Consider the following 57,671-nt stretch of genomic DNA (forward strand, 5'->3'; position numbering starts at 1 on the left):
TGTCAGAGTAAATTCTATGTAAGTCTTTGCCATTTGAAATTCCAGTGATACGCAGAATTTATTTTGGCAAATAATAATTTTTGAGAAAATATGTGACCAAACCTCCAAATTCACGTAATAGTAGTAAACGAGAATTTTGAGGTTTATTTTTTGAAAAAGATAATAGTGGAAGTATTGGTTTTCGCTATGTTCCTCTTATCATGAATGGAAGTTCGATGGATAGAATTTAGCAAGGAGGAAAAAAATGTTTAAGAGCTTTCGGTTTCTGTTGAAACTAATTTGGAAATATAATAAAAAATATGTCTTTTATGCTGCATCGTTTCAGTTGGTTACTGCATTGGTGCCGCTGCTTAGTGTGATTATGCCAAAGTATATCATTGATGAATTGACAGGGCAGCAGCGAATAGAGCAGTTGTTTGTATATGTGGGCATTCTCGTATTGACTAATTTTGTAGGAATGGCGCTACTTTCATTTTTACGTGGCGCTATGTTTACCTCCAAGATCAAAGTCCTTAATTCTTTTCAATGTATGATGGCAGAAAAACTAGTCACTTGCGATTTTGAATCTCTAGAAAATCCGGAATTCTTAGATATAAAGGAAAAAGCCCATAAGATTTTATATGCAGATGGGGATGGGTTTGGTATGGTCTTAGATTACGCATTTAACATCGTGGGTAAAGTTTTTGTCTTTGCCGGACTGATTGCTGTACTTAGCACGTTGAATGCCGGAATTGTATTTATTTTTGTCCTGCTAGTTCTGTTAAATAGTTTGGTGGAATCTCGCGTACAAAAGAAATATGTTTCATGGGATATGGAGAAAGCGCCGATAGAGCGCAGAACGATGTATCTTTTAAATGCCATTGAAAATTTTGAGTATGGGAAAGAAGAAAGAATTTATAATCTAAAGGATTTTCTGATCAGCAAAATCTCGAAATGCCTGGGAGAATCCGAAAAGTTTTATAAAAGACAGGTGCGGGTGATGAATAAATCTCAATATTTTACTGCCTTTACCTCTTTGATTCGAGATGGGATTACTTACGGATATCTGATTGCTAAGGTGCTAAATCAACACATTCAAATAGGTTCATTTACGATGTATTTAGGTGCGGTATCACAGTTTTCAGCAGCGATGAATGATGTTATGTCTAGTATTATTGGCATTAGACGGTTTGGAATATACTATGAAGAATTGGATAGATATGTAAATATGCCTCAGAAAATGAGAACTGGTAAGGAATCTATTGATGATAGTGCATCAGAATACACGATTCAGTTTGAAAACGTATCTTTTAAATATCCCGGAGCAAGCACATATGCACTTAAAAATGTAAACATCACCATTTCTCCAGCTGAAAAGCTTTCCGTTGTCGGTGAAAATGGAGCGGGAAAAACAACTTTCGTAAAACTATTAACCAGGCTATATGAGCCGACAGAAGGAAGGATTCTTCTGAATGGAATTGATGTAAAAGAGATTGACTATGATGCATATCAAGGTCTAATGGCAGCGGTTTTTCAGGATTTCAGATTGTTTTCATTCACCTTGAAGGAAAATATCTGCTTCAATCAGGAGTGTGATGATGCAGAAATTGTTGATTGTCTGCGGCGCAGCGGTTTCGGCGATAAGCTGGAGAAACTTCCTAAAGGGATTTACACCAATGTTTACAAGAACTTTGAAGAAGATGGATTCGAGCCTTCGGGCGGTGAAGGACAGAAAATCGCTTTAGCGAGAGCTTTATTTAAGAATACGCCTGTCGTGATTCTGGATGAACCAACGGCTGCACTAGACCCGAGAGCAGAATACGAAATATATCAGAGTTTCAACGAGATGAGTAAGGATAAGACGACAATTTTTATCTCTCATCGCTTATCCAGCAGCAAATTCTGTGATAAAATCGCTGTTTTTGTGGGCGGGGAAATTGTAGAATACGGTTCCCATGACGAATTGTATCAGGCGAATCAACTGTATCGCGAATTATTTGATATGCAGGCGCAGTTTTATCAATCATAACCCCATATTGAGAAAGGAAACCGGATGAAGAAATCTCCTAACCAAAATCTATACCGCTGGATCGTCCGTCTGGTATTTTCCATCGACAAAAGAACCGTCGCTTTTTGGTTGACCCTAAACGGACTGTTGTGTATCCTGCCTGCCATAGCCCTTCTGTTGAATAAGCAGATACTGGCGGTGATCGCAGGTTTTTTGGATACGGGAACGGGCACATTTTCGGATGTGCTGCCGTATATTATTTTTTATGGAACGGTGCTGACTATAAGTGGATTGTCAGCTAGAATCAACAGCGGCTTTCTGTATTTTCGCATGTATGATTCCTATTATCTGGGTCTGCAGGAACTTTTGATGGATTTTTTTCAGAAAATGCCCATGGACATGCTGCTTCAGAAGGAAATCAATGATGAGTATAATGCGGTGATTCGGCGTGCGGGCGCACTTACGGATGTCACCAGTGCGGCCTGCGAACTTTTAGGAAAGGGCTGCGGTATACTGGCGCTGCTGGTGACTGCTGCCAGCGTATCTCCGTTTATTGCGCTGTTCATATTGTGCTATTTGGCGGTTTTATTATATTTGAATCATTGCATGACAAAGAAGCTGGAGGAGTTTGAGAGAAGTTACGCACCTGCAGAGCGGCGTCTTCGGGAGATTAAGCTGATTCCTATGCAGCCTAATGTGGCGAAGGAAATCAGAGTATACAAAAGCCAGAAGCGAATGCTGGATCAGTTCGATAAATACTACGATGAGGTGGAGCAGGCGGAACTTATTTATAATAGAAGCATTGGAAAAGCGGAAATCCTGAGCAATGTGTTTCTGTATCTGTTCATGGGAGGTATTTTACTATTTTGTCTGTGGGGTATTTTCAAGGGAAACATTACTGTGGAAGAGTTTATCATGCTGTTTACGCTTTGCGGAAGCCTTGGGGGATATGTAGCAGTAATTTCAAAGGGGTCCATCAATATGCACAGAGGGATTTTCGCTTTGAAACGACAGAAAGCCTTTATGGATATGGTGGAAGAAGAGGTTGCGCACAGGGAGAGGGATGCCATCCCTGCAGAAGAGTCTACAGAACCGGAGATTGCAATTGCTGCAGAAAATCTGTGCTTTGCATATAAAAATGACAGACAGGTGCTTTATGATATCAACCTGAAAATTCCTAAAGGGGAAATTGTAGCCCTTGTTGGAGAAAACGGCAGCGGAAAGTCCACACTGGTACAGGTGCTGATGGGAATTTATCCTCCGACCAGTGGACGGGTTTTTCATACGGGTACCATTGGCACCTTTTTTCAGGATTTCTATATTTTACATAAAACGGTGAGAGAAAATGTCGGCATGGGGAATATCGCGCATATAGAAAATCGGGGAATGGTGCGAGAAGCCATTGTAAAAGGCGGTGCGGAAAAGATGGTGGAAAGGCTGCCGCAGCAGATGGATACCCTTCTTCGTAAAGAAGTCTATCCTGAAGGCGTAGAATTATCCGGTGGAGAGCGACAGAAAATCGGGATTGCAAGAGCCTGTATGGGAACACATGATATTTTGATTTTAGATGAGCCGGCCTCAGCCCTTGACCCTATTGCAGAGCTGAAACAGTTTCAGCAGATTAAAGAAAATCTGGAGGGCAATACGGCAATTCTAATCAGTCATCGAATTGGATTTGCCCAGCTGGCGGACCGGATTCTTGTGTTAGACAAAGGCAGAATTGTAGAAGATGGAACTCACGAGATGCTGATGAAACAAAAGGGATTATACGCTGCGATGTATCAGCAGCAGGCGGCATGGTATCATAAGGAGAGCAACCGAGATGGAGAATAAGAAAGACAGACTTTCATTAAGCGATAATATCCGTGTCGTAAAAAAGGCATTGCAGCTCAGTATCCGAGTGAAGGGCTGGGATTCAATTTTAGTCAATGTGCTCGGGTGGTTTGCAGCCTTTCTTCCGGTTATAAGCGCAAGATATTTAGAACAGCTGACAAACCAGCTGTATCAGGCGGTTAGCGGAAATTCACCCGGATATCTTGAAAGCGAAATTATGTTTCTTTTTACAATGCTGATTGTGCTTTTCGTTGTGCAGGCTTTGTTTGATTGTTTGAGCGAGCACATGTTGCGCATAGATACGACCAGAACGGAGCGATTTGTGGCGCGCACGATTATGGAGTGCAAATGTAATGTGAAATTTCGCTATATCGAAAATAATGACGGCTTCCGACAAAAGCTGTCCTTTGTTGAGGAATACGCAGGCGAGTACACGGCAAGGAGCATGCAGGATTTAATTCTTAACGTGCAGAGAGTGATTGCAATTGCAAGCGTATCTTTGGAGCTTTTTCGCGTCAGCGGCGTGATTGTAGCGGCGGTATTTCTGACCTGTATTCCTGCGGCGGTGCTGTCCTATCTGCAAAGCGATGCGACCTATCACTTTAGAACAAAATGGATGCTGGAAGGTGATAGCGCTATTATGCAGTACTTGACCTGTGTGCGTTCCGAAGCGATGAAGGATATCAGGCATTTTAAGGCTTACCCTTACCTGAAAGCGGAATGGAAAAAGACTGCAAAGGAATACATAGAAAAAAAGGAAAGTCTGACGAGGAAGCATGTGAAGTATAACATGGCGGCAGATATTCTCCGCAATGCAGTTTATATTGTGATTTTAATTCTGGTGGGAAAGCAGATATATTTGCATCCGGAAGACGGCATAGGCATTTTTATGCTGGTGTTGACATTATCGGGGCGTTTGCAAAGTCTTCTTGGCAGCTTGCTTGTTTCTTTGATGGAGTTTGGACAGAATACCTCCTATATGAAAGATTTTTTTGATTTGCAGGATCTTGGTGCAGAGGAAAAGAACAGCGTCGATCGTGGTTTTGAAGAGGTTTCCATTACATTTGATAAAGTGACTTTTTCTTATCCGGGCTCAAACAGAAAGGTGATTGACGACCTGTCTGTAAGGATTAAGGCAGGGGAGACTGTGGCAATTGTCGGCGAAAATGGAAGCGGCAAGAGCACTTTTATCAATTTGGTGATGGGTTTTTATACTCCGCAGCAGGGAGAAATTGCGGTAAATGGTGCGCCGTTAGATGAATTACAGATTAGCAAAATACGAAGATCTACTGCCGCTGTGTTTCAGGATTTTTGTCACTACGAAGGAACCCTTCGAGAAAATATTGAAGCTTCAGAAATGAATACCAAGATAGATGAGGAATCATTAGAGCGACTTCTTCAGGAAGCGAATATTAAAGAACTGGTTGACAGACAGCCTGATGGGCTTGATGAAGAGATCGGTCAGTTCAGCAAGACCGGAAATAACCTGTCTGGTGGGCAGTGGCAGAGAGTCGCTCTGGCAAGGGCTCTGTATAGAAGAGATACAAAGCTTATGATTCTCGATGAGCCGACTGCAGCACTGGATCCGCTGGCAGAGGCGGAGCTATATAGGAATTTTGCAAAGATGACTGCAGGAAAGACGACCTTGCTAATTTCCCATCGCCTTGGAATTACTCATATGGTGGATCGGATTCTGGTTTTTTGTGAAGGAAAGCTGGTGGAAGATGGAACTCACGACAGCCTGATGGAAAAAGACGGATATTATGCAGAAATGTACCATGCGCAGGCACAGTGGTATCAAAAGAATGAAGCAGATGAGTAAGGTTAGAGCGAAGATGCAGACATATTCCTTGTTACTTAAGGCGTCACCTCATAGTAAATGCGCGGAAAATTTGGAAAAGAAGAAAACCTTAACCTATATTGCGATTTTTGAAAAAAGGTGTATAAAAAGCTGATCTTAAGATTTTACATATCTTGCGTCTTATGCAAGAATGTAAATAAACCTGCAAAAATCTTACGTAAAATGCAATATATCAGCAAAGCAGCAACGATAAATGGCTGTAAGGGTGACCGTTTAGTATATTTTTTCGATTGCGTTTATACATTTTTTTAGTATTTTTCAATCCTCGGTTAAGAATCGCTCATCTTCTTATACACTTTTTTCAAAGATGTCCGTTTTAGGTTAAAAATATTATGTTGATAGACCAGTTTTCAGATGAAAACCATTAAAATAAAGAAAAAGCAAGCGCTTTGCCTGGCGCTTTGGGGGAAACGCCGGCATGGGGCTTGCTTTTTAGCGATGGTTATCCTCTCTTTAAGAATGCGGTGATGCAGTGGAGAGCGCCGCGTCCTTTAATGATTTCGGAAACGTTGACTGTGATAACTTTGATGCCGTTGGCTTCAAGCAGCTCTTGTGCACGAGGGCTGCCCTCCGGCATAACGATAAGACCCGGCTCCAGGGCTACGAAATTGCAGCAGAAGTTTTCGCGGACTTCCGTTCTTGATGGAACTTCCAGAATCTTGTAACCTTTCTTTTTCAGCATGTCTACGATATCGTAAGGCACTTGTGCTGCGTGGAGCATGATCACATCGTTGCTGGCAGGATTCATCAGACCATCAATGTGAATATTGCTGTAAGGCTGCTGCATATGCCAAACAGTAACGCCCATGCGTTCCAGCTCATGCTTCACCTGCTCATAGCCGCTTTGGTTACAGCGGCTTCCAGTAGAAACGACACAATTGTGGCGGTCAACCCACATGGCATTCGCGCCTTCAAACATACCGTCGCCGCTGACAGTCTTGATAATAGGTACGCCGATGTCGGATAATGCTTTTGCGATGTAACGCTCTTCACCGCGGCGGGCTGCCATACCCGGTCTTGTTAAAATTGCACCCTCCGGCGTCATAAAAACCAGGTCGCGGCAGAAAATTGCATTAGGACGATCTTCGCGTTGTTCTTCTACATAGTAGACTTTTACGCCGTGGTCGCGGTAGATATCTGCGAGTGCGTCATGCTGTGCACGCATTAATTCTACATCGATGGGTTCATCAGAAAAGCGAACCTCAGCAGCATTAAAGTTTTCTATTTCTTTACCCGGACGACGCATCAAAACTGCGCGCAGGGTATCTACTTCAGATGCTACACCAAAGTCTCCCCAGTACAGCGGCAGGTCTTCTTCAAATCCTGTTTCTTTTGGAAACCAGCGTTCGCCGGGAATCGCATCAATATCTATAAATTTGCTCATAGTTTTCCTCCTTTTATTTGTCTTCACTGCTTTATAATAAAAGCAATATTCATGCCAATATAGGCACAATGCAGTTTGTTTGCTGAAGGTATCTGAGGTTTGGTGATAAATGCAAAAAAAAGAAAAAATTTTTTTTGGCAGTGAATATATCGTCAAAAAATTCTATAATTATAGGAATTTTCATTGCAAAAACGTCAAAAAATCCTGACGATCGAGTCAAAATTTTTTGACGTTTGTTTTGTTACTCTTTAAATTGAATATCGTATTTTAGCATCTTGTAGCTGAGTCCCTGTTTGGTGATACGGAGGGTTCTGGCAGCTTCGGAAAGGGATTTTGACTCTGCCAGAGTGTGAGTAATGATTTCTTTTTCAAAGGCGGCGGTCATCTCAGCAAGGGATTTCCCCTCAGGAAGTTTTGCGCCGTAAAAGGCTTGCAAAGGCGTCTTGGTATCGCTGCGCGTCAGATATCCCGGTAAATCCTGCATCTGAATAATGCGGGAAGAAATCAGATTATAAGCGCCCTCGATGATATTTTTCATTTCCCGCACATTGCCTGGCCACGTATAGTTTTGGAAAAGCTGTTCGACTTCTTCGGAAACGTCCATAACGTCTCTGTCCATTCTGGCATTGAAATAATCAAGGAAATAGCGTGTCAGCAGCTTTACATCGCCGGGACGGGCAGAAAGCGGCGGAATATCAAGACGCACCACGCTGAGTCTGTAGAAAAGGTCTTCTCGCAGTTTTTTGGCGCTGACACAGTTCTCTGGCTGCTCATTGACGGCGGAGATGACTTTGACGTCAATAGGAATCGGCTGTGTGCTGCCGATTCTGGTCACTTTCTTTTCTTCAATGACTTTCAAAAGCTTTGCCTGCATTCCCAGTTCCATAGAATTGATTTCGTCCAGAAATAGCGTGCCGCTGTTGGCGACCTCAAAGAGCCCGGGACGGTTTTCTGCACCGGTATAGCTGCCTTTCGTAGTGCCGAACAGAATACTTTCCAAAAGGGTTTCCGGAATAGCGGCGCAGTTTTGCGAAACAAAGCGTTTGGAACTTCGTTTTCCGGCAGTATGAATGGACTGGGCGATCAGTTCTTTTCCCGTACCAGTCTGCCCGTAGATTAAGACGGTAGAATCGGTTTCTGCAATGCGTTTAATTCGCTCTTTGATTTCTTTCATCTGCGGCGCACAGGTGATGATATCATCGACAGTATACAGCCGTATGGATTTCTCTTCTTTTTCCTGGGTGTGCTTCAGGGAAAGCGGGATGTCTTTGCGCTGCAGGTCGTCGTCAGCCCAGCGGGTCACCTCGGCAACGCCGATGACCTCATCGTTGTGTTTGATGGGAATGGTGGTATTAATACCGTTAAAAACCTGACCGGTCTTGATGGCTCGCATGGATTGATATTCGTTGTAAATCGGCTGTCCACTGCGCAGAACCCGGCAGATGCTGCTGGTTTCCTCTGTCAAATCGGGATAAAGCTCTAGAATGTGCATACCTCTGATATCTTCCTCACGCAGCCGGTTCAGATGAGGTCTGCGATTGACATAGTATTCGATGATTCCACTGCTGTTTGTGACGATAATGGCGTCTATATAGTTGAATACATTGAGAATTTGCTCTGCATAGCGTCTTAACATGATGAATCTCCCTTTCAATGTTTCTTACTTAAAATAGTAACCGATTGAATCTGCAATTGTCAACAAAAAGCCGCAGTATACAAATCACTGCGGCTTTTCGAAATCATATATTGAATTATGCGTTTTTTTCCGGTGTGCCAAATCGTTTCGTATCGACTCTGTGAAGTACGAAAATCAGCACAAACAGAATAACTGCAGAGATCAGAAGTACGCTCCAGCTGTTCATAAAACCGCTGATCAAGAAGCCGATCGCAGAAACAATTGCACATACGAACCCATACGGTGTCTGTGTTTCGAAGTGATCGATATGGTCGCAGGCTGCTCCCATGGACGCCATAATGGTGGTATCGGAAATTGGTGAAATGTGGTCACCAAAGAGACCGCCGCTGACAACGGCGCCGATTGTAAGCGGGAGCGGAACGCCCATTGCCAGTGCCATTGGGAAGGCAATCGGCATGAGAATTGCCATAGTTCCCCAGGAAGTACCGGTAGCCAGAGACATGACTGCACCGATGATAAATAGAAGAACTGGAAGCAGAGCCGGATTTAAGAATCCGCTGGTAACCTGCACCAGATAAGCAGCTGTACCGATGGCTTTGCAGCCGCTTCCAAGAGCCCATGCAAGCGTCAGAACCACCAGCATGTACATCATGCCTTCCCAGCCTTTTTGCATGGTTCCCATGCATTCTTTAAAGTTCATTACCTTTGTTCTGATGCAAAGGATAACGAGCAGTACTGTAGCCAGCAGGAAGCCCCACATGATTGCTGTACGTGTAACAGTTCCGTCAATTGGCTCAAATGGGAATCCGTGGCGGAACATTTCAACGAAGATGACGATCAGAAGCACTGCAATTGGCGCCAGCATTGTGCTCATCTTAGGGGTTACACCTTCCGGCAGCACAATTTGCTGTGTTTTTCTCATCGGCGTGGAGCCTTCTTTGAGAATTTTGCCTTCAAACTTTGCTCTGTTCTGTGCTTTCAGCATAGGACCAAAGTCCAGCTGTGTGATTGCCATAAATCCGCACATGATCAGTGTCAATACTGTGTAGAAGTTAAACGGAGCGGATGAGAGGAACAGATCCCAGCCACTGCCTGAAATACCTGCAGCTTCTATTTCTACGTCAATCAGTCCCATGATGTAGATACCGAAACCTACGATTGGCACCAGTGCGCAGATTGGAGAAGTGGTGCAGTCCAAAATGTATGCGAATTTTTCTCTGGAAACCTTGACTTTATCTCCGACCTTTTCGAAAATCGGTCCGATAATGAGGGAGTTTCCAAGGTCTGTAAACCAGATAAATAAGCCGCTGAGCCACATAGCAGTTTCGCATTTTGAACGGCTATTTAAACCTCTGGTTACGACATTGGTAAATGCAAGTCCGCTGCCGGACTGTGTAATCAGTTCGGTAAATCCGCCTACTACGACTAACATGACCATGGACTGTGCATTGGTGGAATCTGCAACATTTGGGAATACCCAGTCCTGTAAGAGGGTGATACCAGCCTCATAAGGATTCCCGCCGCACGCCATAATGGCAGCTACGATAACAGCGATAACTAAAGAAATGATAACGTCTTTTGTATAGATTGCAAGCCCGATGGCCAGCAATGGTGGAATCAAAGATAAAATACCTAGTGAATCCATGGTAGCTCTCCTTTCTACTTTCAATACAGAAATAACGAGTTGATCAACTGCCATACTTATTATGCAACGAATGTGCCAAGTTTAAAGGCAGGACGGAGGGGGAGGTTGCCGACAAAAGGTTGGCACAAAATTTGCTTTTAATTTACAAAGAAGAATTGTAAAATAGATTCCGGAAGGGAGACAATAATGATATGGAACTGACGCTATTTTTACTGGTTATTTTTTCGACGAATTTGATTCAAGGCATTACTGGTTTTGCTGGAACGGTGCTGGCGATGCCTTTTGTAATTTTGCTGTATGGAATAGATGTGGCAAAACCGTCTCTGACGATTCTTGCTCTTTTGGCAGGACTGCTGATCGCAGTGCGGGGTTATAAAGACATCGTCTGGAAAGAGTTTTTTAAGATTCTGATTCTGATGTTTATAGGACTTTTCGCAGGGGAAGTGATTTATCAGTATTTGCAGACAGAAGTGCTGCTGCAAATCTTTGCTGCTTTTGTCATTCTCATTGCGCTGTCCAGTCTTTTTCAGAAGAAAGAGTACAATTTGCCGGAGCCTGCGCTGAATGTGATTCTGCTTTTGGCGGGAGTTATTCACGGCATGTTTGTATCCGGAGGACCGCTTTTGATTATTTATGCAGTGAAAAAGCTGCCTGACAAGCAGAATTTCCGAACGACCTTATCGATGATTTGGGTAGCGCTGGATATCTATTTGATTATCAAGCAGACCGGCGCTGGTTTGATGACAGCTTTCACACTGACGACTACTGCCTGGAGCATTCCGGCGCTTTTAATCGGCGTTTATATTGGCAATCGCTTAGCTAAGAAGATGAGTCAGCAGGTTTTCTTGCGGCTGACCTATGTGCTGCTGCTAATCTCCGGTGTTAGCCTTCTGGTATAGAAAAAAATTCTCCGCAATTTTGCTAATACTCTAACAAAAAGCTTTCTTTTCACTGCATTTTGTGCTATGATGATGGTGTAATCAATAGAGAATTTGCACTGGCCCCATTTTGTGAGTTAATTTTTGATGATTCACAAGATGTGGGCCTTTCCTTTAAGAAGGAAGAATTCGATGGAGTACAAAAGACAGAAAGGGAGGTACTGAATATGTATGACGGTACAGTAAAATGGTTTAATGCAGACAAGGGTTTTGGCTTTATCCAGGACGACAATGGCGGGGCAGATGTGTTTGTGCATTTCTCATCAATTGAAGGAGAGGGTTACAGAAATCTGGTAGAAGGACAGAAGGTTAGCTACGATGTAGAGCCTGATCCGAGAGACAGCCAGAGAGTGAGGGCAGTGAACGTAAGAGTAAAAGAAGCATAATAAATTAGAATATAATAAACCGGAGCGGAAATATCTGCCCCGGTTTTTTTGTGCAGGGAATGGCGCTAGCGCCATATTAAAAAGGATTTTTTGAAATTATGGCGTGGGCTTGTTGGAAAACGCCATGTTTTGAACTGTTTTAAGAAGAACTGGCGCACAGTGTTGATATTTGTGCGGGGTATGAGCATAAAAGAGGGATTTTTATTGCAGGAGGGGTGGTTTTGTTTGAAGAAGTCGATGCTGTGTGCCATGTTGCAGTATTAAAGCTGTCAAATCTGGCACGCAGCGGAGTGCGCTCGCCATTTAAAGTAAAAAAGCTTACGAATGTGGCGGATTTTGAGTTGTGCCCGCCATTTAAAGTAAAAAAGCTTACGAATGTGGCGGATTCTGAGTTGTGCCCGCCATAAATTACAAAGAAAGTATTTTAATGTGGCGAGCAAATGAAGTATGGCGCACAGTGCGGTGCTCAGTGCCGAATCGTATTGATCATATGTACTTGTTAGTTGACTCTAACTTTTCCAGATGGTAGAATGATTCTATGACGATAGAAAAGAGTAGAAAGGAAGTCATATATATGACCTTAGACCAACTGAAAAAAGGTGAAAAAGCCAGGATTCTATCCGTGGGAGGAAGCGGTTCCCTGCGGCAGCATTTCCTCGACATGGGGCTGATTCCGGGCAAGGCCATTACATACATAAAAGCAGCGCCTATGGGCGATCCAATCGAGTATCGGATTTGGGGCTATGAGCTCACTTTAAGACTTTCCGATGCAAAGGAAATTCAGGTTGAACCGGCGGTCGATGGAGAAGAGGACGGAGGCAATGCGCTGGTCCTTGACAAAGTTGAGCACCCGGGACTGGGGGAAATGGGAAAATACCATACTTCGCCTAAGGGTGTAGCGCTTTCAGAAAGCGAAATCCTGACCTTCGGACTTGCAGGAAATCAGAACTGCGGCAAGACGACTCTGTTCAATAGACTGACCGGCTCCAACCAGCACGTGGGAAATTTTCCTGGTGTGACGGTTGATCGAAAGGACGGGCAAATTGGTAAGATGAGCAACACGCTGGTAACAGATCTCCCGGGCATTTACTCCATGTCTCCCTACACCAGCGAAGAAATTGTGACCAGAGAATTTTTCTTAAACGATAAGCCAAAGGGAATTATCAACATTGTAGACGCGACTAATATTGAGCGAAATATGTATTTAACCCTGCAGCTGATTGAGCTGGATATTCCGATGGTTTTGGCGCTGAACATGATGGATGAAGTGCATGCTAACGGCGGTACCATCAAGATTAACGAGTTGGAAGCAGCGCTGGGTATTCCGGTGATTCCGATTTCTGCTTCAAGAAACGAAGGCATCGAAGAACTCATCGACCATGCGCTCCACGTGGCAAAATTTCAGGAATGCCCGGGCAGAATGGATTTCTGCGATGCTGAGGGTGAAGACGGAGGTGCGCTCCACAGGTGCTTGCACTCTATCATGCACCTCATTGAAGACCATGCAAAGGCAAAGGGGATTCCTATTCGCTTTGCAGCCGGCAAACTGGTTGAAGGTGACGGACTGATTCTGGAAAAGCTGGAACTGGATCAGAATGAACAGGAACTTTTAGAGCATATTATTTTGCAGCTGGAGAAAGAAAGCGGCATAGACAGAAACGCAGCCCTTGCTAATATGCGATTTACATTTATTGATAAAGTCTGTAAGGCAACCGTAGTGAAGCCAAGAGAGAGCCGTGAACATATGCGCAGTCAGTCTATAGACAGACTGCTTACCGGAAAGTTCACAGCGATTCCCAGCTTTATCGGTATTATGGCTCTGATTTTTTGGCTGACCTTCGGCGTAATCGGCGCATGGCTTTCTGATTTGATGGAATCAGGAATCGGCTGGCTGACTGACTTGGCGGATCAGGCTTTAACGGCTGCTGATATTAACCCGGTCATTCATTCTCTGGTGATTGACGGCGCTTTTGCAGGCGTGGGAAGTGTGCTCAGTTTCTTGCCGACTATCGTAACGTTGTTTTTCTTCCTGTCCTTTTTGGAGGATAGCGGATATATGGCACGTGTCGCCTTTGTTATGGACAAAATTCTGCGAAAGCTGGGGTTATCCGGGCGAAGCTTTGTACCGATGATTATCGGATTTGGCTGTACGGTACCTGCCATCATGGCGACCCGAACTTTGCCTTCTGAGCGAGACCGCAAAATGACCATCATGCTGACGCCATTTATGAGCTGCTCTGCAAAGCTGCCTATTTATGGACTTTTGACGGCAGCCTTTTTTCCGAAACACGGGGCGGTGGTTATGACCTTGATGTACTTTACCGGCATTATCGTGGCAGTGCTCTATGCGCTGATTTTGGGAAATACCAAGTTTAAGGGCGAGCCAGTGCCTTTTGTGATGGAACTGCCCAACTATCGTTTTCCGGGGCTGAAAAGCGTAGGAAGACTGATTTGGGACAAGGCGAAGGACTTCATAACAAGGGCTTTTACGGTGATTTTTGTGGCTACGCTGATTATTTGGTTCCTGCAGACTTTTGACAGTCATCTCAACGTGGTCAGCAGTTCTCATGACAGCTTGCTTGCCATGGTCGGCGGCTTTATTGCGCCGATTTTTGCGCCGCTGGGCTTTGGAGACTGGAGAGTTTCTACAGCGCTGATTACAGGATTTACGGCGAAGGAAAGTGTAGTCAGCACCATGACGGTGCTTCTTGGCAGCGGCGTGGATGCGCTTACGACTATGTTTACTCCGCTGACTGCGGTGGTATTTCTGGTATTTACATTGCTTTATACGCCGTGTGTTGCGGCAATCGGTGCTGTGCGCAAGGAACTGGGCGGCAAATGGGCATTTGCTATCGTAGTACTGCAGTGTATGGTGGCATGGATTGTCGCCTTTGCTGTCAATGTGGTTGGCGGTTTGTTAATAGGATAGGACGTGAAAGGAGAATCTTTGATGATGAAAAAGAAGATTGGCGCAGATTTTTTTGCGGAGTTTACGAATCTATGTGGGTTTGAGAGAAAAGAAACGGAAATTTTGTATACTAAATCAAAGACGGTCAGAAACGGATACGAGACGGATTTGTGGCTTTTGGACACGGAGACGGAGGAGTCCCGCAAGGTGCTTGATGATGTGGAGTTTGACCTGTACCGCTGGGATGGTGAGGAAATTATCTTTACGGCGCTCCTTGCTGAAGAGGATATCGCTCTTGCGGACAAAGGCGTGCCGCTGACTTGCTTTTACCGTCTGAATCCTGCAACCGGCAGGCGTACCTTGCTTATGAAAGTTTACAAAAATATACTGGATTTTTATAAAATCGACGAGAACAGATATGTGTTGCTTTGCGATGATTCTCTTCACGAAGATGACTATATGAAAAAAGCTGCCGGTGATTTGCAGCGTTTTGCGGAGATAAAAGCAGAGGAATCGGACTACTTTATCGCAGAGGAAGTGCCGTTTTGGTACAACGGCGTGGGTTATTGCGATGGTGCAAGGGGCAGGATGTTTTTGTGGGAGAATGGCGAGCTGACGCAGATTTCACCGGACAGTCTTTCTGTAACGGGTATGAAAGGATGGCGCAGTCAATATGTGGTTTACTTCGGCATGGCTTCCGGCGGCGTGCAGAATACCACGGGCAGGCTGTATCGCTATGATATACAGAGCAAAGCAGTGACGGCGCTGGATGAGTCGGACACTTATGTGTACACGTATGTGGATACTCTATCCGATGATGAAATTTTCGTCTGCCGAAACGATCGAAAGCTTCACGGGGAGTATCAGGACGAATATATTGATTTGCTGAATTTGAAGGATGGAAGCTATCTGCGAAAAAATTCGCTGGGCGATTATCACATTTATGACAGCGTGGTCTGTGACGTTATTTACAAAAGCGGTTATCTGAACAAGCTGACCAGGGTCAGCGGCGGAACTTACTTTATCGCTTTGGATAAGGAGTCCTCCAGACTCTTCTACTGGGCGGACGAGGAGGAACTTCCTGTTGCGGTGATAAAGGAAAAGGGCAAGCTTTTGGACTACGAAATCGTAGGCGAGAAAATCTACACGATTGCCGTACGAGGTCTTGGAGGCACGGAACTTTATGTACAGGAGCTTTCGGACAAAGCCTGCGGCAAAGCCCGTCTCTTATCCTCTGAAAATACCCATTTGGAGGAAGAATACGCCTATGCGTCTGTGGAATATTTGCCTTACGTCAACAGCGAAGGTGTGCAGCTGCAGGGCTGGTATCTGAAACCGGCAGGATTTGAGGAAGGAAAGAAGTATCCAACGGTGCTGTTTATTCACGGCGGTCCGCAGGTGGCTTACGGAGAAGTATTTAACCTGGACATGCAGTATTTTGCAGCGCTGGGATACGGTGTAATTTATTGCAATCCTACTGGTTCTGAGGGACGTGGCGGTGACTTTGGCGATATTCGTATGCGCTACGGCACCATCGACTATGAGGATTTGGTGGGCTTTGCCCGCTATGCGGCAAAGAGCTTACCTTGGGTGGATGAAACTCGTCTCGGTGTAACCGGCGGCTCCTACGGAGGGATTATGACCAACTGGATTATCGGTCATACTGATCTGTTTAAGGCGGCGATTTCCGACAGGAGTTCAGCCAACAATATCAGTGATTTTGGTATGTCGGATATCGGTGTATCCTTTGCGCTGGATACTTATGAGACGACGCCATGGGGGAATTTGGATTTTTTGTGGGATTCATCTCCTCTGAAATATGCGCCGAATATTAAGACGCCAACCCTTTGGATTCACGGCATGGACGACTACAGGTGCACTGTCGATAATGCGCTGCAAATGCACGCAGCTTTGACTTATTTCGGAGTGCCATCCAGGGTGGTCGGCTTTAAGGGCGAGCACCATGGTATGAGCAGAACAGGAAAGCCGAAGCACAGGGTGCGCAGGCTGGAAGAGATGAGAGACTGGTTTGATAAATATTTAAAATAAAATGCTGGTGGCAGTAGCGCACCCGGGCAGATGAGCGGACATCTGACCGGGTGCGTTTTTTGTGTGGGAATATTGAATTGGATATTTCCAATTATTGACTTTTTAGGGAAAACGTGTTGCGCGATTGTGAGAGTTGGGATATAATGGAATCATAGTAAAAAAATTACAAATCAAAAGAAAGGAGGAAGGATATGACAGAAAATAAGTGGAAGTCAGCAGCAGAACCCAAGAGAACCTATCAGGACAGCATTTTTCGCATGCTGTTTTCAGATAAAGAAAACGCCATTGAACTTTTTAATGCACTGGAAGGAACCGACTACGGTCCCGATACTGAGATTCGTTTTTTGACCCTGGATGATGTTATCTACCATGGAATTAAAAACGACCTGAGCTATGAAATTGCAGTTGCATATCTAGTGTTTGGAGAACAGCAGAGCACTATATCTGCGAATATTCCCCTGCGCATGCTTCGATATCTGGCTAATAATATCGCAATATTGCTGGACAGCAGAGAACTTTTTAAGCAAGGGCAGGTGAAAATTCCGACGCCGCAGTTTTTTGTTATCTACACGGGAAACGAGCCATGGGACGTGGACGAACTGAGATTATCATCCAGCTTCATGGGAGAACCTAAAGAAAATTCCATAGAATTAGTAGTAAAAGTCATCAAAGTGGTGTACAATGAGGGAGAAGAAGAGGAAGCGAGACAAAACCCTGTCCTGCAGCGAAGTGCAAAGCTGAGAGAATATGGAATTCTTGTCCGATATGTGAAAGAAGGTCTTGCAGAAGGAAAGGACAGAAAAGAAGCAGTAGATGCTGCCATAGAGCGCTGCCTCAAAGAAAACATCTTGGCGGATTTTTTGAGAACCCATAGTGCGGAGGTGGAGAAGATGGCATGGCGGAGCATAACCATGGAAGAATTCATAGAAATCAGAGCAGAGGAAGCGGCGGAGATAGCAGCAGCTAAAGCCGCAGCTGAGGCCGCGGAGAAAGCGACTAAAGAGACTACAGAGCGAGTGACAAAAGAAGTCACCAAAAGTGTTACCGAAGAGGTCACGAAAGAAGTCACGAAAGAAGTCACCAGAAGTGTCACCGAAGAGGTCACTGAAGAAGTCACAAAGGAAGTCACAAAGGAAGCAATTCGAATCTTAATCGCAGATAATTTGGAAGAGGGCAAGAGCAAAGAGCAAATTATAGAGAAGCTGAAGCGGTATTATGCCTTAACTGAAGAAGAATCTGCTGCACACATCGACGAGATAGGAACTGCCTAGTAGAGCAAGGAGAAAAGAATCAGAGCGGGAAGACCTGTTTTCTGGTTCTTTTTTGTTTGCTCGCCATGGTCGGGCTCTAATGGGTGAAATGCCGGGATTTTTCGCTCTTTGGGTCAGCGCCCTCTTTAAGCAGTTAATCTAATAGAAAAAGAATCGAGATATGCCCATAATTTGCCCTCGTGCCACTTTTGGACTTGATTTCTGTATACATGGCGCGGACCTATGAGAAAGTGCCATGTAGAAAAGCTTTTTTAGAAAAAATGGCGGCGGCAGAACAGAATACAGACAGATAGTCGGAAAAACTTTAGCGTCCTACAGTAAAATATCAAAAAAGTGGGTATCAGGCAGCAGGTGCGCGCCGGTTTTTTAGAAAATGAGTCCCAATATGGCGTTTGACGGATGGCTGGCGCCATGTATACAAAAAAACGCTTAGAAGATGGCGGTTTTCATGGGGTGAACGCCGGATATCCAAAAAAATCTTGAGATTATGGCGCGCCGGTTTCTCTGCAGCACAGGCTATTACATATCAATCATATTAAATCAGATTGAACTGCATCCCGGCATTTGATCTGGATTTTTTTACTCCAATGTGAGATGACCTCTTTGATTTTGTCTTGCACTATTGCCTTATATTTACATTAAAATGGTGCGGATTTTTTTATTCTATCGATAAAACTCCTTTTTTCGCAAAAAAAATTGTCGAAATTTCAAAAAGTACCCTGAGAGTTCCTTTTCAAAGTGGCAAAAAAGAGATACACTAGAGGAACCGCTATTTAGCGAGAAACAAAAGAAAGCGAGAAGGAGAGTTGACAGAAAAAGAACTTTCAGAAAGAAGAGCAGTACTTTGTGAGAAATATGACAAGATACTGGGATTAACTTATCACTTTGGTGTGGCAGACAGCGACAGAGATGATGTTGTGCAGGAAGTGTTTGTTGCAGCTTATTTACATTTGCATCAGCTGCGGGACATAGAGAGCATGGATTCTTGGTTGTATAAAATTGCCATGAGAAAAGCGGGACGAATCGGAAGGAAAAGTAAAAGGCGAGAAGACAAAGAGCTTTTGTACGAGTCCTGTGAGCAGGAGCTTGACAGGATTAGCGCAGAAGAATATGCGTCAAAGATAGACTTCAGCGATGAAGACATCTTTGAAATGGTAAATAGTCTGAAGCCGCTAGCGCCGGAAATAATCAGACTCCGCTATGTATCGGAATTGAGCATGGTGGAGATAGCAAAGCTTTTAAAGATGAATTACAATTCGGTGAAAACGATAGAACGCAGAGCGAAAAAAGAACTGGAGAAAATGATAAGTGAGGGAAAGCATGAAACGAGAAGAGAGAGAAAACCTGAAGAAGAACGAGCAGAAGTTTATGGAGGAGATAGGAGCGGCACTGAAGAGACACGAGAAGAAGACAAAACTAGACGCAGAGGTGTTGGAAGGCTGGGTCACAGCTGCCAAGGAAAGGAGTAGGGCTAGAAAGAGAAAGTATATGGCTGCGATATCCTGTGTTGTGATTGTTTGCGCAGGTACTTTTAGTGCAATGAACTTGCTGGTGCCGGATGCTGCAATTGCTGGGAAAAACGGTCCGATTACTACAGAAGAGGGCAATAATACCATTGTGAAAGAAGGTCGAGGCGAACCAGGAGAAAATGCAGGTGAGGAAAGCATCATCGTTGATGACTGGAAGAAGGTTGATGGTGTGAAAAAGAAATACCCGCAGCTTTTGATACCGCAGTATGTTCCGGAAGGGTATGAATTTGAGGCATTAAATGTTCAGGTAACAGAGATATTAGAAGTATATGCTTATACATTTAACAATAAGGGAGAATTACTTCAACTATCACAATTTGTCGGAGGAAATACTAAAATGATTAAGAATTATGATAGGACACTTGAACTGGAAAATGGTTCTGAATTACGAATAAAAGAAGATGAAATGAAAAGCGGCTATTTGATGGATGATGGGGTTTTATATACTATTTTAGGAAATCTGTCAGATGAAGAATTCAAATTAATTGCGAGTGGGCTAGAGAGATGATTAAATAGGTAATTAAAAAGGATCGGAATAGCTAGTACTTGAATATTGAATTTCGTTATATTTATCAATGCTAACACATTTAATTCTATAGACAATACCCTTTTTTACGGTCCATTCATCATATGTTAATACGTTGGATTTTTTGGAGCCGGTATACTTGATGGTATTACCAGTAACATCGGTAGCAGTTACCCAACTGCTACCGGATTTTTTTTGTAGAGTGATGGTAACAGTATATGAGGTAGGGATAGCAGAGAAAGCAACGGCAACGCTAGCTTGTGCTTTGGTATCACTAACTCTTTTTGTACTAAAGACCACAGCGCCAGTACTATATGTCGAACCTGTATCCGCAAAGGCAAAAACAGAAGTCATTCCCAGGGTTAAAGCGAGCATGAGAAACATGCAGATGAATTTTTTTTTCATGGTTATCCTTTCGTTTGATGAGAGTAAGTTTTCGCAAGGCAAGTATATCTTGCATTGTTTTCCTTGTCAACTTCGAAGTTTGTCTGTAATTAGAAAATTCTGTCGAATACGTTTTTTTTTTTTTTTAATAATATATGTGGGCGGTAAGTGCATGAAAAAACTGATTCTCTGAAAGATGGTTTATCAGTACAAAGGCTTAACCTAAAACAGACTTTTTTAGAAAAAGTGTATAAGGGGAACCGGTAATTCTTAACCGAGAAATAAAAAATGCTAAAAAAATGTATAACCACATTTGAAAAAATTTGCTTAATGATTGTTCTTACAGATATTTAGCCCTATTGTTTTGTTTAAGTTTTGCATTTTGCGTGGGTTTTTTATGAATTCATCTGAAATCTTGCATGAAATGCAAGATTCACGAAGTCTCAGGAGAAGTCTCTTATACACTTTTTTTCAATAATCGCAATTTAGGTTAAGTGTCCTTCTCAATCGGATTTTCATGCCTTTAACACGGGAGCTTCACACAAAAAAGGTTTACAATTGTTTCAAATATAGTATAATGAAGTGTACCCATGTAAACACTCAGACTTTCGGGTAGAAGAGGGGAATCTATGAGAAGAACAAGACTTGCGGCTTTGACGGCGGGATTGGTTTGTGCCGTTTTTTTTATGACAAGCTGCAGCACATATCAAAATTTTAAAGAAGCTTTTTTTGAAAAAGAAGGACAGGCTGCCGACACGATAAGAATCGGTGTTTTGGAGCCGCAGACGGGAAATGACAGTCCAATGGGCGACTTGGAAATACAGGGAATCGAATTGGCGCACAATCTGGTGCCTGAGATAGCAGGAAAGAAAGTCGAACTGATTTATGCTGATACACAGAGCAACATTTATGCGGCAGAAACCGCAGTAGATGCTTTGATAGAGAAGCAGCCGGCTATAGTGCTCGGAAGCTATGGGGATGCAGTATCGCTGATTGCAAGCCAGAAACTTGGCGAGAAGCAAATTCCGGCAATTGCAGTTACGGCGACTAATCCGCTGATTACTGCCAATAATTCGTACTATTTCAGAGTATCATTTACAGATGCCAGTCAAGGCAGAGCCTTGGCGGAGTATGTGTTTAGCGCACTTCAGTTAAAACAGGCAGCAGTCGTGAAGGTGCGCGATGAGGATACCTCCACAGAGATGGTCAGCCAGTTTTCTGCCAGACTTGAAAAGCTGACAGACGATGAAGACTGTATTATAGAAAGCATAGAACTTCCGCAGGACGTAAAAACTTGCGAAAAGTTCGCAGAGCGACTGAAAGCTTCAGGCGCACAGGCGATTTTTATGCCGGTTTCTCTGTCTTATGCAGAAAAAATGTTTGACGCAGCAGATAAAGCGGGTATTAATGCAGTAACCTTTATCGGACCAAAGGATTGGCACAGTGACGACTTGATTAAACTGCAGCAGAAATATCCGCAGATTACCATAGCTGTTGCTGCAGATTTTACAGCAGAGACGGCAGACGGTGCAGAGGTCGAAACTGTGACGGGTTCACTTTATGAGGAGTTTCTTGCCGCATACAAAAAAGCCTATGGCAAGGATGAGGCGCCTGAGGCCGTAGCGCTGGGATTTGATGCATATATGCTTGCAGTACAGGCTATTGAGCAGGCCGGCGATGTAAGCGGCACCAAAGTGAAAGATGCACTTTTGATGACGGAAAATTTTGGAGGGGCTTCGGGAGACATTTCTTTTAATGAAAGTGGAGAACCTAAGAAGGCAATCAATATTGATGTGATACAGGAAGACAGATTTGTCTCAATTTATACCGTAAAATAGTCTAGTTAAACAATTAAATTTAATATAAAGGAGATTTTTTAAATGGAACAGAAGATTAAAGATGCGCTGAATACAATCAGACCAATTCTGCAGAGAGACGGCGGAGATATTGAATTCGTAGAACTGACTGCAGACAACATTGTAAAAGTAAGACTGCAGGGACACTGCGCTGGCTGCCCTGGTGCAAGAATGACTTTAAAAGGAATCGTAGAAAAGGTTCTGAAGGAAAGCTATCCAGAAATTGCCGGAGTGGAAGCAGTAGACTAATGGATTATATCAAAAATATAGACCTAAACAAGGACTTGCAGATTGAAACGCTGCAAGACCTTGTGTCTATCAAAAGTGTCGTTTCAGATCCTGTGACTACCAGAGAGGGAGAACTTTTTCCCTTTGGGGAAGGTGTACAGGATGCTTTTGCGTGTTTTTTAAAAAAAGCGAAAGAACTGGGCTTTGAAACCCAAAATATAGATAACTATGGCGGGCACGTGGACTTCGGTCAGGGGACGGAAACCGTTGGAATTCTAGGGCATCTGGATGTGGTGCCCGAAGGCGAGGGCTGGAGTTTTGCACCTTATAGTGCAGCGGTATCGGACGGATACATTTATGGACGGGGAACCCTAGATGACAAGGGACCTATGGTGGCAGCCCTTTATGCCATGAAGGCGCTGAAAGATGCGGGCTATGAGCCGGCAAAGAAAGTGCGGCTGATTGTAGGGCTGGATGAAGAAACCGAATGGAAAGGCATGGAATACTATTTCGCCCGTCAACCGATGCCGGATTACGGATTTACACCGGATGCGGATTTTCCTGCGCTCAACGGCGAAAAGGGCATGATGGTCTTTGAGATTGCCAGAAAGCTTCCGAAACAGTCCGGCGGTTTGACTTTGCGCAGCTTAAACGGAGGCAGTGCAACCAACATGGTGGCAGAAAAAGCCAGAGCGGTGGTAAACAGTGACAGTTCTGAAACCTACAGTCAGATTAAAGAACTGGCTGCAGCTTTCCGCACAGAAAGAGGATTTAAGGTCAATACCAAGGGTGTTGGAAAGTCCTTAGAAATAACCGTAGAAGGAAAGTCTGCGCACGGGGCATATCCGCAGGCAGGCGTGAATGCTATTTCCGTCATGATGGAGTTTTTAGGAAATCTGAACTTTTCCAGCGATGAACTCAATGTATTTTTTGATTTTTATCGGAGATACATCGGTTTTGATGTCAACGGTAAGAACCTTGGCTGCGGATTTGAAGATGCGCAGTCGGGCAAGCTGACATTGAATGTGGGTCTTGTGCACTATGACAAAGGCTCTATCACTTTAAATATCAATGTAAGATATCCGGTCACAGTAACAGAAGAGCAGGTCTACGAAGGAATTTTGCCAACACTGAATGAATACGACATGGGGCTGATTAAAGTTTCTGGAAAACCGTCTGTCTATATGGCGCCGGACAGTCCGATGATAAAGACTTTAGTGGGCATTTATCAGAAGCATACTGGCGATACAGAAAGCAAGCCTATCGTCATCGGCGGCGGTACTTATGCCAAAGCGGCAAAGAACATCATTGCTTTCGGCGGAATTTTTCCGGGGGATGAAGACCGCATGCACCAGAAAGACGAACGTATTTCCATAGATCGCTTTATGACTATGACAAAGATTTATGCGGAGGCGATTTATCAGCTGACGCAGGAAGATTTTACATTTACGGAGGAAGAATGAAGAATAAATTAACGACGGCACAGCTTGCGAAGCTTGCCATGATGGTGGTATTATCTTGTGTTCTGGTACTTTTAATCAGAATCCCATTTCCGCCAGCACCGTTTTTGGAGTATGACCCAGCCGATATTCCAATTTATATCACAACCTTTGCCTTTGGACCAATTGCAGGTCTTTTGGTAACTTTAATTGTCAGTCTGATTCAGGCTTTTATGCTGGGCGGCTCCGGCGTGTATGGATTTCTCATGCACATGCTGGCTACGGGACTTTTTGTCATCGTTGCAGGCTGTCTGTACAGGCACAAAAAAACCAAGAAAGAGGCTGTAATTGCACTGGTAGCAGGTGTTTTAGTAACGGTAGCTGCTATGGTAGTGTTTAATTATTTTGTGACGCCGGCGTTTATGGGCGTGCCGACAAAGGTGGTTGTGGGTATGTTAATTCCTGTCATTATTCCTTTTAATATTTTAAAGGCGGGGCTTAATGCAATCGTCACTTTTCTTGTATATAAGCGGATTTCGGGATTTTTGCACAAAGCGTAAAGCCTTTGAGGAAATTATGAGAGAAATTATTATCAGAAACGAAGCGGATACGAAGGCTTTTGGCTATGAACTTGCGAAGAGCCTAAAACCGGGCACTGTCATTGCACTGATTGGCAATCTGGGCACGGGAAAGACGACGTTAACAAAATACATAGCAGAAGGGCTTGGGGTGAGAGAAATGCTCACAAGCCCTACTTTTACAATTGTCAAAGAGTATTACTCCGGCAGAATGCCCTTGTATCATTTTGACGTGTACCGCCTTGAAAGCGCCGCGCAGCTGTTTGATATCGGCGCAGAGGAATACTTTTATGGACAGGGTGTATCCATTTTGGAATGGGCGGATCAGGTAGCAGAGATTTTACCTGATGAGACCTTGTGTATTTTCATCGAGTATGGCGAAAACGAAGGAGAGCGGATTTATCAATGTACATTTTAGCAATCGAGACCACAGGTCCAAAGGGCTCAGCGGCTCTTATAGATGAAAAGGGAGAAGTTTTCTGCAAAATTTCTGCGGAAGAAATGAACCATCTGAAGGATTTAATGCCGATGGCGCAGGCGCTCCTTGATGAAAAGGGTGCTGCAAAATCAGATCTTGCGGCAGTTGCCGCTTCGGTTGGACCGGGTTCTTTTACGGGCATTCGAATCGGTGTGGCCTCGGCGCGGGCTATTTGCCAGGCTCTTTCCATTCCGGCTGTCTCGGTGCCGACTTTGGATTCTTTCAAGACAAAGTGTGACGGAAGTGCTGCTGTCATGGTTCTTTTCAATGCACGAAGAGGACAGGTATATGGCGGCATTTATGATGAAAATGGCGCAGATATTTTAAAGAGCGGACCCTATATGCTGACGGATTGTTTTGAGGCGCTGGACCGATATTTAGAGGCGCAGCGCAGTGAACTTCCCTGCGGTATGCCGCAGGCGATGAGCGTAAAAGTTTACGGCGACGGCATTGACGCTTATGAGAAGGAGCTTGCTGCTTTTGCGGCGGATATGGCGAAAAAGTATGGCGCAGTGCAAGTTGCATTTGCCGACAAAGAAGAAAGATATCAGCTGGCGTCCATGACGGCACTTTGCGCACTGGAAAAGTTTAAGGCGGGGGAGATACTGCCTTTTGCCCAGCTTCTGCCTGAATATATGCGGGCGACAGAAGCAGAACAGAAGCTGAAGGACGGAACTCTGGAGAAAGAGCGTGCGGCGAAGATGGCGCGCTTTAAGGCGAGGTAAGAGATGGCAGAGCTGATTTTGAGAAAAGGCGTGCCCTCAGATGTGGATCAGATGGAGCTTTTGGAGCAGCAGTGTTTTGCGGTTCCCTGGTCCAGAGAGTCTCTTGCTTACGAGCTTTCGGAAAATCCTCTGTCGCTTTATATCGTAGCGGAGGTGGACAGCAGAGTTGTCGGTTATGTAGGCGTATGGTCTATCGTGGATGAGGGACACATAACCAATGTCGCCGTGTCACCGGACTTTCGCAGAAAACATATCGGCATGGCGCTGATAGGAACTATGATTGATGTGACAGGCAAACAGGGTGTTAAGGCGCACACCTTGGAAGTGAGGGCAAGCAATGCGCCTGCCATCGGGCTATATAAGAAATTTGGATTTGCGGAGGAGGGACTTCGCAAAGGTTATTATGAGGATAACGGAGAAGATGCCATCATTATGTGGCGCAGATAAACCCTTGTATATTTCCTCCCGGAGACGGTAAAAATACCGGTAACCAGGTAATAAGGAGGAAAACAGCATGGAACAGAATTTACCTTATGACGACATTGACAGATATGGGGATTTGATGGAAATCTGCACCCATTGCAACAGATTTGAACGCAGATACGACTTTGACACGTTTACCATGGCGGACTACCAGTCCTGTGAGAACTGCAGGCACCTTGGACATGACGACCGCTGCATGGTAAAGTGATGTTGGAATAGAAATTAGAGGAAGAGTAATGAAAGACGGAACATTTTTGACCATGGGCATTGAGTCCAGCTGTGATGAAACATCGGTGGCAATCTTGGCGGACGGCAGGAAGGTGCTCAGCAATATTATTTCATCACAAATTGATATTCATACGGCTTTCGGTGGTGTGGTGCCTGAGATTGCATCTCGCCATCATCTTGAGAATATCAACGGCGTCATCGATCAGGCGCTGGCTGAGGCGGGCGTCAGCCTTTCCGACATTGACCTGATCGGTGTGACCAACGGTCCTGGGCTGATCGGCGCGCTTCTCATGGGAGTGGCAACAGCTAAGGCAATTGCCTTAGCCAGAGATATTCCGCTGGTGGGGGTCAATCACATGCATGGGCATATCAGTGCTAATTTCATTGCTTATCCACAGCTTGCACCGCCTTTTATGTGTCTCATCGTATCGGGCGGACATACCAATATTGTGGAGATGACGGACTATAACTGCTGTACAGTGCTGGGCGGCACCAGAGATGATGCAGTGGGTGAGGCTTATGATAAAGTGGCTAGAGTCATCGGTCTCGGCTATCCAGGTGGTCCGAAAATCGATAAAGTGGCGAAGGAGGGAAATCCGGATGCGATTGCTTTTAAAAGGGTTTTTCTGGAAAAAGGCAGTCTGGATTTCAGTTTCAGCGGTCTGAAGACAGCAGTGCTGAACTATTTGAATACAGAGCGGCAGGCGGGACGGGAGATTTCTGTGCCGGATGTGGCGGCGAGCTTTCAGGCAGCAGTCGTTGATGTAATCGTGGCAAAGACGATGGAAGCAGTAAAGGAAAGAAAACAGGATAAACTAGTGCTGGCAGGGGGTGTTGCGGCAAATTCTAAGCTGCGGCAGGATTTACAGAAGGCTTGTGACGACGCAGGGGTGAGTCTGTACATTCCCCAGCCGATTTTGTGCACTGACAATGCAGCAATGATTGCCTGCGCTGCATACTATAAATACAAGGCGTTCGGAGCTTGCGACCTGTATATGGACGCGGATCCGAGCATGGCAATTTAACTGGCGATAGGAGAGTAATGACATGATTGTTTTATCAGCAAAAGATATTACGAAGACCTATGGCGTGGATACTATTTTGGAAGGGGTTTCCTTCCACATCAATGAAGGAGACAGAGTGGGTATTGTGGGCGCTAACGGCGCTGGCAAGACTACCCTTTTGAATATTTTATCGGGGGAGCTTTCTGCTGACGGCGGACAGTTTTTTCTCTCCCAAAGCGCAACTATAGGCTATTTGAAACAAAAAAATAACTTCGACACGGAGTCTACAGTGCTGGAGGAAGTGCGGAAGATTTTTAAGCCCATCGAGGAGATGGAACAGGAGCTGACGGAGCTTTCCGTGAAAATCAGCGAGATGGGGGCGTCCGCCGGCTGCGTGATGAACCAGTATGCAAAGCTGCAGGATGCTTTTGCAAATGAAGGCGGCTATGCCTACAAGAGTGAGATGTACGGCATTCTCAACAGCATGGCGTTTGGATCGGAGTACTACGACAAAAAGATCAGCACTCTTTCTGGTGGTGAGAGAACCCGCCTTGCTTTGGCGTGTCTGCTTCTTGAAAAACCGGACATTTTGTTTTTGGATGAGCCGACCAACCATTTGGATATCGGTACTTTAAAGTGGCTGGAACAGTATCTGAAGGGATATAAGGGGACTATTGTCATGGTTTCCCACGACCGGTATTTTCTGGACCAGATGACCAACCGGATCTTTGAGGTGTCTCACCATAAGCTTAGGTGCTACGACGGCAACTACTCTGCTTTTGCGGAGAAAAAAAGAGCCCTGCGGGAAGCGGAGATGCGTGCATATAATAAGCAGCAGACCGAAATTCGCAGGCAGGAGGATATGATTCGCAGGTTTAAAGAGCGGGGAACGGAAAAGCTTGCTAAGCGTGCGGCTTCCAGAGAAAAGCGTTTGGAACATTTGGAACGGCTGGAGCGTCCGGAAGCGGAGCAGGGTAAGATGAAGATTCGTTTCCGCCAGGAGTACCAGAGCGGAAACGATGTGCTCTATGGTGAAAATCTGGCAAAGTCCTTTGGATTTGGCGCCAGCCGAAAAGACCTGTTTGCCAACGTGAATTTTGATATCAAGCGGGGCGAGCGAATTTGTATCGTGGGACCTAACGGTGTGGGAAAGACTACACTTCTTAGGATTCTGATGGAAGAGCTTTCTCCCAGTGACGGATACCTGAAAATCGGCCATAACGTAGCATTTGGCTACTACGATCAGGGGCAGCTTCTGCTCGATGACAGCGCCACAGTCATGGACGAAGTGCATGATTCCTATCGCCTGTATAAAGATGCGGAAATACGCTCTATTTTGGGAAGGTTTTTATTTAAAAACGACCAGGTATTTTTACAGGTGGGCTCTCTTTCCGGCGGAGAAAAAGCGCGTCTGGCGCTTTTGAAACTGATGATGAGCGGCGCTAACGTACTGATTCTGGATGAACCGACGAATCATCTTGATATCGATTCTAAGGAGGTCTTTGAAGAGGCACTTTTGGATTACCCTGGCACGATTATCGTTGTATCTCATGACCGATACTTCCTTAACAAAATTCCGACTAGAATTTTAGAACTGGAAAAGACCGGACTAACAGAGTACCTTGGTACATATGATTATTACGTGGAAAAAAAGGCGTCCCTGGAAAGCGGAAAAAAGTATCTCAAAGAAATGAGTCACAAGGAGGCACAGCCGGTTTTAAACAAGGAAGAGGATCAAAAGCTGAGTGCTGCCGAAGAACGGGCATTAAAGAAGAAGCAGGAGGCGGAGGAACGCCGCATTGCCAGAGAAAAGGAACGGCTTGAGGTATTGATTGCAAAGCTGGAGAATGCGATTTCAGAAAATGAGCTGAAAATGTGTGATGAAGCGAATCTGACAAATCATCAGTATTTGGCAGAATTAACGGAGGAGAACGAGAAATATCAGGCTGAGCTTGCGGATGCATACGAAAAATGGATGGAATTGGAGTAAAAAACTAAGAAATTCCAAAATTTTTCTTGCATTACATAGGGCAGTCTACTATAATAAATTCTGTAATTATGTAACGACAAATGGAGGTTGGTTATGACTTTTGATAAAATTAGATCTATTATTATGGATCAGCTGGATGTAGAAGAATCTATGGTAACGATGGATACCAATATGATGAAGGATCTCGAGGCTGATTCTCTGGACGCTGTAGAAATTATTATGGCAATCGAAGATGAGTTTGATATCGAGATTGCTGACGAAGATGCAGAGAAGTTCCAGTTAGTAGGCGATTTAGTAAGATATGTTGAAGAAAATTGTGAACAGGAATAACAATGGAAAACCCGTCAGCCTATGGCGGGCTTTTTTGTAATAACATAAGAAAACTGCTATGATTTGAGAGAGGGTGATTAGTCAAATGAAAAATGCAAAGATTTCCAACGCAGTCATCAAGAGACTGCCAAGATACAGACGTTATCTCATTGAACTTAAGAAAAAGGGTGTAGAAAAGATTTCCTCCAAAGAATTCAGCAATCTGATTGGTTATACAGCATCTCAGATTCGTCAGGACTTAAATAACTTTGGCGGTTTTGGACAGCAGGGCTACGGCTATAGCGTAGAAGGGCTTTATGACGAAATCAGCGCAATTTTAGGCCTGGATAAAGAGTACCGCATGGTTATCATGGGGGCGGGCAATCTGGGACAGGCAATTGCAAAATATACCCATTTTCATAAGCAGGGATTTAAAGTATACGGTGTTTTTGAGATCAATCCAACACTGATAGGAAAAGACCTTGACGGAATGGAAATTATGGACTACGAAAATATTGTAGAATTTGTTGAAGAGGAAGAAATTGATATTGGAATCATCTGTGTCAGCAGAGAAAATGCGCAGGAGGTGGCGGACAAGCTTTCTTTCGCCGGTGTAAAGGGGATTTGGAATTTTGCGCCGACAGATATTGAAGTACCAAAGCATGTGGCGCTGGAAAATGTACATCTTTCTGACAGCCTTCACTCTTTAGCATATCACATGAACGACATTCAGAAAAAGAAAACAGCGCTAAAGGAGAAAGAAAGAGAAGAGTAAGGCGGCTGTTTCATGGAAAAGAAAATAAGGCTGTCCCTTTTGGGTACAGCCTTATCAGTTTGGTTAGTTTTCGATTAACCTTCTACCGGAGCATCTACCGGGCAAGCACCAGCGCAAGCGCCGCAATCGATGCATTTGTCTGCGTCGATTACATATGTACCTTCGCCTTCGGAGATAGCTTCTACAGGACATTCTGCAGCACATGCGCCACAGCTGATGCAAGCATCTGTAATTTTATAAGCCATGATATTATCCTCCTTATAAGACATTTTTTAAATCAGTACCATTATAACAGAAGGGCAAGTAATAGTAAAGATGAAAGTTTATACTTTGACGGGGAAAAGTGGAACAGGAAAATCCTATCAGGCGATTCATCTGTGTAAGGCGAGAAATATTGAAAGTATCATTGATGATGGGCTTTTTATTTATAAAAATCGCGTGGAGGCGGGGATTTCTGCAAAGCGCCAAAAAACTATGGTAGGCGCCATTAAGACGGCGTTGTTTACTCTGGACAAACATGCGCAGACGGTGGCAGACCGGATTCGGGAGATGGAGCCGAAATCCATCTTAATTATTGGAACCAGCGACAAAATGACGGACAAGATTGTAGCAAGGCTGGGTCTGCCTGCTGTCAGTCAACGAATTTATATTGAAGATATTACTACAGAAGAGGAAAGGGAGACGGCAAACAGGCAGAGGAATATGCTTGGAAAACACGTCATTCCGGCACCGACTCTGCAGCTGAAACGTGATTTTGCCGGATATTTTCTGGATCCTCTTCGGATTTTGCGCGGAATCGGCGGGAAAATTCAGGAACCGGAAAAGACAGTGGTGAGACCGACGTTCAGCTATATGGGAGAATTTTTTATTTCCGACTCGGTAATGAAGGATATTGCAGACTGTGTAGCAGGTGAGTCAGAAGGGATTTCAAGAGTTTTAAAGATTTATGAAAATACGGCGCCGGATAATTTGATTATTGATATTGCTGTAGCGGCATCGGCGCAGGCGCTGATATGGGAAAGCGCCATAGAGTTTCAGCAGAAACTGGCTGAGACGGTGGAGTACATGACGGCATTTAACGTGGTTAAGGTCAATGTAGAAGTCAGATGGATCGAGTAGAATATGGAACAGAGAATATATACAATAGAAGACGTTGAAGATTTTTTCCCTGTGCATGTCTTTGAATGCGGGCAGTGCTTTCGGTGGCAGCGGCAGGAGGACGGCTCTTATACTGGTGTTGCCGGAGGGAGAATTGCAAATATTGCCTTTGAGCCATATGAAGGGGAAGCGGAAGGCGGCAGCGGCAGACTGCAGATAAGCAACTGTACGGAAGCAGATTTTGAAAATTTCTGGAGTCAATATCTGGATTTAGACAGAGACTATGGGAAACTCAAACGAAAGCTTTGTCGTGGTGATAAAGTCATGAGAAAGGCAGTCAAATTTGGCTGGGGAATCCGAATTCTGAATCAGGATTTGTGGGAAACTATTGTTTCTTTTATTATTTCACAGAACAATAACATTCCGCGGATTAAGGGCTGTATAGAGGGGCTTGCGGAGCTGCTTGGAGAGCCGGTCGGTGTCTTTGAGGGAAGGGCATGGTATGATTTGCCAACTCCAGAAAAACTGGCGTTGGTAACGGTGGAAGATTTGGCGCCGGTGAAGCTGGGATATAGAGCGAAATATCTGATTGAAACTGCAAAAATTGTATGTCAGAAAGGAATGCCTGAGAATGTAGAGGATTTGTCAGCTCTTTGCGGAGTAGGACCTAAAGTTGCAAGCTGCATTGCTCTCTTTGGCATGGGGGAGACGGGCAGCTTTCCTATTGATGTCTGGGTGGCAAGGGTGATGAGCGGACTCTATGGAATTGATGAAAAAAATCATGGAGCCATGAAAGCATATGCTGACGAGCACTTTGGAGCCCTTGGAGGGTTTGCACAGCAATACCTGTTCTATTACATCAGAAATTTGAACGCAAGAAAATAGTATAATTATTTTTTGAGAAGGGAGTCGAGAACTGCTGTAAAGCAGTTTTCGGCTTATTTTTGTGGGCTGAATTGTATGAATGTAAAACTAATCAGAAAAATTACATATTTTTTGAATTTACTCTTGACAATCATGGGAGGGGGTAGTAAAATGCAAATAAAGTAATTACATTAAAAAATGTAGTAAATGGAGTTTATGCTATGATTTCAGAAAATACTGTTAATATTCACGAAAAGGACATTTGCCGAATGCTTGACGAATTTTTTCAGCCGGGCCGGTATACCGATTTAGCGCCCAATGGGCTGCTGCTGAGTAATGCGCAGGTAATCGACAAAGTTTATACTGCGACTTTTTCAAGCGAGGAAGTATTAGGAAAACTCCGCCGACAGGGAGCGCATGACTGCCTGCTGTTTACACATCATCCGGGTGCACAGCATCCTGAAAGTGAGCCGCCGGTATATTTTTCAGATAGGGATAAGCACTATATGAAGGAAAACCGCATTAGCCACTATAGCATGCACTTGCCTTTGGATCAGCTAGGACCGTATGCACCGGGTATTGCTTTGGCAGGAGAAATGGAATTGACACCTTACTCAAGTTTTTTTGAAGAGGGCGGCGCTATGATGGGCGTGATTTGTACAGGACCTTTTCAGACTGTACAGCAGGTTCTTGACAAGACAGAATTAGTGGTGGAGCATAAATGCCGCTTGTATCAATATGGCGAAGAAAACTTGCAGGATGGAAAGATCGCGTTAGTTGCTGGCGGCTGTGAGGGAGCGGACATCTATGAAAAACTGAGAAAAGCAGGTGTGCGTCTTTTTGTTACCGGCGTAGGCACAAAGGAAGCCGATTGGTTTGCACCATCTCATGAAGCGGCAAGGCAGCAAGGTGTCAGTATTTTGGCGGCAGGACATTATTCCACAGAAAAATTTGCATTGAAGTCAGTCTGCAGATTCTTTGAAGAGCGGGGGCTAAAAGCAGAGTTTATAGAAGAAACACCTCTGCTGATGGATCTTTAGGGATACACAGTATGAAGGAAAGAGAGAAATGGCTTATGGATATATTGAAAGAAATACAAGATTTGATGCCGGACTTAACCAGAACGCAGAAAAGAATAGCGAAATACATTTTAGATAATCCAGATGCGGTCTGTTTTTTACCACTGAAAAAGCTATCCGACGAAATCGGAGTTACGGAGACTACGATTTTGAATTTTTGCAAGAAGACGAAAGCGGAAACTTTTTCAGGACTGAAGAAGGCAATGCATGGCTACTTGCAGGATAGAATGCGATGGAATAATAAGCTGGAAACCTCTTCTAAACGTTACGCTGCGGACAAGGTAACCCTGACTGGTTTACAGCAAAGCCAATTGCAGTTGATGCAGGCAACGATGGATGGCGTAGATGTCAATGCTCTTTTTGAATTTGTAGATGCCTTGAGTCAGGCAGAGAATATTTATATTTGCGGTCATGCAGCATCGCTGACCATCGCTGGAAGTCTTCAGCATAAACTGCGGGATACGGGTGCGCTGACGCGGCTTGTGAATGTTGCTGACTATGCAGAAGTCTTGGATGCGTTGACCAGATTTGACGAAAATGATGTATTCATACTGATTACACTTCCGTTTTATTCAGCACAGACAGTGGCGATTTCAGATTATTTGAGAAGGGAGAATGCAGTGGTGCTTGCAATGACAGATAAGCTGTCCTCTCCAATCGTACGCAACGCAAGGCACACATTGCTGTGCAGCTCTGACAGTATGATTTTTCATAATTCTATTGCATCTATGGCGGCTATGGCTGACATTATCGCTTCGTTGTATATCTTGCAGAATAAGCAGGTATTTGAAGCCTATAACAGTAAAGTGAAGTTGATTGAAGACTTTTTCAAGACATCAACGATTCCAGCCTTTGACAATGAATACTACTTCAATGACAAAGGAAATGAATAAAATAATTATAACTTGAAGGAGGTTTGTACATGTATCTAATTAAAAATGTAACACTGTATGATCCTATGCTGAGAGGCACTTGCAATCTTTTGATTTCGGGGGAGCAGATTGTAGCTGTAGGCAAGGACTTGCAGCCTGCAATTCCTGGTATTAAGGAGATTGACGGTACGGGTAAAACAGCAGTTCCGGGATTCATTGACCAGCATGTTCACGTGACTGGCGGCGGCGGGGAAGGCGGATTTCAATCGCGTATACCGGAACTTCCGCTGTCATCTATTATCAAAGCAGGGGTTACTACTGTAGTGGGACTGCTGGGAACCGATAGCTTTACGCGCAGCGTGGAAAACTTGCTGGCAAAAACAAAGTCATTAAAGCAAGAGGGAATTAGCGCTTACTGCTTGACAGGGGCTTATATCTATCCGCCTGTAACTGTAACCGGATCGGTAGCAAAGGATATTGTCTATATCGATGAAATTCTAGGATGTAAATTGGCGATATCGGATCACCGGGCATCTCGACCGACAAAGGAAGAGCTGACGCGGCTGACATCGGATATACGTATGGCTTCTTTGGTGTCGGGAAAACCAGGCGTGCTGCACCTTCACGTAGGCGGAATCGGCAGAACGCTGGATGACATTATAGAAATATGCGATGAGCAGCAGATTCCAATCAAACATTTTCGTCCAACGCATATGGACTGTCACACCGAGGCAGCAAAGCGATTTATGGCAATGGGAGGCTGGGCAGATTTTACGACTGAGCCATCTAAAACAGACGAACTCTATGAGGTCGTGCAGGAAATGGGAATCGAAAGACTGACTGTCAGCTCTGATGCCGGAGGAAGTATTCCAGTATGGAATGAGGCAAAGGACGCAGTAGTAGATGTAATGATCGGCGGTATGGAACCGTTGTATGAAATTATTCGAAATTTGGTTGTCGATTTCAAAGTACCGATGGAGGAAGCAATTCAGCTGATTACGAGCAATGTAGCTAAAGCCTTGGAACTTTATCCGAGAAAGGGTTGTTTACATCCGGAGAGTGATGCAGATTTGGTGCTTTTGGATGAGGACTTGCAGATCGATACTGTTATGGCGAAAGGCAGATTGATGATGCAGAATAAAAAGCTTCTGGTTAAAGGAACTTTTGAGCAAATTCCTTTATATAAGGAGGAGGAATAAAACGTGTACAAATATGTCTTGAAACGATTACTGATGATGATACCGGTATTAATCGGTGTATCATTTCTGGTATTTTTCATCCTGGCTGTTTCTCCAGGTGATCCGACTCGTATGATACTGGGACAGCAGGCATCTGAGTCAGCAGTTCAGGCGATGCGAGAAGAGTTAGGGCTGGACCATAATCTGTTTGTGCGTTATTTCGATTATATGACTGACGCACTAAAAGGCGATTTTGGGACTTCTTGGAAGAGCCAGCTGGAAGTATTGCCGCAGGTACTGGGGTACTTTCCCAATACGGTGATTCTATCTATTGCCGGTATTCTTGTAGCGATTCTGATAGGTGTTCCAATTGGCATTTTATCAGCGAAAAAGCAATATACGTGGGTAGATAATATCGCTACTGTATTAGGATTAATCGGTGTAGCCATGCCGAACTTTTGGCTGGGTCTTCTGTTGGTTATGTTTTTCTCACTGAGCTTGGGCTGGCTTCCGGCATCAGGTATGGGAGAAGGGATGGCGCTGCTGCCGAGTTTAATTCTCCCGGCGCTGACTCTTGGGACAGGCTGTGCAGCCAGCATTATGCGTATGACACGTTCCAGCATGCTGGAATCCATGCGGCAGGATTACATAGATACGGCGCGATCTAAAGGTCTGAAGGAAGGATATATTACGAAAAATCATATGTTCAAAAATGCACTGATTCCAATCGTAACAGTGATTGGACTGCAGTTTGGTATGTTGCTTGGCGGTGCAGCACTGACAGAAACCATCTTTTCGTGGCCGGGACTGGGACGATTCATGGTAGAATCTATCAAAGCCAAGGACATGCCTATGGTATTAGGATCTGCAATGTTCCTGGCGCTGATGTATTCTGTGGTCAATTTGCTGGTGGACATTCTGTACGCATTTGTTGATCCAAGAATTAAAGCACAATACAAGAGCGTGGGAGGAGGAAAAAGACTTGGAAAACGTTTTGCAAAACAATAGCGGCACAGTAAAAGCCAGAACTTTGTGGGCGGATGCCTGGAGACGATTCAAGAAGAACAAGATGGCCGTTATCAGTTTGATTTTTCTTCTATGTCTGGCGTTAATTGGAATTATCACTTTAGTGATTGACTGGGTCACCAACGACTCCATCTACGATACACTGGTAATCAGTCAAAACCTGACGCAGCGGTTTGAACCGCCAAGCAGTTCACATATCCTGGGGCTGGATGAGTTCGGACGAGATATCCTTCTGCGTATTTTATGGGGAACCAGATACTCTTTATTTATGAGTATTGCTGCAGTTCTTGCAGCTGGTATCGTAGGAATTGTTATCGGTGCGGTAGCAGGCTATTATGGAGGACGTGTGGATAATGTAATCATGCGTCTGATGGACGTTGTGCTTTCTCTGCCTTATATGCTGCTGGCAATTGCTATCGTAGCAGCATTGGGACCAGGATTAGTCAACGTATTGATATCTATTGCGATTGGATATGTACCAGAATTTGCCCGCATTACGAGAGCATCTGTAATGACAATTCGAGAAAGAGAATTTATTGAAGCAGCAAAGGCAGTGGGTGCATCGGACAGAAAGATCATCTTCCAGCAAATTTTGCCTAATGCTATGGCGCCATTGATTGTTGAGGTGACTATGGCGATTGCTGGTGCGATTCTGTCTATTGCAGGCTTATCATTCTTAGGGCTAGGCATTCAGCCGCCACTTCCTGAGTGGGGTGCAATGCTTACCAATGCCAGGGGTTATATCAGAGACGCATGGCATATCACAGTATTTCCAGGGCTGGTGATTTTGGTTACAATTTTGGCTTTGAATATCATTGGAGACGGTCTGCGCGACGCATTGGATCCGAAACTGAAGAATTAACGTAAGGAAGAAAAGTTTATGGATAATATTTTAGAAATCAAAGATTTGATTGTACGGTATGAAACCGAGGATGGCATCATAAGAGCAGTTAATTCTGTCAATCTGAATATACCGCAGGGAGCTGCAGTTGGACTTGTTGGAGAGACTGGTGCAGGAAAGACAACGTTGGCGAAAGCTATCCTGCGACTGATACAGTGGCCGCCGGGTCGGATTGTGGGCGGAGAAATTCTGTATCACGGGAAAAATCTTACTGAGATTAGTGAAGAGGATATGTATAAGATTAGAGGAAACGAAATTTCTATGATCTTTCAGGATCCGATGACAGCGTTGAATCCTGTCATGACTGTGGGGAAACAGATTTCAGAGGTAATTGCTGTACATGAAAAAGTATCTGCTGAAGAGGCGGATCAAAAAATGCGAGAAATGTTAGCGCTGGTTGGTATTGATCCTAGTCGTGCAGAGGAATATCCGCATCAGTTTTCTGGCGGAATGAAACAAAGGGTTGTGATTGCCATAGCACTGGCATGCAATCCGAATTTACTGGTAGCAGATGAACCCACTACAGCACTGGATGTGACGATACAGGCGCAGGTACTGGATCTGATTAAGAATTTGAGAAGTAAGCTGGGCACATCCATGCTTCTTATCACACACGATTTAGGAGTAGTAGCGCAAAACTGTGAATATGTAGCAATCATGTATGCTGGAGAGATTGTAGAACAGGGAACCTTGCGCGATGTGTTTAAAAATGGGGTGCATCCTTATACGGAAGGGCTGTTTGATTCGATTCCGAAGCTGAATGAGGACACAGACCGGCTGCAGCCGATTGAAGGACTGATGCCAGATCCAGCCAATTTACCAGAGGGCTGCAGATTCCATCCAAGATGTAAATATGCTAAAGACGTATGTGCTTGTAAGACACCGGAGTCTGTGGAATTAACGCCAGGACACAGTGTTTGCTGTCATCGCTTTGGCGCAGAAAAAGACGCATGGAAAGGAGCGTGATGAGATGAGTAAAGAAAAATTACTTGAAGTCAAGCACCTGAAGAAGTATTTTGCAACGCCGGCCGGGCAGCTTCATGCAGTAGATGATGTGACTTTTGATATTGCAAAAGGAGAGACGCTGGGAGTTGTTGGAGAGTCAGGCTGTGGAAAATCCACTCTTGGCAGAGCGGTTTTGCGTTTACATGAGCCAACATCGGGAGAAGTGCTGTTTCACGGAAAAAATATTCTAAAGTACAACAAGAATGAGATGAAGGAACTGAAGAAGGACATGCAGCTGATTTTTCAGGACCCATTCTCCTCTTTAAATCCTCGTATGACGGTAAGTCAGTCGATTGCATTACCTTTGACGATTCAGGGTGTGATTAAAAAGAATGACAAAGCAGCCTTGGAGCAAAAGGTTCGCGAAATGATGGATTTGGTAGGTCTGGCGCAGCGTTTTGTTAATTCTTATCCACACGAACTGGATGGCGGAAGAAGGCAGCGTATCGGTATTGCCAGAGCTTTGTCACTGAATCCGCAATTTATCGTTTGTGATGAGCCTGTTTCGGCTTTGGATGTTTCTATCCAGGCACAGATTCTGAATTTGATGCAGGATTTGCAGCGTGATATGGGTTTGACGTATATGTTTATCACACATGATTTATCTGTTGTCAAACATTTAGCAGATAAAATCATGGTAATGTATTTAGGAACGGTGGTGGAATACTGCGATGTGAAGCAGCTCTTCTCAAAACCGCTACATCCATATACTAAGGCCCTTCTGTCTGCGATTCCGGTTCCGGATCCAGACATACAGATGGAAAGAATTATTTTGAAAGGTGAAATCAGTTCACCGATTGAACCGAAACCTGGCTGCCGCTTTGCGGGAAGGTGCAATTATGCGACAGAAGCCTGCTTTGGTCAGGACATCCCTTTGGTGGAAAGCGAACCCGGTCATTTTACTGCCTGTGTACGCGTTCACGAAATAAATAATCTGAAGGAGGAAGTTTAGAATGAAAAAAGTATTAACCTTAGTGCTGGTGCTATGTCTTGCACTGACAGCAGCAGCCTGCGGCGGTGGCGGCGAAGAGTCCGGCGGTGCAGCGAAAGACACCTTGACCTGGGTACAAGCTGCAGACGTCACATCTCTGGATCCACATGTAGGCAAAGAAACACCGGCGGTTACTGTAACAAGTCAGATTTTTGACACACTGTTAACTATGGACGAGAACAACGAACCGGCGCCTCTGCTTGCAGAGAGCTTTGAACAGCTGGATGAGAGAACTTATGAATTCAAGCTGCGCCAGGATGTGAAGTTTCACGATGGTGAGGCTATGACGGCAGACGATGTAGTATTTTCTCTGAATAGAGCCAGAGAATCCAACTATGTTTCCTATGTTGTAGACGCAATCAGTGAAGTTGAGAAAAAGGATGACTATACTGTAATCGTGAAGACGAAGGAACCGTATTCTCCGTTGCTATCTGCACTGACTGTACCTTTTACCGCTATCGTGCCGCAGCATGCAGTAGAAGCAGATGAGGATGCATTTGCGCTGAACCCGATTGGCACCGGCGCGTACAAGTTCGTAGAATGGAAACAGGGCGAGTACGCCAAATTGGAGGCAAATTCTGACTACTTCCAGGGAGCACCGAAGACACAGAACCTGGTTATGAAAGTAGTGCCGGAAGCCTCTCAGAGAGTTATTGCGATTGAAACTGGTGAGGCAGATCTGGCTTACAACGTTTCCGCTAATGATTCTAAGCGTGTAGAAGAAGATGAGAACCTGCAGATGTTCAAAGGTCCTTCTCAGAGTGTTTCCTATCTGACTATTAACGAAACCAACGAGAAGTTTGCTGACGAGAGAGTCAGACAGGCAATCAGATATGCCATTGACAAGGAAGCTATCGTAGAAACCATGCTGTATGGTGCGGGAGAGCCTGCAGATTCTGTTATTCCGCCAAGTACCTTTGGTTTCTCCGCTGGATTCTCCTGTACTCTGTCAGTAACAGATGATTCTGTAAAAAATGAAATATGTCAGGTTATTCAGAGCCAGCTGAAGGAGATTGGTATTGAAGTAAGCATTCAAACAAAGGAATTTGGTACATGGCTTGACGAGCTGGGCACTGGCTCACATGAACTTTCATTTGCAGGTTGGGTATGCGTAACAGGTGATGCTGACTATACTTATTATTCACTGCTGCACTCTACACAGACAGGTTATCCTGGAAACGATGCTTTCCTGAAAAATAAAGATGTAGATAAGTTGGTCATTGCAGCAAGAGAAACTGCTGAACCGGAAAAAAGACAAGAGTATTATGATCAGCTGGAAGAATTGCTGGGAGACTTGTCACCGTATGCACCGCTGTACTATGAGAGTGTCAATGTGGGCGCTTCAAAGAAAGTAAGCGGCTTTGCGCCGGATCCTAATGGATACCATCGCTTGCGTAATGTTGAGGTAACAGAATAATGAGACTTGCGGAAATGACATATTGGCAAACGGAGTCTTACTTTCAGAAAAATGACATGGTGATTTTGACGATTGGATGTTTGGAAAGCCATGGCAGCCACAATGTACTGGGAGTTGACACTATGATTCCGGAAAAATTACTGTCTATGATAGAGGAACGGGTTGAAATAGCTGCTGCACCGGGAATCCCTTATGGTGTATGTGAGGATATGACTAGTTTCTCGGGCACTGTGTCCTTGGGCGAAGACTGTATGTATCAGCTGCTGACACGTATTACCGATGGATTGCTAGCGCATGGAGCAAAGAAAATTTTGTTCCTCAACGGTCATGGCGGCAATATCCCGACTTTAAATCGCGTGTGCATTGAATTAAGCCGCAAAGGGGCGCTTGGTGTGCAGTTGAACTGGTGGATTATGGCAGGCCAGCTCAATGCTGCGTGGGCAGGCGGCCACGGTGGTGGAGAGGAAACAGCGGCAATGCTGGCAATCAATCCGAATCTGGTGTATTTTGACCATATGCGTGGGCAGGAACTGATTGATGATTTGGGTGCAGATTTTCCAACTATGGGATTTGATAGAATAGAATTTGGCGGCATTGGTATTCCCGTACCTCGAGATGTTACAAAGTACACGTCTAATGGCTGGATTGGTCCGGATGATCCAAAAGAAGCTACGCAGCAATGGGGCGTGGAAATGCTCACGAAAGTGGCAGATTATATTGCGAATTTTATAGAAGCCTTTCGTAAGGCAGAAGTGAGATAAAGCTCTCATAATTGTTCCAGAGAAGCGTTCTTTCGAGAAGAAAGAACGCTTCCTTATATTTACGTGAGAGGCACCTTTTATAGGATATAGTATATGGAAGAGCTTTTGTGCATATTTTGGAAATATCGGACCAAAATAGAATCGGAGAGAGTAAAGGAAAATTTCACTAAAAACACATAAAAAAATTTGGAAAATATATTGACATTGAGGACAGAAAGACCTACAATAAAGAAAGTGATTAGCACTCGTTTTGATTGAGTGCTAATAACGAGTCGAATAAAAATTAAATAAATATATATCAGGAGGTAGAGAAAATGAGTTTTGGAATCAAGCCGCTGGGCAGCAGAGTTGTGATTAAGAAGTTAGAAGCCGAAGAGAAAACACAGGGCGGCATCATTCTTGCCAGCGCAGCAAAGGAAAAACCGCAGATGGCAGAAGTCGTAGCTGTAGGTCCTGGAACCAAGGACGAACCGATGGAAGTAAAGGCAGGAGATAAGGTTGTATTCTCCAAGTATGCTGGCACTGAAATTAAATATGACGGTGAGGAATATACTATCATGAGCCAGGCAGACATTCTGGCAACAGTAGAATAATTTTTGTTTAGGAGGTAAAGTAAAATGGCAAAAGATTTATATTATGGAGAAGACGCCAGAAGAAAACTGCAGGCTGGCGTGGATAAATTGGCAGATACTGTAAAGATTACACTGGGACCTAAGGGTAGAAATGTCCTGATTAATAAATCTTTCGGTTCTCCGCTGATCACCAACGACGGTGTGACTATCGCAAGAGAAATTGAACTGGAAGATGCAGTAGAAAATATGGGTGCACAGCTTGTTAAAGAAGTTGCAACCAAGACCAATGACGTTGCAGGTGACGGAACTACTACTGCAACACTGCTGGCACAGATCATTATTAAAGAAGGATTTAAGAATGTAGCAGCAGGCGCAAACCCTATGGTTCTGAAGAGAGGTATTCAGGGTGCAGTAGAAACTGCTGTAGAAAAAATTGCTACAATTTCTAAGAAAGTAGAAACCAAGGAAAGTATCGCACAGGTTGCTTCTGTTTCTGCTGCTGACGAAAATATCGGCGCACTGATTGCAGAAGCTATGGAAAAAGTCGGAAATGACGGCGTTATCACTGTTGAAGAAGCGAAGTCACTGGGCACCACTTTAGACGTAGTAGAAGGTATGCAGTTCGACAGAGGCTACCTGTCCGCATATATGGTAAGCGACACAGAAAAGATGGAAGCAGTGATGGAAAATCCACTGATTCTGTTAACAGATAAGAAAATCAGCAATATTCAGGAATTGCTTCCGCTTTTGGAACAGGTTGTTAAGATGGGAAGAAAGCTCTTAATCGTTGCAGAAGACGTAGAAGGTGAAGCACTGACTACACTGGTACTCAACAAGCTGAGAGGAACCATCGACTGCGTTGCTGTTAAGGCACCAGGCTTTGGTGATAGAAGAAAGGCTATGATGGAAGATATCGCTGTACTGACAGGAGGCGTAGTAATCAGCGAAGAAGTTGGTTATGACCTAAAGGAAGCTACTTTAGATATGCTGGGTCAGGCTGCAACTGTTAAAGTTGACAAGGACTCCACTGTTATCGTAAATGGTGCAGGTGAAAAAGCTGACATTACAGCAAGAATCAACTCCATTAAGAAGCAGATTGAGGAAACTGAATCTGAATTTGATAAAGAAAAACTCCAGGAAAGATTGGCTAAGCTGTCCGGCGGTGTTGCTGTAATCAAAGTTGGTGCAGCTACAGAAACTGAACTGAAGGAAAGAAAGCTGAGAATCGAGGACGCACTGAACGCAACCAAGGCAGCAGTAGAAGAAGGTATTGTTGCAGGCGGCGGTGTAGCGCTTTGCAGTGCAATCGACGCAGTATCCAAGTATGTAGATACATTGGAAGGCGACGAAAGAACCGGTGCAAAGATTATCGAAAGAGCGCTGGAAGAGCCAGTTAGACAGATTGCCGAAAACGCAGGCTTTGAAGGCAGCGTAGTTGTTGCTGAGGTTAAGAAGCAGAAGGTTGGATACGGATTTAATGCAGCTACTGAAGAGTATGTAGATATGATTGAAGCAGGTATCGTAGACCCTGTAAAAGTGACTCGTTCTGCACTGCAGAATGCAGCATCTGCTTCCGCAATGCTTTTGACTACAGAAGCAGGTATCGTAGATATCAAAGAGGACGCTCCGGCTATGCCGGCTGGAATGCCAGGCGGCGGCATGGGCGGCATGATGTAATCTGCTGAAGCCAGATATATAATGTTGTAAGAAAGAGAAGACATCTTGCGTGTTGTGGGATGTCTTCTCTTTTGGCAAGAAAGCGGGATGCAGCAAATGTAAGTTCTTTAAACGGGTCATAAAAGCTGACGCTTATTTCTGGTCGGGATTCGGTTCACTGCACAGTTCAGAGGGAGGCGACTGCATACTTCCGAAAAGCAGATAGTCAGCTGAGGTATCTAAAGCTTGCGTTATCAGTATAAAGTTTTTAAGAGACATTCCTTTTGCGCCGTTTTCAATATCAGAAATAAATTTTGTCGATAGGTGAACAAGCTCTGCGAGCTGCGCACGGGACAAGTGCTTGCTTTCACGAGCGAGACGTATACGTTCACCCATAGCTAACTTTAAATCGTTCATGTTCATAATTTTCCTCCTTCGTTTTTTGTGTTGATAAATCCGTGGTAGATATATAGATATAACATAGGGCGGAATAAAAAATGGATAATAGGTCGATTTGACCTATTATGGACGATTAGATGCCTCATACTTTGGAGAGAATGAAGGACGGTCTGATAGAAGAGGAAAGGGAGTACAGCAGAGAGAAAAAAAGGCGAGCCTAAAATGGAGAAATTTTCGCTAAAAAGATTGGAAAATCAAGCTGATTGAACCCACTTTTTAATTTAGTACCAAGAAAAAAAGAGAAATTTATTGGTAATGTTGAGGGAAATTATAGAAGTATGAAATGGAGAAAATGGCTAAAATCAGCGGTTTTTGTCGATTTTAGCTGCGTAAGTGAGCACATGATATAGTAGAAAAATTGCTGGCATTCCACAATTTACTATTGGAAATCGAAACGAGATGTGTTATAATGTGGACAAATGAAATAATCGTAAATAGTGTTGTGTAAATCAAGTACAAACAATCACGGTCGTGCGTTGATTCGAAAGGCTTTATCCTTAACCCAAAAGCCTTTTTTGGGAATATTTTTTCCAAAAAGTAGAAAAAATGCTTGCCAAGATTGGGGTGTTTGAGTTATACTCATTGTGAACTATCATTTCATTTATGAGTTTTGCGCACAAAGGCGTATAACTATAATCTTAAAAAAGAACAAAAAAGAGGGAGGAATTCTTAAAATGAAGAAATTTTTAACAGTGCTTCTTGCATTGTCAGTTGTCTTCACTTATAGCTTCAGTGCTGTTGGCTCTGTTTTTGCAGCTGATGCTGTTGAAGGTTCAACACCTACTGGACTTTCTTACGAACAGAAATTGACAGAAGCAACCAGACAGTTAGCGAACGATCTGGAAAATGCAAAGAGCGACACAGTAAAGAAACTGGCAAACGAATACACTGAAAACTTAGCAAAAGGAACAGTTACCATTCCTAAATCCGTTTACGAAACAATCGCAAATCAGGTTTATGGTGACTATGCAAAAGTATTAGAGATTACATCTTATCAGTTAAAGGTTGCTTATGGCGCCGCTGATGAAGCAGGGAAAACAGCACTTGATGCAAAAGACATTGCTACAATCAAAGCTGACCTTGCCGACACAGCAGTTCTTGAAGCAAACAGCAAAGACTACAAGGATATGAAAGTCGGTGATGCTGATACTACTGCTGAATTTACAGCTTTAGTCACTTCCAACGGACAGACTGCTTATCTGCTGGACACTCTGAAACTTGTATTTCCAATCGAACAGGCAAGAGTATTAGCAGAGCTGGACAAAATTGATTTAACGCTGTATACAGATGATATCATGAATCCAACTGAAGCATTCCCAGTTTCTTATGCAAAAGCCGCAAAAGCGGAAAAAGATAAACTGGTTTCTTCCGCTAAGAAAATTACTTTAGATGTAGAAGATTTAACTGCAGATAAAGTAAAGGAAAAAATCGTTGCATTGCAGGATTTGATTTCTACTAAAAACATTGTGAAAGCTGACTCCTACACAGGTCTTGATGGTGTAGAAATCATCCTTACTTACAAACTGGCTGGTTCAGAATTTAAGACAAAGGATGATTTAAAGAACGATAACGCTTCTTTAGAAGCTGCTAAATTAGCTGCAAAGGCACAGGCGCAGGCAAATGCATCTGAATTCTACAAAGACGCATTAAACGCTTACAATGCAGGAACTGACACAAAAGCAGACTTCGATGCAAAAGTTGCTGAAAAAGACGCATATCTGGAAGTAGAACTGTTCAAAATTGACCTGGCTACTACTGCCCCGATTACAGTTACTGCATTAACAGCTGGTACTGCAAACCGTGATTTGGTAGCAAAATACAATGCTTTAGAGCAGGCTGCCGCAGCTTACAAACTGCAGGTAGAAAAAGATGGTTCCTTAAAGTACATCGCTGCTAAAATTGACGAAAATCTTGCTGCTGCAAAAGCAAAGCTTTATGGTCGCACCGGCGAAACCGTAAAAGATACCGACTTAATCGTTGGCGCTGAAAACAAGACCGAAGATATCGCTTGGATTAAGGCAAAAGCAGTTGCTGCTGTAGAGGCAGAAAGAGACGCAAAACTTGCAGAAAAAACTTACTATGATAAAGAGACTGAAGAAATTAAAGCAAGATATGCGTTAAAGCTTGCTAAAATCAATGCTTGCACAAACGAAAAGCAGGTAAAAGAGGTGCTTGAAAACGAAGATGTTGATATCTCTGACGTAAAAGACGCTGCTGCAGTAAAATCAGCAATTAAAGCCTTAGCAGGATATGCAAAAGAACTTGAAAAAGTACAGGCTCACATGGATCAGGTGGTAAACGCCGATGTGAATAAATGGAGCGACGCTTATAGAGAATTCACAACTGATGATTTGGCTAACTTCTACGGTGAAAAAGGCGCAAGAACAACTGCTGAAATCCAGGCACTGTTAGCTGACGCAAAAGCAATGGCTGCCGCACTTCCTTCCGTAAAAGAAAAGAAGGATGCAAAAGCTGCTGCTGAAAAAGCTGTAAACGACATTCCTAACAGAATCGCACTGACTGATAAAGCAGCTGTAGAAGCAGCAAATAAATTAGTCGAAACTGCAAAAGAGATGGGTCAGACTGTTTCCAATGAAAGTAGACTGACTGCAGCAATCAATGCAGTAAAGGCTTTAGAAATCAAAGCACTCAATGATCAGATTGCTGCACTGCCTGCACTGAGCAAGGTTACTACAGCTGATAAAGCAGCTGTAAAAGCTGTTGCAGACGCACTGGATGCACTGTATGGTACAGACATGTACGGCGATTTATCCAAAGACACTGCAGTTAACGCAATCGCTGCAACTGTAGAAAACTATCAGAAAGCAGTAAGAGCAGCTGTAAAAGCTGATGTAGAAGCAAAAATTGCGGCACTTTCCGCAAACGCTGCAAGAACCGATATTGAAGCTGCAAGAGCTGCTTATGATGCATTTGTTGAAGAATACACCGATGCTTCTGAACCATATGATGCAAAAGCTCAGATTGTAAATGCTGACAAATTATTCTATGCTGAAGCACAGCTGAAGGCAAATGAAATCAAAGCTGTAGAATCCCTGAAGATTACAGCATCCTCTACCGCTAAAAAAGGTTCCATCACTGTAAAATGGACTGTAAAAGGCGATGTTGCTGCTGCTGACGGATATGAAGTATTCAGATCCGTAAAGAAGAACAGCGGATTCACAAACAAAGCATTCTACACCACTGACAAAAACACTAAGAAATCTTACAAGAATACCAAGTCCCTGAAAAAGGGAACCAGATACTACTACAAAGTAAGAGCTTACAAAGTTGTTGATGGCGTGAAATACTACTCTGACTGGTCCAACAAGGCTTACAGAGTCGCTAAATAATTGGGATAATAACTCAAATACAGCTATCCTTTAAGCGAAGGTCGGAAAATCCGACCTTCGCTTTTTTTAAACACCTGAAACAAACCGGTAATGTTTCTTAAAGTTTCTTAATCTTACCAATAACTTATATCTTTTTTGTACAAGCCATGATATAATGTATTTATCTATAGTAAGCCTAACAGCTTGTACTATACAAAGAAAAAAAGTACTGACACAGAAAGGAAGAGAGATTATGAAAAAGATATTAGCAATCATGCTGTCTGTCATGATGATACTCTGTATGATGCCGGGTATGGCGTTTGCTGACGATGCCAGCAAGACTGCGATCACAAGTATCGCTTTCGAAAATCCAAATGCAGCATATACCTATACCGGCAGTGAAATTCGCCCTGCCATCGTAGTAAAGGCAGGCAACACCATGCAACATCATTATATTATGATGTTGCATGGTCCAATAACACTGCTGTTGGAACCAATGCCTCAGCAACTGTAACTATGAGAACTGGTGCAGATGTCCCATACGAAATTAAGACTGGTTCTAACGTGAACAACGTACTAACTTTCGAGATTAAACAGCAGAACATCAATAATGTTACATTGACTGTTCCTCCGACAGTTGCTGTTGGAACTAACATTTCTGCCCTGCAGTTCACCTTGAAGAACGGCAGCGTTTCCCTTGTTAAAGGCACCGATTACGAAATCACTGCAGCTGCTGATGCCAAGGTAGTCAAAGGCGCACAGCAGGTTACCATTACAGGGAAAGGCAACTATACAGGAACCAGAAGCATCAGAGTAAACGGCGGTACAGATCTCAGTACTGCAAATTATGCAATTCAGCCGATTGCTGACCAGCGCTATGATGGAACTGCAAAAGCTCCGGCTGTTGTAGTAAAAGACTCCAACAATAATATTTTGAGCAGCACAAACTACACAGTTACCTATAGCGATAATATCAACGTAGGCGGTAATGCAACAGTAACTGTTACAGGCAAAGGCGATTATGCGGGCACCTTAACCAAGACTTTTAACATCCTGCCAAAGTCCATTTCCTATGTCACTGTTGCACCAATTGATAATCAGGTAGTAAATGTCGTTCCAAAACCAGTCATCAAAGATGGTGCTAAAACACTGGTTGAAGGACAGGACTATACACTATCTTATGCTAACTATGACCTGAAAGGTACTGCCACAGTCTATATTGACGGTATCAACAACTACGAAGGTCAGATTACAAGAACTTACGCAGTAAAAGACAGCCTGACAGCTAATGCTTTCTCACTGCTGCAGACTTCTTATGAGTATACAGGAAGCGTAATCAAACCTGAGGTATTAGTTACATCCTCTTCCAAATACCGTGAAGGTGTAGACTATAAACTGGTTTATGATACCAGCTCCAAAGTTGAAGCAAACAAAAAAGTACAGGTTGTAGGTATCGGCAATTACGGCGGTGTTGCAGCTGAGTTCACTTACAGCATTACACCAAAAGCACTTAACGATAAAGATGCAACCGTCACCTTACCGGCAAGTGCACAGTTCAACGGCGGCAAAGCAATTGAACCTTCTGTCAGCGTAGCTTGCGGCGGACGTACTTTGGTAAAAGGTACTGACTACACAGTTACTTACCTAAATAACACCAACATCGGTACAGCAACTGTATATATCTACGGTATCGGCAACTACTCCGGCTCTGTTTATAAAACCTTCAAAATTTTAGGTCAGGATATTTCCGGCTTTACGGCAACCCTGTCCCAGACCACCTATCAGTACACAGGAACGGAACACAAGCCTGCTGTTACCCTTTACAACGGCACGATTAAGCTGGTAAATGGAACCGATTACAAAGTAACCTACAAAAACAACAAAAACAGCGGTACTGCTACTGCAGTAATCGAAGGTATTGGCAACTATTCCGGTACTAAGAATGTAAACTTTACTATTAATGGTAAGACACAGGAACTGACTACTGACTATACTTATTACACCAAATACCTGACCAGTGCGGATTTCAATCTGGGTGCTACTACTAACGGCGATGGCGTTATCACTTACGAAACCAGCGACCCAACCGTTGCAACAGTATCTGCAAACGGAACCGTTACAATCGAAGGTACAGGTAAAGCTGTTATTACAGTAAAAACTACCAATGATGTTAAATTCAATCCTGAAGTGAAGAGCGTATACGTTACCGTAAAACCTAAAAAGCCGACTTTCAAAATCACTACGCCGGCAAAAGGTCAGGCAAAAGTCACCATCACAAAGGTTGACGGTGCTACCAAGTATCAGGTAAAATACGGTCGCAGCGGAAGCTACAAAGATAAATACATCACTCATAAGGATAATGGATATAAGACAACTTACGTTACCCTGAAAAATCTGAAACCGGGTACTACCTACTACGTAAAAGTTCGTTCCTACAAGACTTTAGCCGACGGCACCAAAGTCTGGGGCAACTGGACAACAGTAAAGAAGGTTAAAGTAAAATAAAACGCAATTATAAAAGGCACCGCAACTTTAGGTTACGGTGCCTTTTACCTGCTATACATTACTCAAAACTGCTGATAAACAGCTTCTCTCGTTTCAGTATGCGGTCAATTTGCGTGTCCATAAACTTCTGATATTTTTCCAGTCTCACCTTCGGCCAGTTGTACTTCTCGTGAGGAATAAACGCAAAGCCGGAAAGATTTTTCAGGTCACTTCGAATTTCGTCTGTCAGCATATCGTTAGCGTTGATATTGAATTCCCCCATAAGGCGCGGATAAATATCTATCAGACAATCCATATTCTGTCTCATAAAACGGTCATCATCCATATGAAACAGCATAGATCGGTTATGATCAAACACTGGAGCCATCCCTATAGGTTTTAGAGTGTCATTGTTCACCAGAAGTCCAAAATTCCCCAAATGGCGGTCAATATTGAGAATCAGTGCATCCAGTACCATCATTCGCCTGAAATGCTCACCATGGCCACATTTTTCCATCACCGCCAGCGCCTCTTGGACAGAAACCGACTGGGGATTTTCCACATGATATGTCATCTGAGAAAATCCTACTTCCTCGCTGGTGAAAATCCCGCACTTATTAGCAAGGTGTCCGTGGTGACTTACTAAATCATATTTAACAGAATCAGCGCAGAAAGCCTCTGCCAGCTGCGAAGCATAGTACTCGGCGAAAACCTCCTGCCCGTGAGTCTCGCTGCCCCGCTTCAGAAGAAAAAGCTGTTCATTCTCACGAATCCAGCATTTTGCATAGTTACCGTCTACGGAAAGTTCCGGTGTCGTTGTGCTGAGACTACCGGAACCGCCTTCAAAAGCAATTCGTGCTATATTTTCGTCAAAATCATTTTGGTAAAGAGAAACCTGCTTCCATACCAGAGGTTCTTCATCATTTCTTACCCAGAAGGTATCATTCAAAGATGCACCCCGGCTGACTTTAATAAAGCCGTCAATATCCTCTGCTCCCAGCTGTTTCAAAATGCCCCGGATATATTTGCGGTGCTTAGGAGCTTTACGCCGTTCAATAAACCGAATTATGCTGCCGTCATATGCAGCGGGAAGTCCGTCCGGCTCCAGAATTTTTACATTCTTCGCCTTGGTTGTACCATATTCAGTTTTAAAAGTAGAAAACGTCAGGATAGGACGCTCTTTATTCATAAGCGTGTAATTCATGGAGACCTTCTCTCGGTAATAAAGTTTATTCGAAATTGTATTTTTAGTATATCATATTTTTAATGATAATTCATCACTCATCTGCATTTTTCTTCATAATACAGTGAACAAGATGCAGTCATTATACAGTTAGAAATGAGAAAATGCTCTCTTTGAAGCCGGTATAGATGATCCAGCAATGCTGCAGATATCCCTTTGCAGTATCCTCACACAAAGCAATTACAGATTAAACTTTTTACTGATTTTATAATTTCACGCCCCTTTTTCACAATAATTTCTTTTTCCCCGAAAGTTTTTCATATATAATAATAGTATACAAATTTTATACAAAAGGAGGTTTGATTCATGCACACACCTGACATGATTACTGATTTAGCCGTCATGCTGCTTACTGCCGGTCTTATCACAATTTTATTTAAAAAAATCAAACAGCCTTTGATTCTAGGTTATATTCTGGCGGGCTTTCTTATCAGCCCGTACTTTCCTTTATTTTTCAATGTAGAAGACATCGATTCCATTAATCTATGGAGTGAAATCGGAGTTATTATTCTGATGTTTCACATTGGACTTGAATTTAATCTGCATAAGCTTGCAAAACTGGGCGGAACGGCAGTCATCTCTGCCATTATAAAGATGGGCGGCGTCATGCTGACAGGATACCTAGTCGGTATCCTGATGGGTTTTTCCGTCATCAGCAGTCTTTTTTTGGGCTGTATGCTTTCCATCAGTTCTACCGCTGTCATACAAAAAAGCTTTGAAGAACTGGAAATCAAAGGACAAAAGTATTCCCAACTAGTTATGGGCACTCTGGTTATTGAAGACATCGTGGGCATTTTTATGATGGTGGTTCTATCCACTATCTCTGTCAGCCAGAGCGTTGCAGGCAAAGAGTTGATGATCAGTCTGGCACTGATGGTCTGCTATCTGGTTGTTTGGCTGCTTCTCGGCATTTATTTACTCCCAACCTTCCTGAACAAAGTCATCAAGGTGATGAATGATGAAATGCTTCTTATTTTATCATTAGGACTTTGCTTTGGTATGGTTATGATTGCCAACTTTCTGGGATTTTCTTCAGAGTTGGGCGCTTTTCTTGCAGGCTCTCTTCTTGCGGGCACCATTCATGTTGAACGAGTGGAACATCTTACCGGCGGCGTTAAGGATATGTTCGTGTCTTTCTTCTTTCTGTCCGTCGGCATGAAAGTTGATCCCCATGCTATTGTAAACTATGCTCCCATCATTGCAGTAATTACTGTAGTTGCGGTCATTGCAAAACTGATTTTTGCCACAGTCGGCATGCTGTTATCCGGTCAAACCTTAAACACTGCCGTAAAAAGCGGTTTCAGTCTGGCGCCAATTGGGGAATTTTCTTTTATCATTGCGGCACTGGGCGTCAGCCTTGGTGTGATGGAAGAAAACCTCTATCCGATTATCGTATCTGCTGCAGTGATAACTACGTTTTTAACACCATTTTTAATTAAAAATTCCAGTAGCGTTACTGACCTTTTGCAGAGAAAACTTCCAGAGAGTCTTCTTCAAAAGCTGCACCAGTATACTTCCAGCGACCAGACTGATGATGATAAAGATACAGACTGGAATGAATATATCCGAAAATTTGTTTCCAGAACAGCACTTTATAGTGTCATCATGCTTGTTGCTGTCATGGTTGGTATCGAAGGCATTTATCCGTTTTTAGCAGGAGCACTTACTCCACTTTCTGCAAGCATCGCTACCTGCGCTATAATTTTCTTCGTCATAGCGATTTTTGTAAGACCTATGCTGAACCCCGGCAATGCTCTTTTCACCTCTCTATGGCTCAAAAAAAGGGCAAATAGACTACCACTAATCGTATTGGCAGCCGTTCGCGTTATATTGACTGCAACAATTGCCATGATTCCAATTAGCGTATTGTTCGAAATCAATCCTGCATACCTATTTATCTTTATTATTATCGCAGTGCTCATTGCCGGAAAAAGCAACTTTCTCTCAACGGCTTACCTCAGACTGGAAACTCAGTTTCTTCGCAATCTGAACGAAAGATTGATTGAGGCCGAAGAAGAAAAAGGGCTGCACCAGTCCTGGCTGGATACGGAACTTCATATTATTTCCTTAATTGCGCCGGAGTCAGCAGATTTTCTCGGTAAGCACCTGGCTGATCTGCAATGGGGGAAAGTATATAACGTATATGTTGTTAAAATCCGCCATCATGGCAAGCACATTATTTTACCGGAACCTAAGGCTACCATTGCCGCAGGCGATAAAGTCTTTGTCGTTGGAGATTTAAAGTCCATCGAAAACTTTTATCGTCTGGTACAAATGAAGCCTTCTAAACCTCCTAGAACCCTAAAGAAGTTTATGGAGACAGACTATCCTGACGCTGACAATGCGCTGTCTGTCTGTGCAATCAAGGTGACCGGCAATGAATCTTATGCCGGAAAAACCCTTAAGAACGGTAATATTCGAGAAAAGTTCCACTGCATGGTGCTGGGCGTACAGCAAAGCGGCTACCCGATTATCATGCCTGATATCAATACTCTAATTACCAAGGAGGACATCATCTGGGTCATGGGTTCCAACCATAACGTGAGCGTTATCGTTGCCGAATCTGTTGAAACAGCTGAGGCAGCGGATTTCAGACCTCTTTCAAGGACTGATAGATAATTCCATCTTTAAACGCAGGAAAAGAAGTCAAAGAGTACTTACAAAAATACCGAGTACCTGAAGAAAGTAAGCGCTTATAATCTGACTAATCCAACAAGGCTTACAGAATTGCTAAATGATTGGTGATTCACCTATCCAAAAAAAATCAAGAAGGTCGGCTCGCCCGACCTTCTTTTCATATTGTCATGTTCGTCTTTTAATCTACCTGGTACATCTCACAAAGGCTGATGCATTTTATATTACCGTCCGCATTACACGCACTTAGTACAGACTCGCTAAACAATGATTTAGAAAACAACCAATAACATTTTTTGCTTTGGTGGAACAATCCACCTTGTCTGCGTAGATTTTCTAAAACGGGCAATTTAACAGGCTCATTGCGCCATTTACATTCGCAAAGCAAGATCGCATCTGCGCCCAATGCGCAAATATCAATTTCTTCCTGTCTTTTTTCTCTTGGATTATTTCCCCACCATCTTCCAGCCTCACTGTAAGGAAACGGTACTTTTAACAATGTTTCCGGGTGCATTAAATAGGACAAACACATGTCTTCAAATACCGTACCCATGAATGAAGATAAAAAAGGTTTTACAAAATTCTCATAAACATATTCTCCGTTTCCATTGACAACAAAGGTCTGATAAGGGAAAACAAACCGATACCAAAAGCGGAATGCAGAGTCTTTAATTCGGTAAATCGTTTTTCGCGAAGACTCCTTTTCCCCCGCAGGAGTTTCTTTTTTAACAATATCCAACGCTTGCAGGGCATTCAGATGATAGGCGCAAGACGCAGTAGACTCTCTGGCTTTTCCTGCAATTTCATTTAGCGTACTGCTGCCTGATGCAATGCTCCCAAGAATCGTATGGTACATCCTTGGTTCCCTAAGTTCCTGTTTCATCAAATTGCTGGGTTCTTCAAACATTCTGCCAGCCTGATCCAAATACATATTCAGAATGTTTTCTTTCACAGTGCGAGTTCCATCAATAAAGCTCACATATTCCGCAATTCCTCCTGTGATTCCATAAATAAGTGCCAGTTCCTCTTCCGTATAATCCCAGCCGAATTCCTTAAGTTCATAATAGCGGAATGCTTCCATTCGAAATTGGGCAGTTCTGCGTCCATACAGTGGACTTTTATAGCCTAAAACCTGATTTTCCATGAAGCTCATCGATGAGCCGCATAAAATCAACATCAGTTTTGAATCCTTCCACTTCATATCAATGTGTTTTTGCAGAAGTGATGACAACGCCTGGTAATCCTCTGCCAAATAAGGATACTCATCAATTGCAAGAATAATTCTTTCATCTGAAATAGTATCAATGTAGTCGAAAAGTGCCTCATAAGAGCCATAAGAAGGCGCAGGCAGCTTCCGCCCCTCAAAATCCCATATCGCTGCAGAAAGGCTGTCTATATTGCTTTGGCTTGCTGCCTCCATTCCCATGTAATAGATTGCCTTTTTATCTTTGCAAAACTCTTTAATCAAAGTTGATTTACCCACGCGTCGTCTACCATAAATTACAGCAAACTCAAAACGATCTGTAGCGTAAAGTTGATTGAGTTTATCCAGCTCATATTTTCGTCCAATAAACATTTGTAATCTCCCAATTCGATATTTGCTCAGTCTTAACTTACTAAGTTATAACTGATCATATTTTAACATATGATTGATTTAAAGTCCAGTAGGAAATCATTACTCACAAAACATTTAGCACAGTTTATAATCCGTGTGAAGAAACATCTTAAAATATATCTCATGCTTTTTAGTTTTAGTATACTGCTTTTCTATTTGAAATAAAGCATTTATTAAAGACTTTGATATCCCCTCAGATTCAAAACTCCAAAAATCTTACAGAATTGCTAAATAATTAATGGTTCACCTATCCAAAAAATCAAGAAGGTCGGCTCGCCCGACCTTCTTTTCATACGCATTTAATGCTAATATATATCCCCCGATTTAAAAATGCACTTCGAAAGCAGCTTTTGCATAGGACGGTAGTTACATAAAAAAGACTCCTTACTCGCATATATCATATCCTCTTGGGTTATACGACTGAAATCTATCAGATACCCTGCGTTTAATGCAGCCACTCGAATAAATTCACGTTGTGCTCTTCCAATACCCTCCCGGAAAGGATGGAGCGCATTTATCTCCGAGAAAAAATATGCCAATCTATTAACAAACATATCCAACGGAAGATTTTCACAATAATTTTCTTCTTTCAGCTTTAAGAATAGTTGCTCACCATTTTCTCGTAAAAATTCCGATTTGCAAAACATATTTCCTTTTGCAATATCTACTGTTCTCAATTGACCCGCCCATTCATATACATCCTGAAAAATGTATCTGTGTATTTCGCACAAATGAGCAAAGTCCAACTCGCCTTCAACAGGTTCATACTGCAATTCCAAAAGACGCAACATTGTCAGTTTCTTCTCCGCTTCAGCAAGCCTCTCCGCATTGTGAATAGATAACTTATTAATTAATACATTACTTTGAGGATAACAGTATTTTTTATCATTCATTATCTACCCTCAGTTCATTTAGAATCTTTTTCCGAATTTCATCACCCTTTTCAGCATTTCTACTATAATATTCCAGCAAATCTATATCATCAGCGTTTAAATTGAAACCCTCCAATGCCATTGTAGCATTTACTGCATCAATAGCTGATATCGTTACTTTTTGCTTGGCAGGGTGCAAAGCAACCTCGAACGGAATACTCTCCGTCAGAATAATTTGTTTTAACATCATATTAACTACGGCCGATAGATTTGTTCCTAATTTTTCCAAAATCTCGCTTGCCTGTTTTTTATCCTCTTCTGCTGCACGAATTTGTATTAATCCTGTATTTGCCATCACATCGCCTCCTTTGCTTATATTATACTACATCGTCATTGCATTGTATATACCATTATTTTAGCAATTCTCAAGTTCATTGTGAACTATCATTTCATTTATGAGTTTTGCGCAAAAAGGCGTATAACTATAATCTTAAAAAAAGAACAAAAAAGAGGGAGGAATTCTTAAAATGAAGAAATTTTTAACAGTGCTTCTTGCATTGTCAGTTGTCTTCACTTATAGCTTCAGTGCTGTTGGCAGCGCATTTGCAGCAACTGCAAGTGAAGTGGCAGCTGAAAGAGCAAAGATGGAAAGTGCTGTAGATGCCTACGTTGGTTCTATTGGTTTCAATGCTTCGGGCTATGTTACTTCTTTACCACAGAGCGCTACTACTTTCATTGCTGTTGATAGCAATATTACAAAGGCTGCAGTTGATGCAGTTGCAGTTGTTATCAAAGACAAATACAATGGCGAAATCACAAAGGCAGATGCTGCAGGCACAGACCTTGACGATGCATGGGAAGATATTAACACTTCTGCAAAGTTGGAAACTGAGTTTTTCACAACACAGGCTGTTGCACTTTATGCAAAAGTAATTGCTGATACAGTTGCTGCTTTCGAAGCAAAAGTCGCTTCTTACGTAGTAAATGACTATCCAACTACTAATCAGACGGCTTTAACTTCTGCTATCGCTGATGCAAACACTGCAATCGCAGCTGCAAAAGGTGGAAACACTAAGGACGCTTCTGACAGCTTACACGGTGCAATTACTACCTTTAATGGTGCTGTTGCTACTTTAAAGACTAAAGTACAGTATGAAGCTGACTTAACTGCTGCAAAGAATGCTG

Annotated in this window: 51 protein-coding genes (1 of these 51 running past the window's edge); 41 read left to right on the forward strand and 10 right to left on the reverse strand. The window is 43.4% G+C overall.

The window, feature by feature from the left end; all coding sequences use genetic code 11:
* Positions 1-244: 244 nt before the first annotated feature.
* The 3 genes from NFR88_RS12150 to NFR88_RS12160 are packed head-to-tail and all read left to right on the forward strand — an operon-like array spanning position 245 to position 5,642.
* The gene (locus NFR88_RS12150) at positions 245-2,008 is read left to right on the forward strand and encodes an ABC transporter ATP-binding protein (protein WP_251616308.1); all 1,764 of its coding nucleotides are present in this window, start codon (positions 245-247) and stop codon (positions 2,006-2,008) included.
* Between the two features lie 24 nt (positions 2,009-2,032).
* The gene (locus NFR88_RS12155; protein WP_161909456.1) at positions 2,033-3,820 is read left to right on the forward strand and encodes an ABC transporter ATP-binding protein; all 1,788 of its coding nucleotides are present in this window, start codon (positions 2,033-2,035) and stop codon (positions 3,818-3,820) included.
* Complete coding sequence (locus NFR88_RS12160) at positions 3,810-5,642, forward strand: ABC transporter ATP-binding protein (RefSeq protein ID WP_251616310.1); 1,833 nt, start codon at positions 3,810-3,812, stop codon at positions 5,640-5,642. The genes NFR88_RS12155 and NFR88_RS12160 overlap by 11 nt, the downstream gene beginning before the upstream one ends.
* A 481-nt stretch (positions 5,643-6,123) precedes the next feature.
* On the opposite strand, the gene NFR88_RS12165 is transcribed toward NFR88_RS12160, so the two are convergent.
* The 3 genes from NFR88_RS12165 to NFR88_RS12175 all read right to left on the reverse strand — a co-directional run bounded on the left by NFR88_RS12165 (position 6,124) and on the right by NFR88_RS12175 (position 10,346).
* A complete protein-coding gene (locus tag NFR88_RS12165) occupies positions 6,124-7,065 on the reverse strand; it encodes a dimethylarginine dimethylaminohydrolase family protein (RefSeq protein WP_160203228.1) in 942 nt (313 codons plus the stop codon).
* A 241-nt stretch (positions 7,066-7,306) separates the two neighbouring features.
* Complete coding sequence (locus NFR88_RS12170; RefSeq protein WP_251616313.1) at positions 7,307-8,701, reverse strand: sigma-54 interaction domain-containing protein; 1,395 nt, start codon at positions 8,699-8,701, stop codon at positions 7,307-7,309.
* A gap of 115 nt (positions 8,702-8,816) precedes the next feature.
* Positions 8,817-10,346, reverse strand: a complete 1,530-nt coding sequence (locus NFR88_RS12175; RefSeq protein ID WP_251616315.1) for a Na+/H+ antiporter NhaC family protein — start codon at positions 10,344-10,346, stop codon at positions 8,817-8,819.
* Between the two features lie 191 nt (positions 10,347-10,537).
* Here NFR88_RS12175 and NFR88_RS12180 point away from each other — a divergent pair, with 191 nt between their 5' ends.
* The 8 genes from NFR88_RS12180 to NFR88_RS12215 all read left to right on the forward strand — a co-directional run bounded on the left by NFR88_RS12180 (position 10,538) and on the right by NFR88_RS12215 (position 19,935).
* Complete coding sequence (locus tag NFR88_RS12180; RefSeq protein WP_251616318.1) at positions 10,538-11,245, forward strand: sulfite exporter TauE/SafE family protein; 708 nt, start codon at positions 10,538-10,540, stop codon at positions 11,243-11,245.
* 206 nt (positions 11,246-11,451) lie between these two features.
* Positions 11,452-11,670, forward strand: a complete 219-nt coding sequence (locus tag NFR88_RS12185) for a cold-shock protein (RefSeq protein WP_160203232.1) — start codon at positions 11,452-11,454, stop codon at positions 11,668-11,670.
* A 221-nt stretch (positions 11,671-11,891) separates the two neighbouring features.
* Complete coding sequence (locus tag NFR88_RS12190) at positions 11,892-12,077, forward strand: hypothetical protein (protein ID WP_251616320.1); 186 nt, start codon at positions 11,892-11,894, stop codon at positions 12,075-12,077.
* Between the two features lie 167 nt (positions 12,078-12,244).
* Entirely contained in the window at positions 12,245-14,599 is a 2,355-nt protein-coding gene (gene feoB / locus NFR88_RS12195) for a ferrous iron transport protein B (RefSeq protein ID WP_251616322.1), read from the forward strand.
* A gap of 21 nt (positions 14,600-14,620) precedes the next feature.
* Positions 14,621-16,627, forward strand: a complete 2,007-nt coding sequence (locus tag NFR88_RS12200) for an alpha/beta hydrolase family protein (protein ID WP_251616324.1) — start codon at positions 14,621-14,623, stop codon at positions 16,625-16,627.
* 191 nt (positions 16,628-16,818) lie between these two features.
* Positions 16,819-17,898 carry a hypothetical protein gene (locus NFR88_RS12205; protein WP_251616326.1) on the forward strand — a complete coding sequence of 360 codons (1,080 nt, stop codon included), beginning with the start codon at positions 16,819-16,821 and terminating at the stop codon, positions 17,896-17,898.
* A gap of 806 nt (positions 17,899-18,704) precedes the next feature.
* Entirely contained in the window at positions 18,705-19,367 is a 663-nt protein-coding gene (locus NFR88_RS12210; RefSeq protein WP_251616327.1) for an RNA polymerase sigma factor, read from the forward strand.
* A gap of 19 nt (positions 19,368-19,386) precedes the next feature.
* On the forward strand, positions 19,387-19,935 hold the full coding sequence (locus tag NFR88_RS12215) for a DUF4367 domain-containing protein (protein ID WP_251616328.1): 549 nt from the start codon (positions 19,387-19,389) through the stop codon (positions 19,933-19,935).
* Between the two features lie 12 nt (positions 19,936-19,947).
* Here NFR88_RS12215 and NFR88_RS12220 read toward each other — a convergent pair whose 3' ends face one another.
* Positions 19,948-20,358: a hypothetical protein gene (locus tag NFR88_RS12220; protein ID WP_251616329.1), complete on the reverse strand. Its 411-nt coding sequence runs from the start codon at positions 20,356-20,358 to the stop codon at positions 19,948-19,950.
* A gap of 608 nt (positions 20,359-20,966) precedes the next feature.
* On the opposite strand from NFR88_RS12220, the gene NFR88_RS12225 reads away from it, so the two are divergent.
* The 12 genes from NFR88_RS12225 to NFR88_RS12280 all read left to right on the forward strand — a co-directional run bounded on the left by NFR88_RS12225 (position 20,967) and on the right by NFR88_RS12280 (position 30,430).
* Positions 20,967-22,175, forward strand: coding sequence for an ABC transporter substrate-binding protein (locus NFR88_RS12225; RefSeq protein WP_251616330.1), 1,209 nt, complete (start codon positions 20,967-20,969; stop codon positions 22,173-22,175).
* 42 nt (positions 22,176-22,217) lie between these two features.
* A complete protein-coding gene (locus NFR88_RS12230) occupies positions 22,218-22,442 on the forward strand; it encodes a NifU family protein (RefSeq protein ID WP_160203153.1) in 225 nt (74 codons plus the stop codon).
* A complete protein-coding gene (gene pepV, locus NFR88_RS12235) occupies positions 22,442-23,884 on the forward strand; it encodes a dipeptidase PepV (RefSeq protein ID WP_251616332.1) in 1,443 nt (480 codons plus the stop codon). Before NFR88_RS12230 ends, pepV begins: the two co-directional genes overlap by 1 nt.
* Positions 23,881-24,420 (forward strand): ECF transporter S component, encoded by a 540-nt coding sequence (locus NFR88_RS12240; protein ID WP_160203155.1) that lies wholly within the window; start codon positions 23,881-23,883, stop codon positions 24,418-24,420. Before pepV ends, NFR88_RS12240 begins: the two co-directional genes overlap by 4 nt.
* A 16-nt stretch (positions 24,421-24,436) precedes the next feature.
* On the forward strand, positions 24,437-24,856 hold the full coding sequence (gene tsaE, locus NFR88_RS12245) for a tRNA (adenosine(37)-N6)-threonylcarbamoyltransferase complex ATPase subunit type 1 TsaE (protein WP_160203156.1): 420 nt from the start codon (positions 24,437-24,439) through the stop codon (positions 24,854-24,856).
* Positions 24,844-25,641, forward strand: coding sequence for a tRNA (adenosine(37)-N6)-threonylcarbamoyltransferase complex dimerization subunit type 1 TsaB (gene tsaB / locus NFR88_RS12250; protein ID WP_251616334.1), 798 nt, complete (start codon positions 24,844-24,846; stop codon positions 25,639-25,641). The genes tsaE and tsaB overlap by 13 nt, the downstream gene beginning before the upstream one ends.
* Before the next feature lie 3 nt (positions 25,642-25,644).
* A complete protein-coding gene (gene rimI / locus NFR88_RS12255; RefSeq protein WP_251616336.1) occupies positions 25,645-26,088 on the forward strand; it encodes a ribosomal protein S18-alanine N-acetyltransferase in 444 nt (147 codons plus the stop codon).
* A 67-nt stretch (positions 26,089-26,155) separates the two neighbouring features.
* The gene (locus tag NFR88_RS12260) at positions 26,156-26,332 is read left to right on the forward strand and encodes a hypothetical protein (RefSeq protein ID WP_160203159.1); all 177 of its coding nucleotides are present in this window, start codon (positions 26,156-26,158) and stop codon (positions 26,330-26,332) included.
* Between the two features lie 28 nt (positions 26,333-26,360).
* Entirely contained in the window at positions 26,361-27,377 is a 1,017-nt protein-coding gene (gene tsaD, locus NFR88_RS12265; RefSeq protein WP_251616338.1) for a tRNA (adenosine(37)-N6)-threonylcarbamoyltransferase complex transferase subunit TsaD, read from the forward strand.
* 22 nt (positions 27,378-27,399) lie between these two features.
* Positions 27,400-29,346, forward strand: a complete 1,947-nt coding sequence (gene abc-f, locus NFR88_RS12270) for a ribosomal protection-like ABC-F family protein (RefSeq protein WP_251616341.1) — start codon at positions 27,400-27,402, stop codon at positions 29,344-29,346.
* Positions 29,347-29,439: 93 nt separating this feature from the next.
* Positions 29,440-29,676, forward strand: a complete 237-nt coding sequence (gene acpP / locus NFR88_RS12275; RefSeq protein WP_160203162.1) for an acyl carrier protein — start codon at positions 29,440-29,442, stop codon at positions 29,674-29,676.
* Positions 29,677-29,761: 85 nt separating this feature from the next.
* A complete protein-coding gene (locus tag NFR88_RS12280; protein ID WP_160203163.1) occupies positions 29,762-30,430 on the forward strand; it encodes a redox-sensing transcriptional repressor Rex in 669 nt (222 codons plus the stop codon).
* A 74-nt stretch (positions 30,431-30,504) separates the two neighbouring features.
* On the opposite strand, the gene NFR88_RS12285 is transcribed toward NFR88_RS12280, so the two are convergent.
* Positions 30,505-30,675, reverse strand: coding sequence for a DUF362 domain-containing protein (locus NFR88_RS12285; protein ID WP_160203164.1), 171 nt, complete (start codon positions 30,673-30,675; stop codon positions 30,505-30,507).
* A 70-nt stretch (positions 30,676-30,745) separates the two neighbouring features.
* On the opposite strand from NFR88_RS12285, the gene NFR88_RS12290 reads away from it, so the two are divergent.
* The 13 genes from NFR88_RS12290 to groL all read left to right on the forward strand — a co-directional run bounded on the left by NFR88_RS12290 (position 30,746) and on the right by groL (position 43,871).
* Positions 30,746-31,549 carry an Asp23/Gls24 family envelope stress response protein gene (locus NFR88_RS12290; RefSeq protein WP_251616344.1) on the forward strand — a complete coding sequence of 268 codons (804 nt, stop codon included), beginning with the start codon at positions 30,746-30,748 and terminating at the stop codon, positions 31,547-31,549.
* A gap of 3 nt (positions 31,550-31,552) precedes the next feature.
* Positions 31,553-32,413, forward strand: a complete 861-nt coding sequence (locus NFR88_RS12295; protein WP_251616348.1) for a DNA-3-methyladenine glycosylase family protein — start codon at positions 31,553-31,555, stop codon at positions 32,411-32,413.
* Between the two features lie 200 nt (positions 32,414-32,613).
* A complete protein-coding gene (locus NFR88_RS12300; protein WP_160203167.1) occupies positions 32,614-33,432 on the forward strand; it encodes a Nif3-like dinuclear metal center hexameric protein in 819 nt (272 codons plus the stop codon).
* A gap of 35 nt (positions 33,433-33,467) precedes the next feature.
* Complete coding sequence (locus tag NFR88_RS12305) at positions 33,468-34,364, forward strand: MurR/RpiR family transcriptional regulator (RefSeq protein WP_160203168.1); 897 nt, start codon at positions 33,468-33,470, stop codon at positions 34,362-34,364.
* Positions 34,365-34,393: 29 nt separating this feature from the next.
* Positions 34,394-35,542 carry a beta-aspartyl-peptidase gene (gene iadA / locus NFR88_RS12310; protein ID WP_160203169.1) on the forward strand — a complete coding sequence of 383 codons (1,149 nt, stop codon included), beginning with the start codon at positions 34,394-34,396 and terminating at the stop codon, positions 35,540-35,542.
* Positions 35,543-35,545: 3 nt separating this feature from the next.
* On the forward strand, positions 35,546-36,529 hold the full coding sequence (locus NFR88_RS12315) for an ABC transporter permease (RefSeq protein ID WP_160203170.1): 984 nt from the start codon (positions 35,546-35,548) through the stop codon (positions 36,527-36,529).
* The gene (locus tag NFR88_RS12320; protein WP_243151117.1) at positions 36,504-37,409 is read left to right on the forward strand and encodes an ABC transporter permease; all 906 of its coding nucleotides are present in this window, start codon (positions 36,504-36,506) and stop codon (positions 37,407-37,409) included. The genes NFR88_RS12315 and NFR88_RS12320 overlap by 26 nt, the downstream gene beginning before the upstream one ends.
* An 18-nt stretch (positions 37,410-37,427) precedes the next feature.
* Positions 37,428-38,414, forward strand: coding sequence for an ABC transporter ATP-binding protein (locus NFR88_RS12325; protein WP_160203171.1), 987 nt, complete (start codon positions 37,428-37,430; stop codon positions 38,412-38,414).
* Positions 38,415-38,418: 4 nt separating this feature from the next.
* Positions 38,419-39,405 (forward strand): ABC transporter ATP-binding protein, encoded by a 987-nt coding sequence (locus NFR88_RS12330; protein WP_160203172.1) that lies wholly within the window; start codon positions 38,419-38,421, stop codon positions 39,403-39,405.
* A 1-nt stretch (position 39,406) separates the two neighbouring features.
* Positions 39,407-40,861 (forward strand): ABC transporter substrate-binding protein, encoded by a 1,455-nt coding sequence (locus NFR88_RS12335; RefSeq protein ID WP_251616351.1) that lies wholly within the window; start codon positions 39,407-39,409, stop codon positions 40,859-40,861.
* 14 nt (positions 40,862-40,875) lie between these two features.
* Positions 40,876-41,622, forward strand: coding sequence for a creatininase family protein (locus NFR88_RS12340; protein ID WP_161909487.1), 747 nt, complete (start codon positions 40,876-40,878; stop codon positions 41,620-41,622).
* 314 nt (positions 41,623-41,936) lie between these two features.
* On the forward strand, positions 41,937-42,215 hold the full coding sequence (locus NFR88_RS12345; protein WP_160203175.1) for a co-chaperone GroES: 279 nt from the start codon (positions 41,937-41,939) through the stop codon (positions 42,213-42,215).
* 24 nt (positions 42,216-42,239) lie between these two features.
* A complete protein-coding gene (groL, locus tag NFR88_RS12350; RefSeq protein ID WP_160203176.1) occupies positions 42,240-43,871 on the forward strand; it encodes a chaperonin GroEL in 1,632 nt (543 codons plus the stop codon).
* Between the two features lie 132 nt (positions 43,872-44,003).
* Here the strand turns inward: groL and NFR88_RS12355 are convergent, their stop codons facing one another.
* Positions 44,004-44,273 carry a helix-turn-helix domain-containing protein gene (locus NFR88_RS12355; protein WP_251616353.1) on the reverse strand — a complete coding sequence of 90 codons (270 nt, stop codon included), beginning with the start codon at positions 44,271-44,273 and terminating at the stop codon, positions 44,004-44,006.
* A 710-nt stretch (positions 44,274-44,983) separates the two neighbouring features.
* Here NFR88_RS12355 and NFR88_RS12360 point away from each other — a divergent pair.
* The 3 genes from NFR88_RS12360 (at position 44,984) to NFR88_RS12370 (ending at position 50,143) form a co-directional block, all read left to right on the forward strand.
* Entirely contained in the window at positions 44,984-47,659 is a 2,676-nt protein-coding gene (locus NFR88_RS12360; protein ID WP_251616358.1) for a fibronectin type III domain-containing protein, read from the forward strand.
* 232 nt (positions 47,660-47,891) lie between these two features.
* Entirely contained in the window at positions 47,892-48,152 is a 261-nt protein-coding gene (locus tag NFR88_RS12365; protein ID WP_251616359.1) for a hypothetical protein, read from the forward strand.
* Positions 48,153-48,154: 2 nt separating this feature from the next.
* Positions 48,155-50,143 (forward strand): fibronectin type III domain-containing protein, encoded by a 1,989-nt coding sequence (locus NFR88_RS12370; protein ID WP_251616362.1) that lies wholly within the window; start codon positions 48,155-48,157, stop codon positions 50,141-50,143.
* Positions 50,144-50,201: 58 nt separating this feature from the next.
* On the opposite strand, the gene NFR88_RS12375 is transcribed toward NFR88_RS12370, so the two are convergent.
* Positions 50,202-51,326: a HipA domain-containing protein gene (locus NFR88_RS12375; protein WP_251616364.1), complete on the reverse strand. Its 1,125-nt coding sequence runs from the start codon at positions 51,324-51,326 to the stop codon at positions 50,202-50,204.
* 345 nt (positions 51,327-51,671) lie between these two features.
* Between NFR88_RS12375 and NFR88_RS12380 the strand changes: the two genes are divergently transcribed.
* Positions 51,672-53,984 (forward strand): monovalent cation:proton antiporter family protein, encoded by a 2,313-nt coding sequence (locus tag NFR88_RS12380; RefSeq protein ID WP_251616366.1) that lies wholly within the window; start codon positions 51,672-51,674, stop codon positions 53,982-53,984.
* 196 nt (positions 53,985-54,180) lie between these two features.
* On the opposite strand, the gene NFR88_RS12385 is transcribed toward NFR88_RS12380, so the two are convergent.
* From NFR88_RS12385 to NFR88_RS12395, 3 genes are all read right to left on the reverse strand, one after another.
* Complete coding sequence (locus tag NFR88_RS12385) at positions 54,181-55,575, reverse strand: ATP-binding protein (RefSeq protein WP_251616367.1); 1,395 nt, start codon at positions 55,573-55,575, stop codon at positions 54,181-54,183.
* Between the two features lie 344 nt (positions 55,576-55,919).
* Positions 55,920-56,507, reverse strand: coding sequence for a Fic/DOC family protein (locus NFR88_RS12390; RefSeq protein WP_251616368.1), 588 nt, complete (start codon positions 56,505-56,507; stop codon positions 55,920-55,922).
* Complete coding sequence (locus NFR88_RS12395) at positions 56,500-56,841, reverse strand: type II toxin-antitoxin system RelB/DinJ family antitoxin (protein WP_251616369.1); 342 nt, start codon at positions 56,839-56,841, stop codon at positions 56,500-56,502. The genes NFR88_RS12390 and NFR88_RS12395 overlap by 8 nt, the downstream gene beginning before the upstream one ends.
* Positions 56,842-57,013: 172 nt before the next feature.
* On the opposite strand from NFR88_RS12395, the gene NFR88_RS12400 reads away from it, so the two are divergent.
* Positions 57,014-57,671: the 5' end (the start) of a fibronectin type III domain-containing protein gene (locus NFR88_RS12400; RefSeq protein WP_251616370.1), read on the forward strand. It continues 2,000 nt past the right edge of the window; only the first 658 of its 2,658 coding nucleotides appear in the window; its start codon is at positions 57,014-57,016; its stop codon lies beyond the right edge, outside the window.

This window comes from Senimuribacter intestinalis (assembly GCF_943192965.1).
GTDB classification, from domain to species: Bacteria; Bacillota; Clostridia; order Peptostreptococcales; family Anaerovoracaceae; genus Senimuribacter; species Senimuribacter intestinalis.

What these genes read in the sequence shown, in the direction of transcription:
- NFR88_RS12180 (WP_251616318.1), top strand. Translation starts at nt 10,538, where the DNA reads ATGGAACTGACGCTATTTTTACTGGTTATTTTTTCGACGAATTTGATT.
- tsaE (WP_160203156.1), top strand. Translation starts at nt 24,437, where the DNA reads ATGAGAGAAATTATTATCAGAAACGAAGCGGATACGAAGGCTTTTGGC.
- NFR88_RS12335 (WP_251616351.1), top strand. Translation starts at nt 39,407, where the DNA reads ATGAAAAAAGTATTAACCTTAGTGCTGGTGCTATGTCTTGCACTGACA.
- NFR88_RS12200 (WP_251616324.1), top strand. Translation starts at nt 14,621, where the DNA reads ATGATGAAAAAGAAGATTGGCGCAGATTTTTTTGCGGAGTTTACGAAT.
- NFR88_RS12220 (WP_251616329.1), bottom strand. Translation starts at nt 20,358, where the DNA reads ATGAAAAAAAAATTCATCTGCATGTTTCTCATGCTCGCTTTAACCCTG.
- NFR88_RS12150 (WP_251616308.1), top strand. Translation starts at nt 245, where the DNA reads ATGTTTAAGAGCTTTCGGTTTCTGTTGAAACTAATTTGGAAATATAAT.
- NFR88_RS12345 (WP_160203175.1), top strand. Translation starts at nt 41,937, where the DNA reads ATGAGTTTTGGAATCAAGCCGCTGGGCAGCAGAGTTGTGATTAAGAAG.
- NFR88_RS12290 (WP_251616344.1), top strand. Translation starts at nt 30,746, where the DNA reads ATGAAAGTTTATACTTTGACGGGGAAAAGTGGAACAGGAAAATCCTAT.
- tsaD (WP_251616338.1), top strand. Translation starts at nt 26,361, where the DNA reads ATGAAAGACGGAACATTTTTGACCATGGGCATTGAGTCCAGCTGTGAT.
- NFR88_RS12285 (WP_160203164.1), bottom strand. Translation starts at nt 30,675, where the DNA reads ATGGCTTATAAAATTACAGATGCTTGCATCAGCTGTGGCGCATGTGCT.
- NFR88_RS12395 (WP_251616369.1), bottom strand. Translation starts at nt 56,841, where the DNA reads ATGGCAAATACAGGATTAATACAAATTCGTGCAGCAGAAGAGGATAAA.
- NFR88_RS12385 (WP_251616367.1), bottom strand. Translation starts at nt 55,575, where the DNA reads ATGTTTATTGGACGAAAATATGAGCTGGATAAACTCAATCAACTTTAC.
- abc-f (WP_251616341.1), top strand. Translation starts at nt 27,400, where the DNA reads ATGATTGTTTTATCAGCAAAAGATATTACGAAGACCTATGGCGTGGAT.
- feoB (WP_251616322.1), top strand. Translation starts at nt 12,245, where the DNA reads ATGACCTTAGACCAACTGAAAAAAGGTGAAAAAGCCAGGATTCTATCC.
- NFR88_RS12185 (WP_160203232.1), top strand. Translation starts at nt 11,452, where the DNA reads ATGTATGACGGTACAGTAAAATGGTTTAATGCAGACAAGGGTTTTGGC.
- NFR88_RS12355 (WP_251616353.1), bottom strand. Translation starts at nt 44,273, where the DNA reads ATGAACATGAACGATTTAAAGTTAGCTATGGGTGAACGTATACGTCTC.
- NFR88_RS12215 (WP_251616328.1), top strand. Translation starts at nt 19,387, where the DNA reads ATGGCTGCGATATCCTGTGTTGTGATTGTTTGCGCAGGTACTTTTAGT.
- iadA (WP_160203169.1), top strand. Translation starts at nt 34,394, where the DNA reads ATGTATCTAATTAAAAATGTAACACTGTATGATCCTATGCTGAGAGGC.
- NFR88_RS12390 (WP_251616368.1), bottom strand. Translation starts at nt 56,507, where the DNA reads ATGAATGATAAAAAATACTGTTATCCTCAAAGTAATGTATTAATTAAT.
- groL (WP_160203176.1), top strand. Translation starts at nt 42,240, where the DNA reads ATGGCAAAAGATTTATATTATGGAGAAGACGCCAGAAGAAAACTGCAG.
- NFR88_RS12165 (WP_160203228.1), bottom strand. Translation starts at nt 7,065, where the DNA reads ATGAGCAAATTTATAGATATTGATGCGATTCCCGGCGAACGCTGGTTT.
- NFR88_RS12205 (WP_251616326.1), top strand. Translation starts at nt 16,819, where the DNA reads ATGACAGAAAATAAGTGGAAGTCAGCAGCAGAACCCAAGAGAACCTAT.
- NFR88_RS12295 (WP_251616348.1), top strand. Translation starts at nt 31,553, where the DNA reads ATGGAACAGAGAATATATACAATAGAAGACGTTGAAGATTTTTTCCCT.
- NFR88_RS12365 (WP_251616359.1), top strand. Translation starts at nt 47,892, where the DNA reads ATGAAAAAGATATTAGCAATCATGCTGTCTGTCATGATGATACTCTGT.
- NFR88_RS12230 (WP_160203153.1), top strand. Translation starts at nt 22,218, where the DNA reads ATGGAACAGAAGATTAAAGATGCGCTGAATACAATCAGACCAATTCTG.
- NFR88_RS12260 (WP_160203159.1), top strand. Translation starts at nt 26,156, where the DNA reads ATGGAACAGAATTTACCTTATGACGACATTGACAGATATGGGGATTTG.
- NFR88_RS12370 (WP_251616362.1), top strand. Translation starts at nt 48,155, where the DNA reads ATGAGAACTGGTGCAGATGTCCCATACGAAATTAAGACTGGTTCTAAC.
- NFR88_RS12375 (WP_251616364.1), bottom strand. Translation starts at nt 51,326, where the DNA reads ATGAATTACACGCTTATGAATAAAGAGCGTCCTATCCTGACGTTTTCT.
- NFR88_RS12300 (WP_160203167.1), top strand. Translation starts at nt 32,614, where the DNA reads ATGATTTCAGAAAATACTGTTAATATTCACGAAAAGGACATTTGCCGA.
- NFR88_RS12305 (WP_160203168.1), top strand. Translation starts at nt 33,468, where the DNA reads ATGGATATATTGAAAGAAATACAAGATTTGATGCCGGACTTAACCAGA.
- NFR88_RS12170 (WP_251616313.1), bottom strand. Translation starts at nt 8,701, where the DNA reads ATGTTAAGACGCTATGCAGAGCAAATTCTCAATGTATTCAACTATATA.
- pepV (WP_251616332.1), top strand. Translation starts at nt 22,442, where the DNA reads ATGGATTATATCAAAAATATAGACCTAAACAAGGACTTGCAGATTGAA.
- NFR88_RS12380 (WP_251616366.1), top strand. Translation starts at nt 51,672, where the DNA reads ATGCACACACCTGACATGATTACTGATTTAGCCGTCATGCTGCTTACT.
- rimI (WP_251616336.1), top strand. Translation starts at nt 25,645, where the DNA reads ATGGCAGAGCTGATTTTGAGAAAAGGCGTGCCCTCAGATGTGGATCAG.
- NFR88_RS12155 (WP_161909456.1), top strand. Translation starts at nt 2,033, where the DNA reads ATGAAGAAATCTCCTAACCAAAATCTATACCGCTGGATCGTCCGTCTG.
- NFR88_RS12175 (WP_251616315.1), bottom strand. Translation starts at nt 10,346, where the DNA reads ATGGATTCACTAGGTATTTTATCTTTGATTCCACCATTGCTGGCCATC.
- NFR88_RS12360 (WP_251616358.1), top strand. Translation starts at nt 44,984, where the DNA reads ATGAAGAAATTTTTAACAGTGCTTCTTGCATTGTCAGTTGTCTTCACT.
- tsaB (WP_251616334.1), top strand. Translation starts at nt 24,844, where the DNA reads ATGTACATTTTAGCAATCGAGACCACAGGTCCAAAGGGCTCAGCGGCT.
- NFR88_RS12160 (WP_251616310.1), top strand. Translation starts at nt 3,810, where the DNA reads ATGGAGAATAAGAAAGACAGACTTTCATTAAGCGATAATATCCGTGTC.
- NFR88_RS12340 (WP_161909487.1), top strand. Translation starts at nt 40,876, where the DNA reads ATGACATATTGGCAAACGGAGTCTTACTTTCAGAAAAATGACATGGTG.
- NFR88_RS12330 (WP_160203172.1), top strand. Translation starts at nt 38,419, where the DNA reads ATGAGTAAAGAAAAATTACTTGAAGTCAAGCACCTGAAGAAGTATTTT.
- NFR88_RS12225 (WP_251616330.1), top strand. Translation starts at nt 20,967, where the DNA reads ATGAGAAGAACAAGACTTGCGGCTTTGACGGCGGGATTGGTTTGTGCC.
- NFR88_RS12280 (WP_160203163.1), top strand. Translation starts at nt 29,762, where the DNA reads ATGAAAAATGCAAAGATTTCCAACGCAGTCATCAAGAGACTGCCAAGA.
- acpP (WP_160203162.1), top strand. Translation starts at nt 29,440, where the DNA reads ATGACTTTTGATAAAATTAGATCTATTATTATGGATCAGCTGGATGTA.
- NFR88_RS12325 (WP_160203171.1), top strand. Translation starts at nt 37,428, where the DNA reads ATGGATAATATTTTAGAAATCAAAGATTTGATTGTACGGTATGAAACC.
- NFR88_RS12240 (WP_160203155.1), top strand. Translation starts at nt 23,881, where the DNA reads ATGAAGAATAAATTAACGACGGCACAGCTTGCGAAGCTTGCCATGATG.